Origin of the sequence: Serratia sp. CY83965, assembly GCF_052166375.1 — a bacterium.
GTDB lineage: Bacteria > Pseudomonadota > Gammaproteobacteria > Enterobacterales > Enterobacteriaceae > Serratia > Serratia marcescens.
The window spans coordinates 170,214-218,323 of the sequence record NZ_JBJNOV010000016.1 but is presented as its reverse complement, the minus strand read 5'-3'; the positions used below and the strand labels follow the sequence as shown (position 1 = coordinate 218,323).

50 protein-coding genes (1 of these 50 only partly in view) are annotated in these 48,110 nt (G+C 60.1%); 29 read left to right on the top strand and 21 right to left on the bottom strand.

Annotated features, from left to right (window positions below):
* Positions 1-438 (top strand): transketolase-like TK C-terminal-containing protein (locus ACJ8PL_RS22455; RefSeq protein WP_442531399.1); only part of this gene is annotated, 438 nt, incomplete at its 5' end.
* 50 nt (positions 439-488) lie between these two features.
* Here the strand turns inward: ACJ8PL_RS22455 and nudK are convergent.
* A complete protein-coding gene (gene nudK, locus ACJ8PL_RS22450; RefSeq protein ID WP_016926753.1) occupies positions 489-1,064 on the bottom strand; it encodes a GDP-mannose pyrophosphatase NudK in 576 nt (191 codons plus the stop codon).
* A 358-nt stretch (positions 1,065-1,422) separates the two neighbouring features.
* Between nudK and narQ the strand changes: the two genes are divergently transcribed.
* Both narQ and ACJ8PL_RS22440 read left to right on the top strand, forming a co-directional pair.
* Positions 1,423-3,099: a nitrate/nitrite two-component system sensor histidine kinase NarQ gene (narQ, locus tag ACJ8PL_RS22445; RefSeq protein WP_016926752.1), complete on the top strand. Its 1,677-nt coding sequence runs from the start codon at positions 1,423-1,425 to the stop codon at positions 3,097-3,099.
* A gap of 161 nt (positions 3,100-3,260) precedes the next feature.
* Positions 3,261-3,893, top strand: a complete 633-nt coding sequence (locus ACJ8PL_RS22440) for a response regulator (RefSeq protein WP_004941753.1) — start codon at positions 3,261-3,263, stop codon at positions 3,891-3,893.
* Positions 3,894-3,925: 32 nt separating this feature from the next.
* On the opposite strand, the gene ACJ8PL_RS22435 is transcribed toward ACJ8PL_RS22440, so the two are convergent.
* Entirely contained in the window at positions 3,926-4,204 is a 279-nt protein-coding gene (locus ACJ8PL_RS22435) for a winged helix-turn-helix domain-containing protein (protein ID WP_016926751.1), read from the bottom strand.
* 292 nt (positions 4,205-4,496) lie between these two features.
* On the opposite strand from ACJ8PL_RS22435, the gene acrD reads away from it, so the two are divergent.
* A complete protein-coding gene (gene acrD / locus ACJ8PL_RS22430; RefSeq protein WP_016926750.1) occupies positions 4,497-7,634 on the top strand; it encodes a multidrug efflux RND transporter permease AcrD in 3,138 nt (1,045 codons plus the stop codon).
* A 126-nt stretch (positions 7,635-7,760) separates the two neighbouring features.
* Here acrD and ypfM read toward each other — a convergent pair whose 3' ends face one another.
* Entirely contained in the window at positions 7,761-7,820 is a 60-nt protein-coding gene (gene ypfM, locus ACJ8PL_RS22425) for a protein YpfM (protein ID WP_100396732.1), read from the bottom strand.
* 216 nt (positions 7,821-8,036) lie between these two features.
* On the opposite strand from ypfM, the gene ACJ8PL_RS22420 reads away from it, so the two are divergent.
* Together ACJ8PL_RS22420 and ACJ8PL_RS22415 are read left to right on the top strand one after the other, a co-directional pair.
* Positions 8,037-8,516: a tetratricopeptide repeat protein gene (locus tag ACJ8PL_RS22420; protein ID WP_016926749.1), complete on the top strand. Its 480-nt coding sequence runs from the start codon at positions 8,037-8,039 to the stop codon at positions 8,514-8,516.
* A 9-nt stretch (positions 8,517-8,525) separates the two neighbouring features.
* The gene (locus tag ACJ8PL_RS22415; RefSeq protein WP_004941740.1) at positions 8,526-8,957 is read left to right on the top strand and encodes a GNAT family N-acetyltransferase; all 432 of its coding nucleotides are present in this window, start codon (positions 8,526-8,528) and stop codon (positions 8,955-8,957) included.
* A 7-nt stretch (positions 8,958-8,964) separates the two neighbouring features.
* Here ACJ8PL_RS22415 and ACJ8PL_RS22410 read toward each other — a convergent pair whose 3' ends face one another.
* Positions 8,965-9,390 (bottom strand): GNAT family N-acetyltransferase, encoded by a 426-nt coding sequence (locus tag ACJ8PL_RS22410; protein WP_004941737.1) that lies wholly within the window; start codon positions 9,388-9,390, stop codon positions 8,965-8,967.
* A 531-nt stretch (positions 9,391-9,921) separates the two neighbouring features.
* Between ACJ8PL_RS22410 and ACJ8PL_RS22405 the strand changes: the two genes are divergently transcribed.
* From ACJ8PL_RS22405 to ACJ8PL_RS22385, 5 genes are all read left to right on the top strand, one after another.
* On the top strand, positions 9,922-10,473 hold the full coding sequence (locus ACJ8PL_RS22405; RefSeq protein WP_033639677.1) for a LuxR C-terminal-related transcriptional regulator: 552 nt from the start codon (positions 9,922-9,924) through the stop codon (positions 10,471-10,473).
* Between the two features lie 252 nt (positions 10,474-10,725).
* Positions 10,726-11,112, top strand: a complete 387-nt coding sequence (locus tag ACJ8PL_RS22400; RefSeq protein ID WP_033634178.1) for an ArsC family reductase — start codon at positions 10,726-10,728, stop codon at positions 11,110-11,112.
* On the top strand, positions 11,109-12,236 hold the full coding sequence (gene dapE / locus ACJ8PL_RS22395) for a succinyl-diaminopimelate desuccinylase (RefSeq protein ID WP_016926745.1): 1,128 nt from the start codon (positions 11,109-11,111) through the stop codon (positions 12,234-12,236). The genes ACJ8PL_RS22400 and dapE overlap by 4 nt, the downstream gene beginning before the upstream one ends.
* Positions 12,233-12,907 (top strand): M15 family metallopeptidase, encoded by a 675-nt coding sequence (locus ACJ8PL_RS22390; RefSeq protein WP_016926744.1) that lies wholly within the window; start codon positions 12,233-12,235, stop codon positions 12,905-12,907. Before dapE ends, ACJ8PL_RS22390 begins: the two co-directional genes overlap by 4 nt.
* A 2-nt stretch (positions 12,908-12,909) precedes the next feature.
* Positions 12,910-13,095, top strand: a complete 186-nt coding sequence (locus tag ACJ8PL_RS22385; protein ID WP_004941720.1) for a YpfN family protein — start codon at positions 12,910-12,912, stop codon at positions 13,093-13,095.
* Between the two features lie 30 nt (positions 13,096-13,125).
* Here the strand turns inward: ACJ8PL_RS22385 and ypfH are convergent, their stop codons facing one another.
* The 6 genes from ypfH to dapA all read right to left on the bottom strand — a co-directional run bounded on the left by ypfH (position 13,126) and on the right by dapA (position 19,918).
* Complete coding sequence (gene ypfH, locus ACJ8PL_RS22380; RefSeq protein ID WP_016926743.1) at positions 13,126-13,815, bottom strand: esterase; 690 nt, start codon at positions 13,813-13,815, stop codon at positions 13,126-13,128.
* A gap of 120 nt (positions 13,816-13,935) precedes the next feature.
* Positions 13,936-15,948 (bottom strand): tRNA(Met) cytidine acetyltransferase TmcA, encoded by a 2,013-nt coding sequence (locus ACJ8PL_RS22375; protein ID WP_261465625.1) that lies wholly within the window; start codon positions 15,946-15,948, stop codon positions 13,936-13,938.
* 56 nt (positions 15,949-16,004) lie between these two features.
* Positions 16,005-16,874 (bottom strand): KPN_02809 family neutral zinc metallopeptidase, encoded by an 870-nt coding sequence (ypfJ, locus tag ACJ8PL_RS22370; RefSeq protein WP_048325299.1) that lies wholly within the window; start codon positions 16,872-16,874, stop codon positions 16,005-16,007.
* 209 nt (positions 16,875-17,083) lie between these two features.
* A complete protein-coding gene (gene purC / locus ACJ8PL_RS22365) occupies positions 17,084-17,797 on the bottom strand; it encodes a phosphoribosylaminoimidazolesuccinocarboxamide synthase (protein ID WP_004941708.1) in 714 nt (237 codons plus the stop codon).
* A gap of 170 nt (positions 17,798-17,967) precedes the next feature.
* On the bottom strand, positions 17,968-19,020 hold the full coding sequence (gene bamC, locus ACJ8PL_RS22360; RefSeq protein ID WP_015378707.1) for an outer membrane protein assembly factor BamC: 1,053 nt from the start codon (positions 19,018-19,020) through the stop codon (positions 17,968-17,970).
* A gap of 16 nt (positions 19,021-19,036) precedes the next feature.
* Complete coding sequence (gene dapA, locus ACJ8PL_RS22355) at positions 19,037-19,918, bottom strand: 4-hydroxy-tetrahydrodipicolinate synthase (protein ID WP_004941701.1); 882 nt, start codon at positions 19,916-19,918, stop codon at positions 19,037-19,039.
* A 110-nt stretch (positions 19,919-20,028) separates the two neighbouring features.
* Here dapA and ACJ8PL_RS22350 point away from each other — a divergent pair, with 110 nt between their 5' ends.
* Together ACJ8PL_RS22350 and bcp are read left to right on the top strand one after the other, a co-directional pair.
* Positions 20,029-20,634: a glycine cleavage system transcriptional repressor gene (locus tag ACJ8PL_RS22350; protein WP_369783268.1), complete on the top strand. Its 606-nt coding sequence runs from the start codon at positions 20,029-20,031 to the stop codon at positions 20,632-20,634.
* Positions 20,635-20,636: 2 nt separating this feature from the next.
* Positions 20,637-21,101, top strand: coding sequence for a thioredoxin-dependent thiol peroxidase (gene bcp, locus ACJ8PL_RS22345; protein WP_015378709.1), 465 nt, complete (start codon positions 20,637-20,639; stop codon positions 21,099-21,101).
* Between the two features lie 44 nt (positions 21,102-21,145).
* Here bcp and ACJ8PL_RS22340 read toward each other — a convergent pair whose 3' ends face one another.
* The gene (locus ACJ8PL_RS22340; RefSeq protein ID WP_016926738.1) at positions 21,146-22,222 is read right to left on the bottom strand and encodes an AI-2E family transporter; all 1,077 of its coding nucleotides are present in this window, start codon (positions 22,220-22,222) and stop codon (positions 21,146-21,148) included.
* Between the two features lie 852 nt (positions 22,223-23,074).
* On the opposite strand from ACJ8PL_RS22340, the gene ACJ8PL_RS22335 reads away from it, so the two are divergent.
* Complete coding sequence (locus tag ACJ8PL_RS22335; protein WP_049299947.1) at positions 23,075-23,290, top strand: hypothetical protein; 216 nt, start codon at positions 23,075-23,077, stop codon at positions 23,288-23,290.
* Between the two features lie 6 nt (positions 23,291-23,296).
* On the opposite strand, the gene ACJ8PL_RS22330 is transcribed toward ACJ8PL_RS22335, so the two are convergent.
* Complete coding sequence (locus ACJ8PL_RS22330; protein ID WP_197755490.1) at positions 23,297-23,989, bottom strand: B3/B4 domain-containing protein; 693 nt, start codon at positions 23,987-23,989, stop codon at positions 23,297-23,299.
* Between the two features lie 43 nt (positions 23,990-24,032).
* On the opposite strand from ACJ8PL_RS22330, the gene ACJ8PL_RS22325 reads away from it, so the two are divergent.
* Positions 24,033-24,635: an XRE family transcriptional regulator gene (locus ACJ8PL_RS22325; protein ID WP_097101561.1), complete on the top strand. Its 603-nt coding sequence runs from the start codon at positions 24,033-24,035 to the stop codon at positions 24,633-24,635.
* Between the two features lie 43 nt (positions 24,636-24,678).
* Positions 24,679-25,131 carry a GNAT family N-acetyltransferase gene (locus tag ACJ8PL_RS22320; protein ID WP_016926733.1) on the top strand — a complete coding sequence of 151 codons (453 nt, stop codon included), beginning with the start codon at positions 24,679-24,681 and terminating at the stop codon, positions 25,129-25,131.
* Positions 25,132-25,133: 2 nt separating this feature from the next.
* On the opposite strand, the gene ACJ8PL_RS22315 is transcribed toward ACJ8PL_RS22320, so the two are convergent.
* Complete coding sequence (locus tag ACJ8PL_RS22315; protein ID WP_004941674.1) at positions 25,134-25,751, bottom strand: LysE family translocator; 618 nt, start codon at positions 25,749-25,751, stop codon at positions 25,134-25,136.
* A gap of 193 nt (positions 25,752-25,944) precedes the next feature.
* Between ACJ8PL_RS22315 and ACJ8PL_RS22310 the strand changes: the two genes are divergently transcribed.
* Positions 25,945-26,406 (top strand): Lrp/AsnC family transcriptional regulator, encoded by a 462-nt coding sequence (locus ACJ8PL_RS22310; protein ID WP_004941672.1) that lies wholly within the window; start codon positions 25,945-25,947, stop codon positions 26,404-26,406.
* A 34-nt stretch (positions 26,407-26,440) separates the two neighbouring features.
* Here ACJ8PL_RS22310 and ACJ8PL_RS22305 read toward each other — a convergent pair whose 3' ends face one another.
* Together ACJ8PL_RS22305 and ACJ8PL_RS22300 are read right to left on the bottom strand one after the other, a co-directional pair.
* Positions 26,441-27,649, bottom strand: a complete 1,209-nt coding sequence (locus ACJ8PL_RS22305) for an NAD(P)/FAD-dependent oxidoreductase (protein ID WP_079450417.1) — start codon at positions 27,647-27,649, stop codon at positions 26,441-26,443.
* A 160-nt stretch (positions 27,650-27,809) separates the two neighbouring features.
* Positions 27,810-28,349 carry an RrF2 family transcriptional regulator gene (locus ACJ8PL_RS22300; protein ID WP_004941666.1) on the bottom strand — a complete coding sequence of 180 codons (540 nt, stop codon included), beginning with the start codon at positions 28,347-28,349 and terminating at the stop codon, positions 27,810-27,812.
* A gap of 339 nt (positions 28,350-28,688) precedes the next feature.
* On the opposite strand from ACJ8PL_RS22300, the gene ACJ8PL_RS22295 reads away from it, so the two are divergent.
* Positions 28,689-30,158 (top strand): beta-barrel assembly-enhancing protease, encoded by a 1,470-nt coding sequence (locus ACJ8PL_RS22295; RefSeq protein ID WP_004941664.1) that lies wholly within the window; start codon positions 28,689-28,691, stop codon positions 30,156-30,158.
* A 20-nt stretch (positions 30,159-30,178) separates the two neighbouring features.
* A complete protein-coding gene (gene arsC, locus ACJ8PL_RS22290; RefSeq protein ID WP_284065670.1) occupies positions 30,179-30,532 on the top strand; it encodes an arsenate reductase (glutaredoxin) in 354 nt (117 codons plus the stop codon).
* Between the two features lie 48 nt (positions 30,533-30,580).
* Here arsC and hda read toward each other — a convergent pair whose 3' ends face one another.
* Positions 30,581-31,282: a DnaA inactivator Hda gene (hda, locus tag ACJ8PL_RS22285; RefSeq protein ID WP_025159568.1), complete on the bottom strand. Its 702-nt coding sequence runs from the start codon at positions 31,280-31,282 to the stop codon at positions 30,581-30,583.
* Between the two features lie 272 nt (positions 31,283-31,554).
* On the opposite strand from hda, the gene ACJ8PL_RS22280 reads away from it, so the two are divergent.
* A complete protein-coding gene (locus tag ACJ8PL_RS22280) occupies positions 31,555-32,070 on the top strand; it encodes a hypothetical protein (protein ID WP_016926729.1) in 516 nt (171 codons plus the stop codon).
* Positions 32,071-32,103: 33 nt separating this feature from the next.
* Positions 32,104-32,352: a GlsB/YeaQ/YmgE family stress response membrane protein gene (locus ACJ8PL_RS22275; RefSeq protein ID WP_016926728.1), complete on the top strand. Its 249-nt coding sequence runs from the start codon at positions 32,104-32,106 to the stop codon at positions 32,350-32,352.
* A 47-nt stretch (positions 32,353-32,399) separates the two neighbouring features.
* On the opposite strand, the gene uraA is transcribed toward ACJ8PL_RS22275, so the two are convergent.
* Both uraA and upp read right to left on the bottom strand, forming a co-directional pair.
* Complete coding sequence (uraA, locus tag ACJ8PL_RS22270) at positions 32,400-33,689, bottom strand: uracil permease (protein WP_004941645.1); 1,290 nt, start codon at positions 33,687-33,689, stop codon at positions 32,400-32,402.
* A 207-nt stretch (positions 33,690-33,896) separates the two neighbouring features.
* Positions 33,897-34,523: a uracil phosphoribosyltransferase gene (gene upp / locus ACJ8PL_RS22265; RefSeq protein WP_004941642.1), complete on the bottom strand. Its 627-nt coding sequence runs from the start codon at positions 34,521-34,523 to the stop codon at positions 33,897-33,899.
* Positions 34,524-34,778: 255 nt separating this feature from the next.
* On the opposite strand from upp, the gene purM reads away from it, so the two are divergent.
* From purM to ACJ8PL_RS22245, 4 genes are all read left to right on the top strand, one after another.
* Complete coding sequence (purM, locus tag ACJ8PL_RS22260) at positions 34,779-35,816, top strand: phosphoribosylformylglycinamidine cyclo-ligase (RefSeq protein WP_016926726.1); 1,038 nt, start codon at positions 34,779-34,781, stop codon at positions 35,814-35,816.
* A complete protein-coding gene (gene purN / locus ACJ8PL_RS22255) occupies positions 35,816-36,454 on the top strand; it encodes a phosphoribosylglycinamide formyltransferase (RefSeq protein WP_004941635.1) in 639 nt (212 codons plus the stop codon). Before purM ends, purN begins: the two co-directional genes overlap by 1 nt.
* 113 nt (positions 36,455-36,567) lie before the next feature.
* On the top strand, positions 36,568-37,119 hold the full coding sequence (gene speG, locus ACJ8PL_RS22250; protein WP_028127778.1) for a spermidine N1-acetyltransferase: 552 nt from the start codon (positions 36,568-36,570) through the stop codon (positions 37,117-37,119).
* Between the two features lie 197 nt (positions 37,120-37,316).
* Positions 37,317-37,538 (top strand): hypothetical protein, encoded by a 222-nt coding sequence (locus tag ACJ8PL_RS22245; protein ID WP_016926724.1) that lies wholly within the window; start codon positions 37,317-37,319, stop codon positions 37,536-37,538.
* A 280-nt stretch (positions 37,539-37,818) separates the two neighbouring features.
* On the opposite strand, the gene pstB is transcribed toward ACJ8PL_RS22245, so the two are convergent.
* Genes pstB through ACJ8PL_RS22230 form a run of 3 tightly spaced genes read right to left on the bottom strand, consistent with a single transcriptional unit; the run spans position 37,819 to position 42,477 of the window.
* Positions 37,819-38,631 carry a phosphate ABC transporter ATP-binding protein PstB gene (gene pstB, locus ACJ8PL_RS22240; RefSeq protein ID WP_019452422.1) on the bottom strand — a complete coding sequence of 271 codons (813 nt, stop codon included), beginning with the start codon at positions 38,629-38,631 and terminating at the stop codon, positions 37,819-37,821.
* A gap of 28 nt (positions 38,632-38,659) precedes the next feature.
* A complete protein-coding gene (gene pstA, locus ACJ8PL_RS22235; protein ID WP_016926722.1) occupies positions 38,660-40,309 on the bottom strand; it encodes a phosphate ABC transporter permease PstA in 1,650 nt (549 codons plus the stop codon).
* On the bottom strand, positions 40,306-42,477 hold the full coding sequence (locus ACJ8PL_RS22230; protein ID WP_079452373.1) for an ABC transporter permease subunit: 2,172 nt from the start codon (positions 42,475-42,477) through the stop codon (positions 40,306-40,308). The genes pstA and ACJ8PL_RS22230 overlap by 4 nt, the downstream gene beginning before the upstream one ends.
* A 396-nt stretch (positions 42,478-42,873) precedes the next feature.
* On the opposite strand from ACJ8PL_RS22230, the gene ppk1 reads away from it, so the two are divergent.
* The 4 genes from ppk1 to mgtE all read left to right on the top strand — a co-directional run.
* Positions 42,874-44,937 carry a polyphosphate kinase 1 gene (ppk1, locus tag ACJ8PL_RS22225; protein ID WP_016926720.1) on the top strand — a complete coding sequence of 688 codons (2,064 nt, stop codon included), beginning with the start codon at positions 42,874-42,876 and terminating at the stop codon, positions 44,935-44,937.
* Between the two features lie 10 nt (positions 44,938-44,947).
* Entirely contained in the window at positions 44,948-46,498 is a 1,551-nt protein-coding gene (gene ppx, locus ACJ8PL_RS22220; protein ID WP_016926719.1) for an exopolyphosphatase, read from the top strand.
* A 181-nt stretch (positions 46,499-46,679) separates the two neighbouring features.
* Positions 46,680-46,862: a YfgG family protein gene (locus tag ACJ8PL_RS22215; protein WP_004941600.1), complete on the top strand. Its 183-nt coding sequence runs from the start codon at positions 46,680-46,682 to the stop codon at positions 46,860-46,862.
* A gap of 103 nt (positions 46,863-46,965) precedes the next feature.
* Positions 46,966-48,110, top strand: the 5' portion of a protein-coding gene (gene mgtE, locus ACJ8PL_RS22210; protein WP_442531398.1) for a magnesium transporter. The gene runs 289 nt beyond the window's last position; the window shows 1,145 of its 1,434 coding nt (coding positions 1-1,145); it begins with the start codon at positions 46,966-46,968; the stop codon falls past the right edge of the window.

The following is a 48,110-nucleotide window of genomic DNA, read 5'->3' as shown; positions in this document are numbered from 1 at the left end:
CGCCAGAACCTGACCCAGCAGCCGCGCACCGCAGAGCAGCTGGCGAACGTGTACCGCGGCGGCTACGTGCTGAAAGACTGCGCGGGCACGCCGGACGTGATCCTGATCGCCACCGGCTCCGAAGTGGGCATCACGGTGGAAGCGGCGGACAAGCTGACCGCGGCGGGCCGCAAGGTGCGGGTGGTGTCGATGCCGTCGACCGACGCGTTCGACAAGCAGGATACGGCGTACCGCGAGTCGGTGCTGCCGGCGGCGGTGACGGCGCGTGTGGCGGTGGAAGCGGGTATCGCGGACTACTGGTACAAGTACGTGGGGCTGAACGGCGCCATCGTGGGCATGACCACCTTCGGTGAGTCGGCGCCGGCGGAGCAGCTGTTCGCCGAGTTCGGCTTCACCGTGGACAACGTGGTGGCGAAGGCGCAGGCGCTGCTGAAGTAAGCGGCCTGGCGCAAGCCGATAAAAAAGCCGGTCATCATGACCGGCTTTTTTTATTCCATCACCCGATGAATCTGCAAATACTGCAGCAGCATGATGGTCTTGCCGTCTTTAATGCGGCCATCGGCAATCATCGCCACCGCGTCGCTGAACGGCAGTTCGATCACTTCGATATCTTCATCTTCAATGCCGCCGCCGGCCGCGCGCCGCTCATCGTCATGGTATTCGGCGATAAAGAAGTGCACGATCTCGGTCACGCCGCCCGGCGACATGTAGGCTTCGAAGATTTTCTTGACCTCGCCCACCTGAAAACCGGTCTCTTCCACCGCTTCGCGACGCGCGCACTGCTCCGGCGAATCGGCGTCCAGCAGGCCGGCGCAGGCCTCAAGCAGCATGCCGCTTTCGTTGCCGTTGACGTAGGTCGGCATGCGGAACTGGTTGGTCAGCACCACCGTGCCCTTGGCGCGGTTGTACAGCAAAATGGTGGCGCCGTTGCCGCGATCGTAAACCTCGCGCATCTGTTGCACCGAACCGCCGTTTTTGCGTTTCAGATCGAACGTGTACTTGTGCAGCACATACCAGTTGTCCGACAACAGCTCTTTCTTCACATTCTCAATTTTCGACGACATGACCCTTTTTCCTTGAGTTGCAACGTGAAAATCATACCGCGATTACGCTGCGCCGCAGCAGACGATTTGCAACAAAAATCACAACGCCTCTCCGGGCAAACCAGGATTAAAAAGACATCGTGGGCAGACGCATAATCTGACAGACGAATCGCATCCGCAAAGACAAATCCTCAGTGGAAACCGGGCGGCGGCTGAACATCGGCGGGCATTTCGCTATTCATTTGATTACACGACGACAATTGTTCCCGTTTTGTTGACAACTTGATACAAATCGCGGTGCAATTTAGTTGCAAAAGTTATAGTTTTGCTTTCGAATGAAACTGGCGCAGCCCTCACCTGAGAGAAAAGGATTCCGTGATTGCTTGTTAAACGTTCCGTGACCGGCAGCCTGGCCAGGGCGCTGTTCGGCATCGTGATACTGTCGGTGCTCGCCACCGGGTTGGCGTTGACGACCGTCGCCGGCAGCCAGAGCGATGCCGAGGCGATCAACATCGCCGGTTCGCTGCGCATGCAAAGCTACCGCCTGGCCTTTGATCTCGATCGACAGAGCCCGGAGCTGGAGCTGCACCTGCAGCAGTATCGGCAATCTTTGCAGGCGCCGGCGCTGCAAAAGCTGGCGCGCTTTTACGTCCCGGCCGAGGTGCGCAACCACTATCTGGCGCTGCAACGAACATGGCAAGCGATGGAGCGGCAGATCCGCGACGGGCAGGCCGCCGCCTACCGGGCGGAGGTCGCCGGCTACGTCAACCGCGTCGATCATTTTGTTTCCGCTCTGCAGCGTTATTCCGAGTTGAAACTCACCCTGGTGGCCGCCGTCAGCGTACTGGGCTACGCCGCCATCATCGGCCTGGTGCTGTTCTGCATCCGCTTTATGCGCCGCCAGGTGGTCACGCCGCTGCAGCACCTGGTCGACGCCAGCCAGCGCGTGCAACAGCGCGACTTTCGCCACCCGCAGCTGGACGTGGCGCTGCCGAACGAGCTCGGCGTGCTGTCGCAAACCTTCAGCGCCATGTCGGACGAGCTGGCCCGGCTCTATCAGTCGCTGGAGCTGAAAGTGCAGGAAAAAACCCAGCGCCTGCAGCAGGCCAACGAAACGCTGGAGGTGCTGTATCGCTGTTCACAGGCGCTGAGCGTGCGCCAGATCGATCAGCAGGCATTCGAGAATGTGCTGCGCATCGTGCGCCAAAGCGAACGACTGCGCTGCATCCGGTTGAACGTGGCGGACGATCATGGCCAGTGGCAACTGAACGAAGGAGAGCCGGCGCCGGCGCAAACCTGGAGCGCGCTGCCGATCACCCAAGGCGATAAACTGTTGGGTGAATTGCGATGGCAGCCCGAAGCGCAGCCGCCGCATCCTCACCTGATGCAGAGCCTGGCCAACATGCTGGGGCGCGGCGTCTACTTCAACCGGGCGCAAAAGCAGCACCAATATCTGCTGTTGATGGAAGAGCGTGGGACCATCGCCCGCGAGCTGCACGATTCGCTGGCGCAGACGCTGTCGTTCCTGCGCATCCAGCTGACGCTGCTCCGGCGCGCCGCCGACGATCCGGCGGCGCAGACGATTATCGACGATTTCGATCGCACGCTGGCCGATGCCTATCGCCAGCTGAGGGAATTGCTGGCCACCTTCCGCCTCAACATTCAGGAGGCGGATCTGAATGCCGCGCTGGAGCAACTGTTGCAGCCATTAAAGGCGCTAACCCCCGCGCGGATTCAGTTACACTGTCGGCTGCCCTCGCAGGCGCTCAACGCCCAGCAGCAGGTGCACGCGCTGCAGATCGTGCGCGAGGCGGTGCTCAATGCCGTCAAGCACGCAGGAGCGAGCGAGATCGCGGTGTGTTGCGAGGTCAACGCCGCAGGCGACAACGTATTCAGCATTACCGACGACGGTTGCGGCATCGCCAGTCTGGAAGAACCGGAAGGGCATTACGGCTTGACCATCATGAGCGAACGCGCGGCGCGACTGGGAGGAACGCTGCGCATCCGGCGCAGAAGCCGCGGCGGCACGGCGGTCTGCCTGACATTCTCGCCCTGACCTTGCGGCTGTTCACTCTGCGTTACGGTTGCCGCCGGGCAGAAGGCCGCCCGGAGAGGTTTGCGGTGCAGAATGCCGCTATTTTTGAAGAGACAGTCCCACTGTGAAGCACGCCTCCGGGCGCGTTTGAGTGGCTTTACTTGCTACAGGGAGCATTTTTCATGGTGATGAAGCAATACCGAGTCATGATCGTTGACGATCATCCGTTGATGCGGCGCGGCATCAAACAACTGCTGGGACTGGATGCGCGATTTGGCGTGGTGGCGGAGGCCGGCAACGGCAGCGAGGCGGTTGCGCTGGCGCTGCAGCACGCGCCGGACGTGATCTTGTTGGATCTGAACATGAAGGGCATGTCCGGGCTGGATACGCTGCGGGCTCTGCGCGACGAAGGCGTAGACGCGCGCATCATCGTGCTGACGGTCTCCGACGCGCGCAGCGATCTGTATGCGCTGATCGACGCCGGCGCCGACGGCTATCTGCTGAAAGACAGTGAACCGGAGCAGCTGCTGGAACACATCAGCGCCGCCGCCGAGGGGCAAAACGTGATCAGCGACGCCATGGCCGACTATTTGCTGGCGCGCAGCGAGCAGCGCGATCCCTTCACCGCCTTGACCGAACGCGAACTGGACGTCTTGCAAGAGGTGGCGCGCGGCCTGTCCAACAAACAGGTGGCGGCGCAGTTGCATATCTCTGAAGAAACCGTGAAGGTGCACATCCGCAACATACTGCGCAAGCTGGACGTGCGTTCTCGCGTGGCGGCGACGGTGATGTACCTGGAGTACAAAAGCCACTGATCGCCCCGCCCCGGCCAATACGCCGGGGCCGCCTACTCGATGGCGCCGAGCAGCGCCTGATGATGCTGATGCACCCAGCTCTTGTTGAACGGCCCCCAGCTTTCCAACTGATAAAAACCGTCGTTGTTGCGCACGCCCTGCTGCACGAACTGCAGCTCGACGCCCATGCCGGGCAGCGCCTTCAGCACATCCTGCAACGTGCGGCGCGGCCAACCGGTCAGCGCCATCAACCGCGGCACATTGGGCCGTTCACTGTGGCTGATCAGCCAGCATAAATAAAGCCGACGGGCAAATACCGGGTTAATTCCCATGCCAAGCTCCTGCTGTAAGGTGAATCCAGTTTTTACTTTCGGTTACCTGCGGCGAAGAGATGCGCAAGGCCTTTGATAGTAATAAAAATGTCTTAATAGCGTCCAATTATCGGCGTCGGTGCATCCGCGCCGTTTTCCGCTACCGTTATTTACACTATCTCCTTTTTTTCTCCACGCTTTCCTCGACTATCCCGAGTAAAGTGCAATAGCGCCGGAATCCTTCCCTGCCGCTGAAATGCATATTTCCGATGCGTTTTAAAGATAGAACAAGTCATAACGAGGTTCGCGCTGCATGGCCAATTTTTTTATTGATCGCCCGATTTTCGCCTGGGTGCTGGCAATTATTCTTTGCCTGACCGGGGCATTGGCGATTTTTTCTTTACCGGTAGAACAATACCCGAATTTGGCGCCGCCGAACGTGCGCATCAGCGCAACTTACCCAGGCGCTTCGGCGCAAACGCTGGAAAACACCGTCACCCAAATCATTGAGCAAAATATGACCGGCCTCGACAACATGATGTATATGTCGTCGCAGAGCACCAATACCGGCCAGGCGACCGTCACGCTGACGTTCGAAGCCGGCACCGATCCCAACGAGGCGATGCAGCAGGTGCAAAACCAGCTGCAGGCGGCGATCAAACGTTTGCCGCAGGCGGTGCAGAATCAGGGGGTCACGGTCTCGAAATCCGGCGACACCACGCTGATGATGGTGGCGTTCGTCTCCACCGACAACAGCATGGACAAGCAGGACATCGCCGATTACATCGTCTCCAACCTGCAGGATCCGCTCAGCCGCATCAACGGCGTCGGCAGCATGGACGTGTATGGCTCGCAATACGCCATGCGCATCTGGCTCGATCCCAACAAGCTCAACAGCTACCAGCTCACGACCCAGGACGTGGTCAAGGCCATTCAATCCCAGAACGCCCAGGTGGCGGTCGGCCAGTTGGGCGGCACGCCATCGGTCGATAAACAGGCGTTGAACGCCACCATCAACGCCCAGTCGCAGCTCCAGACGCCGGAACAGTTCCGCCAGATCACCTTGCGGGTCAATCAGGACGGCTCGCTGGTGACGCTGGGCAACGTCGCCACCGTCGAACTGGGCGGCGAGAACTACAACTACCTCAGCCGCTACAACGGCATGCAGGCCGCGGGCATGAACATCAAGCTGGCCTCCGGCGCCAACGAACTGCAAACCGACCAGTTGGTGAAGGACAAGATCGCCGAGCTGTCGCAATACTTCCCGCACGGGCTGGAGGCCAAAGTGGCCTATGAAACCACCCCGTTCGTCAAAGCCTCGATCAAGGACGTGGTGAAAACGCTGCTGGAAGCCATCCTGCTGGTGTTCCTGGTGATGTATCTGTTCCTGCAGAACTTCCGCGCCACGCTGATCCCCACCATCGCCGTGCCGGTGGTGCTGATGGGCACCTTCGCCATCCTTTCCGCCTGCGGCTTCAGCATCAACACCCTCACCATGTTCGCCATGGTGCTGGCGATCGGCCTGCTGGTGGACGACGCCATCGTGGTGGTGGAGAACGTCGAACGCGTGATGAGCGAGGAAGGCCTGCCGCCGCGTGAAGCCACGCGCAAATCCATGGGGCAGATCCAGAGCGCGCTGGTCGGCATCGCCCTGGTGCTGTCGGCGGTGTTCGTGCCGATGGCGTTCTTCGGCGGCACCACCGGCGCCATCTATCGCCAGTTCTCCATCACCATCGTCTCCGCCATGGTGCTGTCGGTGCTGGTGGCGATGATCCTGACCCCGGCCCTGTGCGCCACGCTGCTCAAACCGATCGCCAAAGGGCACCATCACGGCAAGCGCGGCTTCTTCGGCTGGTTCAACCGCATGTTCAACCGCAACGCCGAACGCTATGAGCGCGGTGTGGGGCGCATTCTGCACGCCAGCGGCCGCTACATGGTGATTTATCTGCTGTTGCTCGGCGGCATGGCGCTGCTGTTCATCAAGCTGCCGACCTCGTTCCTGCCGCAGGAAGACCGCGGCATCTTCACCGTGCAGGTGCAACTGCCGGCGGGCTCGACCCTGCAGCAAACCTCCAAAGTGGTGGAAAAGGTCGAGCGGTACTTCCTCACCGAAGAGAAACAGGACGTATTGTCGGTGTTCGCCATCATCGGCTCCGGGCCCGGCGGCAACGGCCAAAACGTGGCACGCCTGTTCGTGCGGCTGAAAGACTGGGACCTGCGCACCTCGGGCGCCAACAGCTCGTTCGACATCATCGATCGCGCCACGCTGGCATTCAACAAGATTAACGAAGCCCGGGTGATCGCCAGCAGCCCGCCGGCGATCACCGGTCTCGGCAACTCCTCCGGCTTCGACATGGAGTTGGAAGACCACGCCGGGCTCGGCCACGCCAAACTGATGGCGGCGCGCGATCAATTGCTGCAGCTGGCCGGGCAAAATCCGCTGCTGTCGCGCGTGCGCCACAACGGCCTGGACGACAGCCCGCAGCTGCAAATCGATATCGATCAGCGCAAGGCTCAGGCGCTGGGCGTATCGATCGACGACATCAACAATACCCTCTCCACCGCCTGGGGCTCGACCTACGTCAACGACTTCGTCGACCGCGGGCGGGTGAAAAAAGTCTACGTGCAGGCCGCGGCGCCGTTCCGCATGCTGCCGGATGACATCAATAAATGGTATGTGCGCAACAGCGCGGGCGGCATGGTGCCGTTCTCGGCCTTCGCCACCTCGCACTGGGAGTACGGCTCGCCGCGGCTGGAGCGCTATAACGGCAGCTCGGCGCTGGAGATCGTCGGCGAGGCGGCCAACGGCGTCAGCACCGGCACCGCCATGGCAGAAATGGAAAAACTGGTCAGCCAACTGCCGACCGGTTTCGGGCTGGAATGGACGGCGATGTCCTATCAGGAACGGCTGTCCGGCTCGCAGGCGCCGGCGCTGTACGCCATTTCGCTGCTGGTGGTGTTCCTGTGCCTGGCGGCACTGTACGAGAGCTGGTCGATACCGTTCTCGGTGATGCTGGTGGTGCCGCTGGGGGTGATCGGCGCGGTCGCCGCCACCTGGCTGCGCGGTCTGGAGAACGACGTCTATTTCCAGGTTGGCCTGTTGACCATCATTGGGCTGTCGGCGAAAAACGCCATTCTGATCGTCGAGTTCGCCAATGAGCTGAACCATAAAGGCCAAGATCTGATGTCGGCGACGCTCGACGCGTCCCGCATGCGCCTGCGGCCGATCCTGATGACCTCGCTGGCGTTCATCTTCGGCGTGCTGCCGATGGCCACCAGCAGCGGCGCCGGTTCCGGCAGCCAGCATGCGGTCGGCACCGGGGTGATGGGCGGCATGATCTCCGCCACCCTGCTGGCGATTTTCTTCGTGCCGCTGTTCTTCGTGCTGGTACGGCGCCGCTTCCCGGGTAAAGCGCATCCGGCAGGCAATACGCCGGCCAGCGGGGACTGATCCGCGGGATATAAAAAAAGCAGCGTCGGGTTACCGATGCTGCTTTATTTCGAACGAAAATCTCGTTCCCAAGGCGTTTCAGTGACGTTCCAATGACTCAACCTTGCCATCTGCTTCAACGCTGTGTCAGTTGCCCAACATCTCATCAATGAAGTCTTTCCAGTTTCCTAATTCACGATCAACCATAATACTTTACAACCTCAATTATTTGACGAAGCGGATTCTACGCCTGTTTTTTGACCATGTGAAGGGAAACGGGAACGATGCCGGGCCCGGAAACCGGGCTTAGCGCACATTTTCGTATTTATCTGATCAATGTTTAGTGCCGCTATTCCCTTGTGATATCAATTTCTCCGCGGTAGCGTGTAAAAGGTATAAAAATACGCCAATGGAGCGTCGATCATGTCCAGCTCTTTGTCTCTCTCGCAGTTGAAAACGCAGGGCCGCTATCAGGAGGCGACCGCGCTGGCGCTAAGGCAACTGACGGCAGAGCCGGAAGCGGCGATGTTGCACTTTCAGCTGGCCTGCCTGTATGACGTACAGGGCCTGGAGCAACAGGCCATTCCCTGCTACCTCGCGGCGTTGGCTCGCGATTTGCCGCCCGCCCAGCGCCGCGAGGCCTGGCTGGGTCTCGGCAGCACCTACCGCGCCCTGGGAGAATATTCGGCGTCGCTACGGGCTTTCGACGACGGCCTGGCCGAGTTCCCGCAGGCCAACGAGCTGATGCTGTTTCGCGCCATGGCGCTGTACAACCTGGGTGAAAATAAACGGGCCGTGACCGATCTGTTGCTGCTGCTGGCGGACACCTCGTCAGACCCCGACATCCGCGGTTATCAACGCGCCATTCGGCACTATGCCGCCGATCTCAGTCTTATCGGTTAGAGGAAAACGATGGAAATTATCACCGATCCGAGCCGCCGCGCCATCGACTGGCAGCGGCTGTGTGAATTGCTGGAGGCCGCCGGGCTGGGCAAGCGCGATCCGCACACCTTGCGGCGCGTTTACCAACACAGCCAGTTTTGCTATTGGGGTTTTATCGGCGACGAGTTGATCGCCACTGCACATGCCATCAGCGATCTGACATCGGTCGCCTACCTGGCGGACGTGGCGATCGATCCGCGCTTTCAGGGACAAGGGCTGGGGCGCAGGTTGATGGATCGGGTGATGCAAGATCTGGCGCCGCTCGGCAAGATTTTCATCTATTCGGTGCCGGAAAAGCTGGCCTTCTATAAAAAGTACGGCTTTCACGATTTGACCACCGGCATGGTGTATGCGGACGGCGCTGCGCTGCAGCGCCTGCAACAAGGAGGCTACGTGCGTTAAACGCGCATCACAAGGTTTTGCTCATAAAGATACGGCGAGTTCCCGGCGGCAAGCAAGGCACTTCACCCATACGCTGCCAGCCATGCCGTTGATAAAAATCCGGCGCCTGAAAGCTTATGGTGTACAACACGGCAGAAAGGCAACCGCGCCGGCGGCCTTCCTGCTCGAAACGGCGCAACAGTTCGCTGCCCAACCCCGCGCCGCGCAGCGCTTCCGGCAGATAAAAGAGCTCGAGAAACAGCAGCCCTAACGATGAGCGTCCGGTAATCCCCCCCAGAACTTCCCCACTGTCGGGATCTCTTACCACCACCGCCAGCGGCAGACGATCGCCGTAGCCGATATGTTGATCATTAAAACGATCCAATCCCTCCGCGATACAGGACGTTATTTCCTGCGTTACCCGCTCGGAAATTTCGATATGACATTTTTTCACGTCGGCTCTCCGTATCAATCATCCACGTTCACACTCTGATTACAGCTTAAAACATCGCAGTTTCTTTGTTTAGAATTATCTTTCTCTCAATTTCAACGTTAATATTTTCATGACTTCAGCGCCGACTTTAGTGACGTTCAAAATAAGTCCATTCATCGTGACAAAACCAAGAAAAATCTTAATTATTAATCCATTAAGCTAAAACAGCCACCGCTATATGATCGTCAAAACCGATTGTTTATCCTATTTTGATAGCCTTAATCTATGTTAATTCCTTTTAATTACCGCGGTATTAATAGAAGATGTCTATTCTATTAGCCTTACCTTGCTTAAAAATTCGGTTGAAAAAAAGATTTACTCTTTATAAATCATGCTAGTATATAACCTTCCCTTCAAAGCTGGCGCCCAGATAACGCTCATTCATTTGCGACGCAAGAAAAGTTCAACATGAAATTATTTAGATTATTTCTTTTTTTATGTTTTAAGATAGCCATCCTCACCGGGAAATAAAAAGTAAAGGATTATAATAAAATGGAAATTGATATTTTTAGCGAGTGCGCCTATACCACCGTCGGCATCCGACAACTCATTAACCAAACCTGGGCGGAAAAACGCGCACCGGCCGGCTTTAGCCGCAAAAGGGTCTGCTTTATCGATGTCACTATCGCCAACTTTGAAGCGCGTTACCGCGATGAATATGCCAACCCCAATACCTACAAAATAATCATTATCACCGACTGCCTGCATGAGATGGTGATTGTCGACAATAAGACCATTATATTATCAAACCTTATATCATTGAGCCGCTTCAGCCACCTGATCGGCGACTTATATAAGCGTTACAGTCACTATACCGAGCCGCCGCAACTCTCTCAGCGCGAATCGCATTTTCTCTCGGAGTGGTCGACGGGAAAATCGCTGGCCGACATCAGCAATGCCATGAATATCAGAAATAAAACCGCCAATCATTACAAATCACGAATCATGAAAAAACTCGGCGCCAGCAGGATAAAACCGCTGTTGCATATTACCCGCGTGCGTTGCTTGACCGAGCGTTTAAACATAAGAATCAATAAAGAGTAGTTCTCCCTCCCCGCTCCGCATTGGCGGCAGAACGCGTTCGCCGGCGTCTTTTAAGCACATCGCCGGCGAAGGTCGCCGTTTCATCAGTTTGCCAACCTCTCACCCTGGCGCCCAATCGTGTCTCGCGCGCATCGTTGTCTGGATCTCGCCGCCGCTTTACTGGCATTATCTCTGCTATCGCCGGGCGGCGAGAAGGCCTAAGACCGCGCCCGCCGCTCAGTATCGACTCGACGAAACAGGTAGCTTTACGCCATGGCAAACAAACCGCAACAAACAACGCTGACGATGTACGGCATCAAAAACTGCGACACCATCAAAAAAGCCCGCCGCTGGCTGGAAGATCGGGGCGTGGCCTATCATTTTCACGACTACCGCGCCGACGGCCTGACCGAACAGCAACTGCGCGGTTTCGTCGCGCAACTGGGTTGGGAGCCGCTGCTCAATACCCGCGGCACCACCTGGCGCAAGCTGGATGAAGCGCAGCGCAACGCCTGTGATAATGCCGACGCCGCCATCGCGCTGATGCTGGCGCAGCCGGCGATCATTAAACGTCCGCTGCTGGACGACGGCAACGGCCACGCCCTGCTCGGTTTTAACGCCGACGCATACCAACAATTTATCGCCGAGGTTGCCGTATGACTTGCCCGGTTATCGAACTGGCCCAGCAGTTGATCAAGCGCCCTTCCCTCAGCCCGAATGACGAAGGCTGCCAGCAGCTGATGATCGACCGTCTGCAGGCGATCGGCTTCACCGTCGAAGCAATGGACTTCGAAGACACCCAAAACTTCTGGGCCTGGCGCGGCGAAGGGCAAACCCTGGCGTTTGCCGGGCACACCGACGTGGTGCCGACCGGCGATGAAACACGCTGGGAAAACCCGCCGTTTGAACCGGCGATCCGCGACGGCATGCTGTATGGCCGTGGCGCGGCGGACATGAAAGGCTCATTGGCCGCAATGGTGGTGGCCGCGGAACGCTTTGTCGCCGCCAACCCGAATCACCGGGGCCGCCTGGCATTTCTGATCACTTCAGATGAAGAAGCCAGCGCCACTCACGGCACGGTTAAAGTGGTCGAAGCGCTGATGGCGCGCAACGAGCGGCTGGATTACTGCCTAGTCGGCGAGCCGTCCAGCACCGAACGCGTCGGCGACGTGGTGAAAAACGGCCGTCGCGGCTCCATCACCGCCAACCTGCATATCCACGGCGTACAGGGGCACGTCGCCTATCCGCATTTGGCGGACAACCCAGTGCACCGCGCCATGCCGGCGCTGAATGAACTGGTAGCGATCGAATGGGATCGCGGCAACGAGTTCTTCCCGCCGACCAGCATGCAGATCGCCAACGTGCAGGCCGGCACCGGCAGCAACAACGTGATCCCGGGCGATCTCTACGTGCAGTTCAACTTCCGGTTCAGCACCGAACTGACTGACGCGATGATCAAGCAGCGCGTGGAAGAGCTGCTGGAACGCCATCAGTTGAATTACAGCATCGAATGGCGGCTGTCCGGTCAACCGTTCCTCACCTCGCGCGGCGCGCTGGTGGATGCGGTGGTCAACGCCGTCGAGCACTATTCTGAATTGACGCCGCAGCTGCTGACCACCGGCGGCACCTCCGACGGCCGCTTCATCGCGCAGATGGGCGCGCAGGTGGTGGAACTGGGGCCGGTCAACGCCACCATCCACAAGGTCAACGAATGTGTCAACGCCGCGGATCTGCAGCTGCTGAGCCGCATGTATCAACGCATCATGGAGCAATTGGTCGCATGATCAACGCAGAGATGCTCACCGGCCGCTCAACCGAACACCTGGCGCCGCTGAGCGGCAACCACCGCCTGCAGCCGCAGGCGGTCAACGCCTTCCTGGCGATGCAGCAGGCGGCGCGTGAGGCGGGATTCGATCTCCAGCCCGCCAGTACCTTCCGCGATTTCGACCGTCAGTTGGCGATTTGGAATGGCAAATTCTGCGGCCAGCGGCCAGTATTAGATAAGGACAGCCAACCGATCGACGTCGCGCCGCTGTCCGCCGCCGAGCGCTGTGAGGCGATCCTGCGCTGGTCAGCCTTGCCTGGCGCCAGCCGCCATCACTGGGGCAGCGATTTGGACGTGTACGATCCGTCGCTGTTGCCGGAAGGGCAAAAGCTGCAGCTGGAGCCGTGGGAATATGAAGAAGGCGGGTACTTTGCGCCACTCAACCAGTGGCTGACGGCGCATATGGCCGAGTTCGGTTTCTATCGCCCCTTTACCGAAGACAGCGGCGGCGTGGCGGTGGAGCCGTGGCATCTGAGCTACCGGCCGCTGGCGCAAGAGGCCGAACATTTGCTGACCCCGGCGCTGTTGCTGGCGGCCTGGCATGATAAGGAGGTCGCCGGTGCCGAATGGCTCGAACGCCATCTGCCCTCGATTTTTTCGCGTTTTATACGCAGTGAAGGAAAGGAGTAGCTATGCAATGGTTAGCTGATTACTGGTGGATTATCCTGCTGGTTCTGGTGGGGATGGTCGTCAGCGGCATCAAGGAACTGCGCCGCGTCGACGTGAAAAGCTATCTGGCCAACAAGCCGGAGATACCGCCGCACCGCGACAACAACGCCCAGTGGGATGACGAAGACGACTGGCCGAAAAAGAAATGACATCAGGGCGCTCATCGGCGCCCTGAGTTTTCAGCGAAAGGCGATCAGCTCGCCGCGCTTGCCGGACAATGCCTCGTCCCAGTAGCGCTGCGGCACGTAATAATGCAGCCTTTCCAGCGCGGCGTTCATCATGCCTTGGTTGATTGCGTGCCCGACGTTTTCCTCCACGTCCAGCGTGAAATCGGCGCCGCCGGCCCGTAACGCTTCCGCCGCCGCGTGAGCGTGCTGCACCGCGATCACCGCGTCCTCTTCACCGTGGATCAAATGCACCACGCTGTCGCCGAAAGCCTGCTCAGGCAACTGGGCGAAACGCCCGCTGAACGCGACCACGCGCCCGGCCAGTCGGGTTTCCGCTTTTAACGCTTCCAGCGCCATGATCGCCCCCTGCGAGAACCCCACCAGCGCCGTGCCGGCATAGCCTACGCCGCTCAACTGCTGCCAATGGCGCACCACCGCCACAAACTGCGGCATCACGGCTGCGATGCGGGCCGCGCGGTTCTCTTCGGTCACGTCCTGCACCGAAAACCACTGGCGCCCGGCGCCGTTGCCAAACGCTTCGGGGCCACCGATGCTCACCACCTGGGCCTGAGGAAACTCTTTGGCGAAGTAACTGCCGATCTCCCCCATCGCCACCGGGTTGTCGCCGACACCGTGAAACAGCAAGATCAGCTGCGCCGCCGGGGTCGCCGGGCTTTGGACAACGAAATGCTCATGTTTCATCGATGACTCCTTAGTTGTAACCAGACCTGGTGCGGCGACAGTCGCCGCCGCACCGCTGACAGTGACTATACGCCGTTGAGAAATCGGGAAAATCGGGTTTTATTGAGCGAGTTATTCAATTTATTGCAACGACTGCGCCCAGTCGCGCCAGTAGCGGCAGTGCTGCGCATTCAGCTGTTCCAGCGCCTGCGCCGTTTCGTGCCGCCAGTAGCGCAGCAAGGCTTTCTGGCCGCTTACGCCCGTCTGCTCCACGCAGGCCGCCGGGGATTGCCGCCGCTGCAGATGGCCGCGCAGCGCGGACAGCGGCAGACTGCTGGCCAACAGCAAACGCTGCAATGCCCCCAGGCTGGCCTCCAGCGGCCGATGGGCGAAAGCGAACCCGGCCAGCTCGCGCCAGTCCTCTTCGCCGAGCGACGTATCGCCGTCGTCGCCCGGGATCGCCAGCGTCAGCTCGATACGCTGCCGCAGCCAGGGCCAGTCACGCGCCAGGTGCTTGTGCGCCGCATGCCGCAGCGCCTCCCCTTGCTCGCTCAGGGGCAAGATAGCCATCGCGGTATAGCAGCCGCTGCTGGCCTCCGGCTTGCTGCCGATGCGCACCAGCTCGAAACCGCAGGATTGCCAAAAGCGCCACAGCGGCTCGGTATAGCCGAAGCTGACCGACAGGAAGTCCAGACCCTGCGCCTGGCAGCGTTGCCGCTCGACCAGCTGACGCGCGATACCCTGCCGCCGCAGCGCCGGCAGCGTCGCGATGCGGGTAATGCGCCGTGACCGCAGCGTCGGCGCCCACCACTGGCCGCCATGCGCCGCCAGCGACTGCGCCACCAGGTTGCCGCGCGGCCGGCGGCGGCCGGCCCACACGTCGTGCGCCAACTCGGCGCTCAAGCCGCCTTCTTCCGCCAGCCACACGGCGCCGACCACTTCCTGTCCGGCCTGCGCCAGCCCGAAATGCATGCCTGGCGCATCCATCAGCCGGCGTAAGTCCAGCGGCGAGGTGCGGTAATGCGCGCTGCTCAGCAGAGCATAGAAACGCGCCAGCCGCTGCGGATCGGCGCACAGTTCACGCTGCTCCGCCTGGCTGTAATCGATCGCCTGGCCGTCCGCCGGCCAGGCGGGCAGCTCGTTGAACAACAGCGCATTGTCCGTTATCCGTTCCAGCGCATCCCCCTGCGCCCAGCGCATCGGCTGTTGCAGGCTCAACGCCTGATAGGACGGCAGCCCGGCGCAAAACTTCAGCAGAAAACCGCGGCCGGTGCCTTCATAGCCCTGCACCGTGGTGGTCAACAGCACGCGAGGAAAATAACCGATCAACTGCTGCAACAGAGGCGCGGGGATCGCCGCCGCCTCATCCACCAGCAGCCAGCCCACCTCACTGACGTCGCCTTCCCGGCACTGCGCCAGCAAGGCATCGGGCGCCCAAAACTGCGCGCGCCCCTGCGCCCATTCCCCGGCCACCTCAGTGGCGGCGCGGCTCGGCCCGGTGATCCAGCAGGTCAGCGGCGACTGCGCCACCAGCATGCCGGCCAGCGTCGATTTGCCGCGGCCACGGGCGGCGGTCAGCACCCACACGCCGGACTCGGCCTGCAGCAGCGCCGTCAAGATCGCCTGTTGTTCCTCGGTCGGGCGGCCATCCGGCGGCTGCCACCCCTCACGCGCCGGCAGCGCGGCCAGCGTCAGGGGCTCATCCTGCCGCCAGATCGTCACTTCGCTGTCATCGGCCAGATGCTGCTGCAGATGATGAATGAAATGCGGCGTGGTGATCGGCTGCGGACAATCGCTCCAGCGCAGACTGTCGCCGTCCGGCAACTGAGGCCATTGCCGCCAGGGCGGCGTCAACAGCAGCAGCCAACTGCCGGCGCGCAATGCGCCGCACAGCGCCGCCAACGCCTCCACGTCCAGCGACTGACCGGCGTCGAACACTGCGTGCAGCCGCTCCTGCCCCAGCAATTGGCGCACCGCGCGGCTCGGCAAAGCCGTCAGGCCGGGCGGCGGGTTTTCCCCCACCCACGGCCAGTCGCCCGGCAGCGTCGCCGCCAGCCGCTGCGCCTGTTCGCGGCACCAGTCAGGTTCACCGCTGAGCACCAGCAGGCGCCGGATGCCCTGCCGCCGCATGAGTTGTTGCGCTGCCTGTAACATAAGGCTGTATCTCAATCCGAAAAAAATGCCGGAGTCAGGCTCCGGCACTTGAGGCGTTAACGGGATGCAAAGGTGTTGCAGGTATTGGGATCGCCGCTGTCGAAGCCTTGTTTAAACCAGGTGTAGCGCTGCTGCGAGGTGCCGTGAGTGAAGCTGTCCGGCACAACGCGGCCCTGGCTCTGCTGCTGCAACCGATCGTCGCCAATCGCCTGCGCGGCGTTCAGCGCCGCCTGCAGGTCGCCCTCTTCCAGCATCTGCTGCTTCTCGGCGTATTTACCCCACACGCCGGCGAAGCAGTCCGCCTGCAGCTCCATTTTCACCGACAGGCGGTTCACTTCCGCCTGGCTGGCGCCCTGCTGCATCTGGCGCACCTTCGGCTCGATGCCCAACAGGTTCTGCACGTGGTGGCCGACTTCGTGCGCCACCACATAGGCCTGAGCGAAATCACCGCCGGCGCCCAGCTTGGTCTTCATGTCCTGATAGAAAGACAGATCGATATACACCGTTCTGTCGCCCGGGCAGTAGAACGGCCCCATCGCCGACTGACCGGTGCCGCAGCTGGTGCGCGTCACGCCGCGATACATCACCAGCTTCGGCGGTTGATAGGTTTTGCCCATGCGCTGGAAAATCTCTTTCCAGTTGTCCTCGGTCGAAGCCAGCACCACCGAGGTGAATTTGGCCAGCTCATCGTCTTTCGGACTGATGCTGGCGCTCTGTTGTTGACCCTGCGGCGCGACGTTACCGCCGTTCAACAGCGGCGACAGATCGATGCCGTAATAACCGGCCACCAGCACCACCACCAGAATGACGATGCCGCCCTTGCCGCCCACCGGCACGCGGAAACCGCCGCCACCGCCGCCCAAACCTGAAGACTGCCCGCGACGATCCTCAACATTGTCACTTTCCCGACGCCCTTGCCAACGCATAAATACACTCCAGATATTTCCCCTGCTCGTTGAAGTTGCGCCGCGATCGTAAGCGCAAAGGCAGCTTCAAGCCTGAGTGGGATAGGTTTTAGTCATCTCGCATCCATCATTATAAATGGTCTGCCGCGGAGGAAATGTAGAAATTTTCTGGAAAAACGCAGAATAGCGGGACGATCCGGCCGGATCGCCCCGAATGGCGGTGCCGACGCTTAGTCGAGTTTCACGCCGATGCGGCGCGCCACTTCTTCGTAGGCTTCGATCAGGCCGCCCAGGCTTTGACGGAAACGGTCTTTGTCCATCTTGTCCAGGGTGTTTTTGTCCCACAGGCGGCTGCCGTCCGGCGAGAACTCATCGCCCAGCACCACTTCACCGTTGAACAGACCGAACTCCAGTTTGAAGTCGACCAGGATCAGGCCGGCGTCGTCGAACAGCTGGGTCAACACGTCGTTGGCGCGGTAGCTCAGCTCGCGCATGCGTGCCAGATGCTCTTTGCTCACCCAGCCAAAGGTTTCGCAGTAGGATTCGTTCACCATCGGATCGTGCATGGCGTCGTTTTTCAGGAACAGATCGAACAGCGGCGGGTTCAGCACCAGGCCTTCTTCGATGCCCAGACGCTTCACCAGCGAACCGGCGGCGCGGTTGCGGATCACGCACTCCACCGGCACCATGTCCAGCTTCTTCACCAGCACTTCGTTGTCGGACAGCAGACGCTCCATCTGGGTCGGGATGCCGGCTTCTTCCAGTTTGCTCATGATGAAATGGTTAAACTTGTTGTTCACCATGCCTTTGCGATCGAACTGCTCAATGCGCTGACCATCCAGTGCTGACGTATCGTTGCGGAACTCCAACACCAACAGATCGGGATTCTCGGTGGTGTAAACGGTTTTTGCCTTTCCGCGATACAGCTCAGCTAGCTTTTGCATCTTACTTACTCCAGTGATGTATCCCCGTTGTCTCCCGAGCGCGGCCCGAAATTAGGGGGTATAGAATTGACCTAATGAATTCTTTGGCGTGCCGGACACTATTGTGCCAAACCTGCGACGCAAACGATACCGTATAGACAAAACAAAAAGGGGCCGAAGCCCCTTTTTGATTAGTTAACGCTGGTTTTGCTGAAGGCTGACTGGAATGCCGCCACCAGTGCGTCGTTTTTCGACTGGGTGAGCGGTTTGCCTTTCGGATCGATGAATTGCAGGCTGGTGCGGTTGTTGAGATCGCCGACCTGCAGTTTGTAATCGCCTTCCGTCAGTTCAGGATCCTTGACGCCCAACGCATCCCAATCGCTGCTGCTCAGGGACTTGTAGGTCACGGCGACGGTGCCCTGCGGACGGCTGCGGTCACCCACTTTCATCCCCAGTTTTTCGAGCGCCGGCGGCAGGCGATCCCACACTACGGTGTACGGGCCGCGCACCACCAGCATCGGCAGGCCGGTGTCATCGGCGCCGCTCTGCACGTCCAGCGCGCCGAAGCGGCTGGCCGTCTGGCTGCTCGCCAGGTTATCCTGCTTGTCCAGGCCTTCGATCAGGGTGTTGATCATCATGCCGTTGTAGCGCTGGATCTCAGACTGATCGGTCACCTGCTCGGTCTTGCCCTGCTGCTGCAGGCCAACGCTTTTCACCACCAGCGCCTGCTGGTAGCCCTGCTGCTGCACGCTGATCTGATAACGGCCTTCGTACTGGTTGTCTTCGTCCAGACGGTTCCACTTCACCCAGTCGGTGGTCAGGGTCTGACCGGCGTCCTGGCGGGAAGCGATCGCGATGTTCTTCGCCTGCAGCAGGCTGACCACGCGCGACCACAGGTTCTGGTTCTGCGGGCTGTTTTCCAGCAGCAGCGTGCCGCTGTCGCCGGCGTATTGCGCGCGCGAACCGCTCAGCAGCGCCAACGGCTGCACCGGCGGACGAATGTCCAGCTGCTTGCCGACGTTGCCTTGCACCGTTGTGGCCGGCACGTCATAGTTGCCGCTCTGCACCGGCAGGATCATGCCGGACGGCGCGTTCAACGCCTTGAGCGGAGCCGCGTCGAGGTAGGCCTCGTCGCCGCTGACCTGGCGCTTGTAGCGCTGATCGCTGCTGCAGGCTGCCAGCATCATCACCAATGAGATGCCCACTACTTTTGCTACCGTCGACTTTTGCAATGAATAAGCCATCAAATTTCCCTTAGAGTTACAGCAAACCGACGCTTTTCAGCGCGCGCTCCACCACCGGGCGGGCGGCCTCGCTCAACGGCGTCATCGGCAGACGCAGCGTATCGGTTGCCATCAATCCCAACGCCTTACAGGCCCACTTCACCGGAATTGGGTTTGCTTCTACAAATAGATCCTGATGCAACGGCATCAAGCGCTGATTTAAGCGGCGCGCTTCGGCAAATTTGCCCTGCGCCGCCAGCGCGCAAAGTTCCGCCATCTCGCGCGCGGCCACGTTGGCCGTCACGGAAATCACCCCTTTGCCGCCCAGTTGCATGAAGTCCAGCCCGCTGGCGTCGTCGCCGCTCAGCAAAATGAAATCTTCATCGTCAACCAGCACTTGGATCTGACTAACGCGACTTAAGTTCCCCGTCGCTTCTTTTACAGCAACAATATTCTTGATTTTCGCCAGCCGAGCGATGGTCGGCGGCAGCATGTCGCAGCCGGTGCGCGAAGGCACGTTATACAGGATCTGCGGCAGTTCGGTGCTCTCGGCGATCGCCTTGAAGTGCTGATACAGCCCTTCCTGCGTCGGCTTATTGTAGTACGGCGTCACCGTCAGGCAGCCCACCACGCCGGTGTTGGCGAAGCGGGTGGTGAGCGCGATGGCTTCGGCGGTGGCGTTGGCGCCGGTGCCGGCGATCACCGGAATGCGGCCGTCGGCCAACTCCAGCGTCTGCAGCACCACGTCAACGTGCTCGTCATGGGCAAGCGTTGCGGACTCGCCGGTGGTCCCTACGGAAACGATCGCCGCGGTGCCACTGGCTACATGATAATCGATCAATTTTTTCAGGCTCGCGCGATCGACAGCACCTTTGTCGTCCATCGGCGTAACCAGTGCAACAATACTTCCCGTAAACATTGGCCGTCCCCTCCACAAACAAGTCACTCATGGTACTTTTGCTGCCTATCCAAAAGCAAGCGCACAACCGCGTTGTAAGCGCTTGGCAGGCGGTTTTTTTTATGTTTACCATGGTAACCCCATTGAGCACGACAGGAAGCGCTATTTTGCCTCAGTCAGACGAACACTATCTCGTGATTACCGCGCTCGGCGCCGACCGCCCCGGAATCGTCAATACCATCACCCGCCACGTCAGCAGTTGCGGATGCAATATCGAAGATAGCCGTCTGGCCATGCTGGGAGAGGAGTTCACGTTCATCATGCTGCTGTCCGGCAGCTGGAACGCCATCACCCTGATCGAATCCACCCTGCCGCAAAAAGGCGCGGAGCTGGATCTGCTGATCGTGATGAAGCGCACAAACTCGCACGAAAGGCCGCCGATGCCGGCCACGGTGTGGGTGCAGGTGGAAGTGAAGGACTCGCCGCACATCATCGAACGCTTTACCGATTTGTTCGACTCCAGCCAGATGAATATCGCCGAACTGGTCTCGCGCACGCAGCCGGCGGACGGCGACCTGCCGCCGCAGCTGTATATCCAAATCACCGCCCACAGCTCCGGCGATCGGGACGCCTCAAATATTGAGCAAGCCTTCCATCGCCTATGTACAGAATTGAACGCGCAAGGCAGTATTAGCGTGGTGAACTATCCACAGCATGACGAGAAAGATGGAGAGTAGTGATGAGCCCATTGAAAGCCGGTGACACAGCGCCGAAATTTAGTTTGCCTGACCAGGACGGTGAGGAAATTAATTTGGCCGACTTCCAGGGACAGCGAGTATTGGTCTATTTTTATCCGAAGGCGATGACGCCGGGCTGCACCGTGCAAGCCTGCGGCCTGCGGGACAACATGGACGAATTGAAAAAGGTCGGCGTCGAAGTGCTGGGCATCAGCACCGACAAACCGGAAAAACTGTCGCGCTTCGCCGAAAAGGAGCTGCTCAACTTCACGCTGTTGTCTGATGAAGATCATCAGGTGTCACAACAGTTTGGCGTGTGGGGCGAGAAAACCTTCATGGGCAAGACCTACGACGGCATTCACCGCATCAGTTTCCTGATCGATGCCAATGGCAAGATTGAAAAAGTGTTTGATGATTTCAAAACCACCAATCACCACGACATCGTTCTGAACTACCTGCAGCAGTAATTCTCACGAAGCGCAGTGGCCTGCTGCGCTTCGTTTCTTCCCAGTCAGTCGGCCTTGTCTTCCACCTCGACCCGCAGTTCATCCGGCCAGGCATGGATCACCGCCTTCACCAGCGTCGCCAGCGGTATGGCGAAAAACACGCCCCAAAAGCCCCACATCCCGCCGAACACGATCACCGACAGGATAATCACCAGCGGATGCAGGTTGACCGCTTCGGAGAACAAAATGGGCACCAACAGGTTGCCGTCCAGCCCCTGCACCACCAGATAGGCGACGATCAGCGTCCAGAAATCGGCGCCGACGCCCCACTGGAACAGCGCCACCACCACTACCGGTATGGTGACCAGCACCGCGCCGATGTAGGGGATCAACACCGAGAAACCCACCAGCACCGCCAGCAGCAGCGAGTAGCGCATGTCCAGCACGGCGAACACCAGGTAGGTCGCCACGCCGACAATCACCATCTCCAGCACTTTGCCGCGAATGTAGTTGGTGATCTGCTGATTCATCTCGTTCCAGACCTGCCCCGCCAGGCCGCGATTGCGCGGCAGCACGCGGCGCACCGCGTTCAGCAGCTGCTCTTTGTCCTTCAGCAGGAAGAACATCATCATCGGCACCAGGATCAGATAGATAGCCAACGTCAGCAGGCCGACCAGCGACGCCAGCGAGAATTTCACCACCGATTCGCCCATGCCGGACAACCGGCTGCGCAGGTTTTCCGCCATCATGTCGATGATGCCGGCATCCACCAGCGCCGGATAACGCTTCGGCAGCGTCGCGGCGAAGTTATAGAACTGGTTGAGCATGCCCGGCAGATCGCTCATCAGATTGATGCCCTGCTGCCAGGCGGTCGGCGCGACGACAAACACCAGCAGCATGGCGACGCCCGCGAACACCAGCAGCATGACGCTCGCCGCCCAGGTGCGCGAACAGCCGATGCGCTGCAGGCGCGCGGTCGGCCACTCCAGCAGATACGCCAGCACGATGGCGACCAGCAACGGGGTCAGAATGCCATGCAAAAAATAGAGAATAAGGAACCCGGCAACCAGGATCACCAGCAGCGCGATGGCCTGAGGATCGGTGAAGCGGCGGCGGTACCACTGTAATAACATCTCCAGCATCAGAGCGGGCTCCTTGAGATTTGGCGGGCGGGCATGGCGATTCCTGTGATAGGCCTGATTAAAGCATAGATAGAATGGGCGCACGCGGGATGTGCAAAGCACTCAGAGTACTCAAAGTTCGCCATACATCAACAGCGATCTGGCTGATTTTATCGCGCGGGCAGGCGATCGACGCAAAAATCCGCAGACGCGGCGACTGGCGCGATGAGCGGCCCCGAACGGGGCCGCGGAAGATTACAGCGAAGTAACGATAGAAAGGGGCGAACCGACCGCCAATGCGAACAACAACACACAGCCAATCGCGATCGCCGCCGCCAGATCATTTTTCATTGTCCCGTCCCCTGATGCTTAAACTGGTTATCGTCACGAACTCTGTCGGTTCTACGTTCACGGCCTTTTCTGATGCACGTCATTAAAAACCCCCGCCGCGGCGGGGGAGAAAACGTTCTGGTGCATCAAGTGTTACAAGGAGGTCATGAGGGATTGCTAACCCTAAATGACTATTTCAAGCTAGGATTATTCTCAGAGCATGGCAAGCGATCGCGTCGAGGTTATCCGCACTTTGAGATAAACCTCATAAAAAAATCCCGCACGGCAGCGGGATGAAGGGATGATAACGTCATGAATTTTTTATGCGGACAATGAGGCGGTATTGTCGTCATTTGGCGACAATACCGCGCCGGCACGGTGGTCACAAGGGAAATTTGGCCACGGTGAGGAAATCAGAATTTCGCCAATGCCCGCGCTCGTGCGCCCGTCAGCATCAACGAAAAAATGGGATTTTCGTCAGACAGCCACCGGGCAAAAACCGGTAGCATGGCCGATATAATCCCAAATGCCGTAGGGGGAAAAATGAACAGCAAACCGTGTGAATTTGATGAAGCCATCTGTCTGGCGATCGGGCGTGGCGTTTGCGAAGTCGTAAAGATAGGAGATGAAATCAGCGTCTTCTCCCTGTTGGAAGCCATCGAGAGCTTCATCGAACGGCAGGCGCTCAGCGAAAGCGAAATCGCGGCGGCGGACGACGCGCTGGATTTGATCAGCGGTTTGGTCCGCCGCCAGTGCTGACGCCTGTTACGAGGCGCAGCCGATGAGCCGTTGCTCTACCGTGACGCCGGGCATCATTTGCCGTAAACCGGCAATCAATTCGTCGCCCGCCTCGTGCAGCGCCGTCAACGGCATCGCCGGCAGGCTCTCCAGGATGAACCACATCCGCTCGGCCTCGGCGCTCAACCGGGTTCTGACCCCCTGGCGCCAATTCCAGCGGCGGCAGGTCACGCCGCGATCGTCGCGCCAAACCACCTCCCCCGCCTCCGGCGATTCATGGATCAGCGCCCCCTCTTTGACGGTATCAAACAGTTCGCTGCCATCCGCGACGATCAGCCGCGGCTCGCCGACATAGGCCGCGATATTCTCGCCCCCCACCGGCACTGCATAACGAATGCTGACGGCGTTATAGAGATCGACGACCGGATCGATGCTGGGCATCGTGCCGTCGCGCAGCGCGCGCTTGCGCAGGGCGTCGGCGGAACAGGGCGTACGCTTGGGTTTGGCGCCAAACTGCATGAACACCTCGCGCCAGGCCGTGAGATGCGCCTCTGCCCAGGGTGCGTCTTCCTCGCCGAGGGCGCGACAGGCTTGCGCCAACGCCAATGCCCCCACGTCCGGATGGGTTATGGGAGCCGCAACCGCGGTAATGCTTAACGCCCGGAAACCGGGTGCCAGCGCAGCGACGGCCGGATCGATTGACGGATCGACTAAAATCATTGAATAATCCTATATTGACCATTTTATTTCATAATATTGACCGATGAACGCCAAAGTCAACAGACCGACCGAGTTCGGCGCCGACGTGCAAACCGTCAGCGAAGCGGTGTCGCACCGCATCAAGCAACAAAGAAAAAGCCAAAAGCTATCGCTGGATGAGCTGTCGCGCCGGGCGGGCGTCAGCAAAGGCATGCTGGTGGAGATCGAGAAAGGCGCCGCCAATCCCAGCATCGCCATCCTGTGCAAGCTCGCGGCGGCGCTGGGTCTGTCGGTGGCGGACATCGTCAACGTCACCCGCGCGCCCGCCGCCTACCTGATTGAAAACCAAGATATTCCCACGCTGTGGCATGGCGATCGCGGCGGCTCGGCCCGTTTGCTCGCGGGCACCCAAGGCCCGAACATGATAGAACTGTGGCGGTGGGAAATGGCGCCGGGGGAAGCCTATGCATCGGGCGGCCACCCGACGGGCACCTTCGAGCTGCTGCACGTTGAGCAAGGCGTCTTGAGCCTGGCCGTCGAACAAACCGAGCTCATGATTGCGCCGGGCTGTTCGGCGGTCGCCAAAACGGACGGCCCGCACCGGTACGCCAACGAAGGCGAAGACACGCTGATTTTCACCATGACGGTCGCCGAATTGCACGCCTGAACGGCGGCCCTGACCTGAACGCTTGCACAGGAGAAGAACCATCATGACAACCCCTGCCCCACGGGAGTGGCGGCGTGCGGACTATCTCGTCAGCACCGATCCCGTTCTGCTGGATCTCGATGCCATCCACGCTTTTCTGACCCGTTCGTCATGGGCGGAGGGAATCGATAAAGAGACCGTCCGCCAGTCGCTCGCCCACAGCCTGTGCTTCGGTTTGTATCACGAGGCCAGGCAGATCGGTTTCGCCCGGCTGGTCACCGATTACGCCACTTTCGGCTATCTGTGCGACGTGTACGTGCTGGAAACGTACCAAAAGAGCGGGCTGGGCCTATGGCTGGCAGAATGCTGCCAGGCCCATCCGCTGATGGCGACGCTGCGGCGAGTCATGCTGGTCACGAGCACCGCCCCCTGGCTCTACGAAAAAGTGGGCTATAGCGCCATCAACCGCCCCGACTTTGTCTGGCAGATCGCCCGGCCGGACATTTACCGACGGTAGCGCTATTTCAGCGCCTGCTCGGCCAGCAGCCCGAGGGCGATGACGATCATCGCCGCGCCGGAAATGCGCCCCACTACCTTCGCGGCCTGCGGGCGCGTGCGTAGCACCGACTGCGAACCAAACCCCACCAGCAGATACACCAGGCCGCAGCTGATCAAATGCACGACGCCCAACGCCAGCATCTGCATCGGCACCGACCATTCGGCTCGGGCGTCGGTAAACTGCGGCAGCAGCGCCAGAAATAGCAGAAACACCTTGGGGTTCAAGCCGCTGACGCACACGCCCTTGCCGGCCCAGCGCAGCCAGGAATCGGAACGCTGATCTTCACCGGCGCCGGGCACTGGCGGGTGCAGCAGCATGTTGAAACCGATCCACAACAGATAAGCCGCCCCCAGCAAGGTGAGCGCCGTCAGCGCCAGCGGGTTGCCGACCAGCAGCGCGCCGACGCCCGCCACCACGATCGCAATCATCAGCAGGTGGCCAAACAGCAAGCCGGCGACGGCGGGCACCACCACCCGGCCGCGAATGCCCGCCGAGATCACATAGGCCCAATCCATACCTGGCGTGATCACCAACAAAATCGACACCGCCCAAAACGCGGCGAAAAGAGCGAGCGTCATGCCAGCGCCCTCTCAAACGCGCCGCGCCACATCGAACAGAGAACCATTGCGCTTTCCTCGTGGAAGAAGAACGGCCTCCGCCTGCCGCGGCGGCCGTAAAACCGTTCAACAGATGGCAAGAATATCCTCATGACGTTAAAATGTGCTTTCAATTACTTGCCTGAAATCGGCATAAACGGGGAAATTTTTCCAAATGGATAAGATTGATCGCAAGATTCTTGCTGAACTGCAGGCCGACGGCCGTTTGTCGGTGACCGAGCTGGCCGAGCGGATCGGTTTGAGCGTGTCCCCCTGCCACCGCCGGGTGCGGGCATTAGAGGAGTCCGGGGTGATCAGGGGTTACCGCGCCCAGCTCGATCCCGGCAGCCTGGGCTATAACTTTTCCGCCCTGGTGTTCGTCACCATGCGCGAAGGCGATCGCCGCGCCGTTGAAACCTTCGAAAACGCCATGGTGGACATTCCGCAGGTGGTGCAGGCACAGCGGCTGTTTGGCGACCCCGACTATCTGTTGCACGTGATCGCTCGCGATCTGCCCGCCTTTCAGCAGCTTTATGACGAGAAACTCTCCGCCCTGCCGGGCGTGCAACGCCTGAGCTCCACGCTGGTGATGAAAACCGTGGTGCCGGAGCGTTCATTCCTGCCGTTGGGAAAATGACGACGGGAACGTTGCCGCTCCCGTTTTGACGACCTTAAGGCACAATCACGAAATCCGGATTGGCGATGGCGAACAGCGCCTCGCGATCCGCCGCCGGTGGATAAATCCACTGCGTGTTGATCTCCTGCTTAATCTTTTTGCCTGCCTGACGGGTAAAGCGCACCTGGCGCTCCCAGCCTTCGGTATACAGCGCCCCCCAGGGGCCCAGATCCAGACAGGTCACATACTTCGGCTGGCTGTACGGGTGCGTCGGCAACCCCGCCAGCTCCGCCGCCGCATTGTGGCCGGCCACGCGGCCAAGGCTCAGCGCATGCTGGCAGGTCATCAGGTTGTGGTTACCGAGATCGTCGGTCGCCGCCTTCACCGTATCGCCGGTCACGAAAATGCCCGCCGCCGCCGGCGCGCGCAGGAAGGCGTCGCCGATCACCCGGCCGCTGCCGTCGCGCTCGCCGGGGATTTGCTCGGTCAGCGGGTGTGCACGCACGCCCGCCGCCAGGATCACCGTGTTGGCGGCGATGCGCTCACCGTTCGACAGCATCACTCCCTCAGCGTCGATGGCCGAGACGCGCAGGCCGGCCCGCGCTTCCACACCGCACTCCGCCAGCGCCTGGCGAATCACCGCCCCCGGCTCCGCGCCCATTCCGGCGCCCACTTCCGGCGCGCTATCGACGATCACCACGCGCACGTTCTCGTCTTTGCCCAGCGCATCACGCAGCCGTTGCGGCATCTCTGCTGCACTCTCCAGGCCGGTCAGCCCCGCCCCCACCACCACGGCGGTGTTGCGCGCCGGCGTCGACGGTTTGGCCGCCAGCGCTTTAATATGGGCATCCAAACGCTGCGCGCTTTCCAGCGTATCGACGTTGAAGCCGTATTCGGCAAAGCCCGGCACCGCAGGCACGGACAGCCGACTGCCGGTGGCCCACACCAAACGATCGTAGGCCAACTCCAGGGGTTCCCCCGCCGCCGGCGCCACCGTGAGCGTTTTAGCAGCGGCATCGATACGCTCTACCGTCCCGGCCAGGTGGCGCACACCGACTACGGCAAGCTGCGCGGAAATGTCCGGGTTCATGTTTTCCAACACGGCTTCATACAGGCGCGGCCGGATGGTAACGGTTGGCGTCGGTGAAACCATGAGCACCTCGATATCGTCATGCTTACCGGCAAGGGTAATGGCGCGCATGGCGGACACGGCGGCCCAAAAACCGGCAAAACCGGAACCGGCAATCACTATTTTCTGCGTCATGGGATGACTCCTTCATACAGGGTTAACCGGGCGACAAGGCTGCCCGCAGTTTTTTCGGATGAACGATGCCGTTCCGCTCCCGTAACAGGGTGCAGAAGACCCGCCCGCCCCTTCCGAAGAGGCGGGAAAAAGTGTGTTTCGCTTTAAGGAAAGGCGGCGATTAGGTCTTGGCGCGCGCCGTTTTGCCGCTGCGCGCGGTGCGTTCCGTCATGCGCTCGTCGAGCCAGAGGTTGACCTCGCCGAAAAAGCCCTGCGGCGCTTTGCGGCCAAAACGGGCGGCGACGGCGCCGAGGGTCTGCGCCGCCAGCGCATCGCGCATCGCCTTCTCCGCCTGCAGCATCACCGCATGGATAGCGCATTTGCCGGAGACCGCCCAATCCGGCGGGGAATCATCGAACACCGCACAGCGCCCGCGCACCTCTTGGCAATCGAACAGCGGCTTGTGCCCCTCGATGGCGTCGATAATTTCCAGAAAACTGATCTCATCCGCCGGACGGGCCAGCCGGTAACCGCCGCGCACCCCTTCGCTGGCGGCGACGATCCCCGCCTTTTCCAGCTTGGGAAAAATCTTGGCGAGAAAGCTGGGGGAGATGCCTTGCAGCTCGGCGAGTTCGCGGCTGCTGAGCGCGCGCTGGTTATCGCCGACCAGCCACAGCAGGCAGTGAATGCCATATTCAACGCTGGTTGTGATGTACGCCATATGTCCGTTTTCGACCGTCAGTGAATCTTCAATAACGCAGACTATATGAGTCTGCGTTTATCTTGTCAATAAAACACAGACTAAGCTTGTCTGTGTTTTATTAAAAATGCATGTCGCCAGCGACAAAAAAGCGCCCTTCAAAATGAAAAATAAAACTTTTTTGCTCGATTCGCGCTTGGCTAACGTTTCCTTGTCGCCTGCGGCTGACTATGATGTGATGGGTGCCGCCGCCGCGGTTTGTGAGCCGCCGCACTTTCGCGCGGATTGCGCCGCGGGAATAAAGAACTCTTGTCTGCTGCTGACGTCTTAGAAATGATTATTTAAGGGAAACGCCTGACTATGACCAACCGGTTGACCAAAACCGCGTTAGCGGTGCTGCTGCTCAGCACGCTGAACGCCACCGCCCTGGCGCCAGCACAGGCGGAAAGCCAGGACCAGTTGCCGGATATGGGCACCTCCGCCGGCGGCACCCTGAGCATCGGACAAGAACTGGCGATGGGCGATTTCTATGTGCGCCAACTGCGCGCCAGCGCCCCGCTGATCAACGATCCGCTGCTGAGCCAATACATCAATCAGCTGGGCAACCGGCTGGTGGCCAGCGCCTATTCGGTGCGCACGCCGTTCCATTTCTATCTGGTGCGCAACGACGAGATCAACGCCTTCGCCTTCTTCGGCGGCAACGTGGTGCTGCACTCCGCGCTGTTCCGCGTCAGCGACAACGAAAGCCAGCTGGCTTCGGTGCTGGCGCACGAAATCTCGCACGTCACCCAGCGCCACCTGGCGCGCGCAATGGAAGATCAACAGCGCAACGCCCCGCTGACCTGGGTGGGCGCGCTCGGTTCCATTCTGCTGGCGATGGCCAACCCGACCATGGGCATGGCGGCGCTGAGCGGCACCATGGCCGGCACCCAGCAGGGCATGATCAGCTTTACCCAATCGAATGAACAGGAAGCCGACCGCATCGGCATTCAGGTGCTGCAACGCGCCGGTTTCGATCCGGAAGCCATGCCCGACTTCCTGCAGAAACTCTCGGATCAGTCGCGCTACGCCTCCAAGCCGCCGGAAATGCTGCTGACGCACCCGTTGCCGGACAGCCGCCTCTCAGACGCGCGCAACCGCGCCAACCAGATGCCGAAACACATCGTGCAGTCTTCGCAGGATTACCTGATGGCCAAGGTGCGCGCACTGGGCATGTACAGTTCGGAAGGCTATGGCCTGAACGAAGAGCTGCTCGGCTCGCTCAGCAAGGGCAACGTGCGCGAACAGGCGGCCGCCAAATACGGCCGCGCCATTCTGTTCTATGAAGCGAAAAAATACGACGACGCGCGCAACATCATTCAGCCGATGCTGGCGCAGGATGCGAAAAACGTCTGGCTGATCGACCTGATGACCGACATCGATCTCGGCCAGAAACGCGCGCCGCAGGCGATCGCACGCCTGCAGGCGGCCAATGCCGCCCAGAACAACAACCCGGTGCTGCAGCTCAACCTGGCCAACGCCTATGTCGAAGGCAACCAACCGGCGCAGGCGTCGAAGATCCTGAACCGCTACACCTTTGCCCATCCGGACGATCCGAACGGCTGGGATCTGCTGGCGCAAGCCAGCGCCGCTCAGGGGCTGCGCGATGAAGAGCTGTCGGCCCGCGCCGAAAGCCTGGCGCTGACCGGCCGGCTCGATCAGGCCATCGGCCTGCTCAGCAATGCCAGCTCGCTGCAAAAACTCGGCAGCCTGAAACAGGCGCGTTACGATGCGCGCATCGACCAGCTGCGCCAACTGCAACAGCGCTTCCGCCAATACCAGCGCAGCTGATTCAACAAGGAATGAACGCCATGAAAAACGTCACAATTTACCACAACCCACGCTGCTCCAAGAGCCGTGAAACCCTGGCGCTGCTGGAACAGCACGGCGTCGATCCGAAGGTGGTGCTGTACCTCGATATGCCCCCTACGGTCGATGAGCTGAAAAAGCTGTTGAAGGAACTGGGCTTCACATCGGCGCGCGATCTGATGCGCAAAAAAGAAGATCTGTATAAGGAATTGAAGCTGGCGGATGACAGCCTGAGCGAAGAGCAACTGTTGGCGGCGATGACGGCGAACCCGAAACTGATCGAACGCCCCATCGTGGTGAAAGGCAGCAAGGCGCGCATCGGCCGGCCGCCGGAGCAGGTGCTGGAGATTTTGTAAATTCGAATTCGGGCGCGGACTATTGCGCCCTTTCTTTTACGGTAGCGGCTACAGCCCCAGAATTTCTTTAACGAACGGAATGGTGAGCTTGCGTTGGGCAGTGATCGAGGCGCGATCGAGCTGATCGAGAGTCATAAACAGCGTGCGCATCTCGCGATCCAGCCGTTTCAGCAGGAAGCGGCCCACGTCTTCCGGCAGCTCGAAGCCGCGCAGTTTGCCGCGCAGCTGCAGCGCCAGCAGCTTCTCTTCGTCCGACAGCGGCTGCAGCTTGTAGATCTGCCCCCAGTCCAGACGCGAAGCCAGATCCGGCAAACGCAGGTTCAGCTGACGCGGCGGGCGATCCCCGGTGATGAACAAACGGGTGCGGCCGGTTTCCAGGATGCGGTTGTAAAGGTTGAAGATCGCCATCTCCCACTCTTCGTCGCCGGCGATGCATTCGATATTGTCGATGCAGACCAGCGCCAGCTGTTCCATGCCGTCCAACACTTCAGGCACGAAGTAAGCGCGCTTGTCGAGCGGCACATAGCCCACCGCTTCCCCCTTCTGCGAAAGCTCGGCGCAGGCCGCATGCAGCAAATGGCTGCGCCCGCCGCCTTCACGCGACCAAAAATAGATATAGCTGCCATGTTCCTGACGGACGGCGGATTGGATCGCGGCTAATAGGGATGGGTTCTCGCCCGGATAAAAACTGGCGAAAGTTTCATCATCGGGAAGATAAAGTGGCAGTGAAAGCTGTGCCGGCGTATTCAGAGAAGCACCTCAACCAAAACTGGCAGAAAAACGTGGGCAGTTTAACACAGAAAACGGGCGCTGTTGAACCGGCTGGATCTTATGCCGCAATAGTGAACAATGCCTAAGCGCCGCTTGATTGGCTGCGGCCCCCGCCAAGGCAAGAATTATCCGAGTTAATTCCCTAACCCCATGCCTGCGCAGGTTAAATTTGTCATTTAAGCCAAATCTGGCCTAGTATAGGTAGGCTAAACGCAATCACCATCAACAAGGTTTCTGCAAGGATATAGACGATGAAAGTATGGAATAAAGTGCTGTTGGCCTCCTTTATCGGGTTGTTGGTTGCCGGCTGTGATGACTCGTCCAAGGTTGACGCCAACCTGGATAAAGCCAAAGACAGCGCCGAGCAGATGAAAGACGCCGCCCAGAAAAAAGCGGACGATCTGACAGACAAGGCGAAAGCGACGGCGGATGAAATCAAAAAAGAGGCCGCCACTCAGGCGGATCAGCTGAAAGACAAAGCTTCGGCGATTAAAGAAGACGCCGCCAAGCAGGCGGACGCCATCACCAACGACGCCAAGGCCAAAGCCGCCGCGATCAAAGACGACGCAGGCAAACAGAGCCAGCAGTTGGTGGATCAGGCCAAGGCCATCAAAAACGACGCCATCAACGGCGCCAACGATTTGACCGAGCAGGCCAAGGCGAAGACCGAAGCCATCAAGAACAGCGCCGAAAACAAAGCGCAAGAGTTGAAACAAGAAACCGATGCGGCGGTGAACGGCAATACTCAGCCGGCCACCCAGCAGTAAGCTATTCTCAGCCACAAAAGAAAGGAGCAGTAAATGGGGATTATTTCCTGGATTATCTTCGGCCTGATCGCCGGTATTTTGGCTAAGTGGATCATGCCCGGCAAAGACGGCGGCGGCTTTATTCTGACCGTCGTGCTGGGGATCATCGGCGCCGTGGTCGGCGGCTATATCAGCACCTTCTTCGGCTACGGCAAGGTTGACGGCTTCAACTTCGGCAGCTTCGTGGTGGCGGTTATCGGCGCCATCGTGGTGCTGTTCGTGTACCGCAAAATTCGCAGCTAAGGCGAATGCCATAAGTCAAAAGGGCAGCCCTTGGGCTGCCCTTTTCGTTACTTCTGCTCCGCCGGTTCGTCCGGCGCGTCGAGCACCTCTTCTTCCTTGCGGAACAGGCTGATGACCTTGAACAGCAGGCTCAAGCCAATGCCGACGATGGTCGCCAGCGCCATGCCTTTCAGCTCCGCCGCGCCGATATGCACCTTGGCGCCGCTCACGCCGATAATCAGGATCACCGAGGTTAAAATCAGGTTTTGCGCTTTGTTGTAATCCACTTTGGATTCGATCAGCACGCGAATGCCCGAGGCGCCGATCACGCCGTACAGCAGCAGGGAAACGCCGCCCATCACCGGCACCGGCACCGCCTGGATCGCCGCCGCCAGCTTGCCGATGCAGGACAGCAGGATCGCCAGCACCGCCGCGCCGCCGATCACCCAGGTGCTGTAGACCTTGGTGATGGCCATCACGCCGATGTTCTCGCCGTAGGTAGTGTTCGGCGTGGAGCCGAAGAAGCCCGAGAATACCGTCGAGATGCCGTTGGCGAACATCGAGCGGTGCAGGCCCGGATCGCGGATCAGGTCTTTCTTCACGATGTTGGCGGTCACCACCAGGTGGCCGACGTGCTCGGCGATCACCACCAGCGCCGCCGGCAGAATGGTGAAGATGGCGAACCACTCAAAGCGCGGGGTGTAAAAGGTCGGCAGCGCGAACCAGTGCGCCTCGCGGATCGGAGTCAAATCCACCACGCCCATGAAGAACGACAGCGCATAGCCCACCAGCACGCCGATCAGGATCGGGATAATCGCCAGGAAGCCGCGGAACAGCACCGAGCCGAGCACCGTGACCGCCAGCGTCACCAGCGAAATGGTGATGGTGGTCGAGTCGGCGCTGGCGCCTTCCGCCGGCAGCAGGCCCGCCATGTTGGCCGCCACGCCCGCCAGCTCCAGGCCGATGACGGCGACGATCGCCCCCATCGCCGCCGGCGGGAACATCACGTCCAGCCAACCGGTGCCGGCCTTTTTCACGATCAGCGCCACCAGGCAGAACAGCACGCCGCACATGATGAAACCGCCCAACGCCACTTCGTAACCGAGCGGCAACAGCAGCAACACCGGCGAGATAAACGCGAAACTGGAACCGAGGTAGGCCGGGATCTTGCCTTTACAGATGAACAGATACAGCAGCGTGCCGATGCCGTTGAACAACAGCACGGTCGCCGGGTTGATCTTGAACAGGATAGGCACCAGCACGGTGGCGCCGAACATGGCGAACAGGTGCTGGAAGCTGAGCGGAATGGTCTGGAGCAGCGGCGGGCGCTCGCTGACGCCGATGGCGCGACGGGTCATGGGTGCTTTTCCTCTGAGTCATTAATCGTTATGCAAGCTGAATTGTCTATGCTCAATGGATTTCAAGTTACAGCCAGGCGGCCAGGGCAATAATCCCCAGAAGCTTATATCAAATAAGTGACTGGGGTTATTGCCTGCAGCCAACAACGCTGTAGCTTGAAAGACGAAGAGCATAAAAAAGCCGACTCGTTAAGTCGGCTCAAATGTTTACTTGGTACCAAATATCTTGTCGCCCGCATCGCCCAGGCCCGGCACGATGTAGCCCTTGTCGTTCAGACACTGATCGATGGAGGCAGTGTACAGCTCAACGTCCGGATGCGCTTTCTCCAGCGCGGCGATGCCTTCCGGCGCCGCGACCAGGACCAGCACCTTGATGCTGTGGCAGCCGGCTTTCTTCAGCAGATCGATAGTGGCGATCATCGAACCGCCGGTGGCCAGCATCGGGTCGACGACCAGCGCCATGCGCTCTTCGATGTTGGAAACCAGTTTCTGGAAGTACGGCACCGGCTCCAGGGTTTCTTCGTCGCGGTATACGCCCACCACGCTGATGCGCGCGCTCGGCACGTGCTCCAGCACCCCTTCCATCATGCCCAGACCTGCGCGCAGGATTGGCACTACGGTAATCTTTTTCCCTTTGATCTGATCCACTTCAACTGGCCCGCACCAGCCTTCGATGGTGACTTTTTCCGTCTCCAGATCGGCGGTCGCTTCATAGGTCAGTAAACTACCCACTTCTGAGGCCAGCTCACGGAAGCGTTTGGTGCTGATGTCATTTTCGCGCATCAGGCCAAGCTTGTGTTTTACCAGCGGGTGTTTCACCTCAACGATCTTCATCATTTTTCTCCTATTAAGGTGGTTGCGGCCAAAAAAATCGCGGGATTATACCTCCTTTTTTTCGCCGCGCCACCCACAATAGCCCGATCGGGATCAACAAAAGTTTGAATATCAGTATAGATGACGAAAAAGCGGAGCCGGTTCACAAGCCGCTCGCAAACGTTTGCCTGCGCTGTTAGAATTGCCGCGCCTTATTCCGGAATCAACATCGGAAGCACAGTTTTCAAACCGCAAACCGTCGTGGGGAATCGCGCAGTGACCGACAAAACCTCTCTCAGCTATAAAGACGCAGGTGTCGATATCGATGCAGGCAACGCATTGGTAGATCGCATCAAAGGTGTAGTTAAACAGACCCGTCGCCCGGAAGTGATGGGCGGTCTGGGCGGGTTTGGCGCCCTGTGTGCGTTGCCGCAGAAATACCGCGAGCCGGTGCTGGTTTCCGGTACCGACGGCGTGGGCACCAAGCTGCGTCTGGCGATGGATTTGAAACGCCACGACACCATCGGCATCGATCTGGTGGCGATGTGCGTCAACGATCTGGTGGTTCAGGGCGCCGAGCCGCTGTTCTTCCTCGACTACTACGCCACCGGCAAGCTGGATGTGGACACCGCGGCCAGCGTGATCACCGGCATCGCCGAAGGCTGCAAGCAGTCCGGCTGTGCGCTGGTCGGCGGCGAAACCGCTGAAATGCCGGGCATGTACCACGGCGAAGACTACGACGTGGCCGGTTTCTGCGTCGGCGTGGTCGAAAAATCCGAGATCATCGACGGCAGCAAAGTGCAGTCCGGCGATGCGCTGATCGCCCTGGGCGCTTCCGGCCCGCACTCCAACGGCTACTCGCTGGTGCGCAAGATCCTGGAAGTGAGCAACACCGATCCGACCGCCACTCAGCTGGAAGGCAAGCCGCTGGCCGACCACCTGCTGGCGCCGACCAAAATTTACGTGAAGTCCGTGCTGGAGCTGATCGAGAAGGTTGACGTACACGCCATCGCTCACCTCACCGGCGGTGGCTTCTGGGAAAACATTCCGCGCGTGCTGCCGGAAGGCATGCAGGCGGTGATCGACGAAGCCAGCTGGCAGTGGCCGGCGGTGTTCACCTGGCTGCAGCAGGCCGGCAACGTCAGCCGTCATGAAATGTACCGCACCTTCAACTGCGGCGTAGGCATGGTCATCGCCCTGCCGGAAGCCGAAGTGGAGGCGGCCATCGCGCTGCTGACCGCGGCAGGTGAAAAAGCGTGGAAAATCGGTAAACTGACCGCCTCTTCCGACGAACAACAAGTGGTCATCAACTGATGAAAAAGATCGTGGTGTTGGTCTCCGGCCAGGGGAGCAATCTCCAGGCGCTGATTGACGCCTGCCAGCAGGGCCGCATCGCCGCCGAAATCGTGGCGGTGTTCAGCAACAAGGCGCAGGCTTATGGCCTGCAACGCGCCGAAGCGGCGGGCATCGCCGCCCAAGCGCTGGATGCCAAGGCCTACGCCGATCGCACGGCGTTCGACGCCGCGTTGGCGGACGCCATCGACCAGTACCAGCCCGATCTGGTGGTGCTGGCCGGCTACATGCGCATCCTCAGCCCGCAGTTCGTGCAGCGCTATGCCGGCCGCATGCTGAACATCCACCCTTCCCTGCTGCCGAAATACCCGGGGCTGCATACCCACCGTCAGGCCATTGACAACGGCGACAGCGAACACGGCACCTCGGTGCACTTCGTGACCGAACAGCTCGACGGCGGCCCGGTGATCTTGCAGGCCAAGGTGCCGATTTTCGCTGACGACGAAGAGGATGACGTGGTTGAACGGGTACAAACCCAGGAACACACGATCTATCCGCTGGTGGTGAGCTGGTTCGTCGACGGCCGCCTGGCGATGCGCGACGGCGCCGCCTGGCTGGACGGCGAACGCCTGCCTGAGCAGGGTCACGCCGCCGACTGATGCGCGCAGCCTGAACCTTGCCTAAACGGCGCCCACGCGGCGCCGTTTTTTTTCGCCTTCATCCATTCTGTGAAGTTATACTTTGCACAATTTCACGGCACAGAGGAGCCCACATGTCCAGCACTGCCAGCGTCAGGTTACGCCCATTGGAACGGGACGATCTGTCGTTCGTCCACCAGATGGACAACAACGCCAGCGTCATGCGCTATTGGTTTGAAGAACCCTACGAAGCCTTTGTCGAGCTTTCCGATCTCTACGACAAACACATCCATGATCAGAGCGAGCGCCGTTTTATCATCGAGCACGAAGGCGCCAAGGTCGGCCTGGTAGAGCTGGTGGAGATCGATCACATCCACCGCCGCGCTGAGTTCCAGATCATCATCGATCCCGCCCACCAGGGCAAAGGCTATGCCAGCACCGCCGCCCGCCTGGCGATGGACTACGGTTTCTCGGTGCTGAACCTGTACAAGCTGTACCTGATCGTCGATAAGGAGAACCCGAAGGCGATCCACATCTACAGCAAGCTGGGCTTCAACGTGGAAGGCGAGCTGATCGACGAGTTCTTCGTCAACGGCGAATACCGCACCGTGCTGCGCATGTGCATCTTCCAGCCGCAATATCTGGCGAAGTTCAAAACGCCAAGCGATAAGCCGCTGGTGAAGTGACAATTCGCGAGAAAAAAGAGAAAACCCGCCCAGGCGGGTTTTTTATTGGAAAATAAGCGACTAGTATTAATAGATGCTATTTTATCGTCAGGAAATAACCTGATGAATGCGGAAATAAATAATATTTAACCGAAATAATTAATCGAAAAATAATTAATAGTAAGAATTACCCTCTGCCTCTACAAAGGAAAAATGCCATGACGACCGTCTCAAACCTGCTGCTTTTTATCGGCCTGGCGATGCTCGCCATCGCCGCCGGCCTGAATACCTATAGCGGCTACGCGCCTGCAGATCCCAATAGCACCCCGCTGTTTTCCCCGCTCTGGTGGACGCGCTGGTTCCCACTCTATGCCTCGGGCGCTGCGTTGCTGCTGGTGGGGTTGGTGCTGCGGGTTTCGGCTAAAGGCCGCGCGCATTAAGGATTACCATTTCAGCACCGCCGAGCCCGCCACAGCCATTATCGACATGAACAATTATATTGATCATCACCGACAACATAATTGTGGTTGATAATAAATTGCAGAGAATGGATTGAATTCCACATGATGAAAAATGAATAAAACAAGCTCGCCGGCAATCAGACTTATGCCATGCCTTAATTCATGCCGGCTTAATGCGCGGGTAAAATAAAACAGCAGACGCAGGCCGACTGCAACGGCCATTGCCGGCGACGGAGCGAAAACCTCCGTCGCTCATCCCTCACCCATATCGCCCGGTAATATAATCCTCGGTGCGGCGCTGGCGCGGCGAGGTGAAAATGGCGTCGGTGTCGTTGTACTCCACCAGCCGGCCCTGATGAATAAAGGCGGTGTAGTCGGAGACGCGCGCCGCCTGCTGCATGTTGTGCGTCACCAGCACCACGCTATAGCGCTGCTTGAGTGCGGAAATCAGCTCTTCGATGGTCAGCGTGGAGATCGGATCGAGCGCCGAGGTCGGCTCGTCGAGCAGCAATACTTCCGGCTCGATGGCGATGGCGCGCGCGATCACCAGGCGCTGCTGCTGGCCGCTGGACAAGCGGAACGCATTTTCGCGCAGCCGGTCCTTCACCTCATGCCACAGCGCGGCGGCGCGCAGCGAACGCTCCACCGCTTCATCCAGCAAGCGCCGGTCGCGCACGCCCTGCAGCCGCAGGCCGTACACCACGTTTTCATAGATCGATTTCGGGAACGGGTTCGGCCGCTGGAACACCATGCCCACCCGCCGCCGCAGCGCCGCCACGTCGATCTGCGCGCCGGAGATCGCCGCGCCGTTCAGCTGCAGATCGCCCTCGATGCGGCAGTTGTCCACCAGATCGTTCATGCGGTTGAAACAGCGCAGCAGCGTCGATTTGCCGCAGCCCGAGGGACCAATCAAAGCCGTCACCCGGTGCTTCGGGATACGTAACGAGATATCGTGCAACACCTGCTTGTCACCATAAAACAGGTTCAGGCCGTTGACCGCCAGTGCGGTCTGTTCATCGTCGAGATGCTGGACATCCAGCCGGGGCAAACTGCCTGGCGTCATCAAACCCATTACGCACTCCCCAAAAATAGCGTCATTGTTACTGCGACCATGCTCGGTACCGCTCCCTCAACGAATGGCGGATACCCATCGCCGCCAGATTCAAACTCACCACGATCGTCACCAGCAGGAAGGCGGTGGCGAACACCAGCGGCCGCGCCGCCTCTACGCTCGGGCTCTGGAATGCCATATCGTAGATCTGGAAGCTCAAATGCATGAACTTCCGCTCCAGGTGCAGATACGGGAAAATCTCGTCCACCGGCAGCACCGGCACCGATTTCACGACCCCCACCAACATCAGCGGCGCGGTCTCCCCGGCGGCGCGCGCCACCGCCAGGATCAGGCCGGTCATCATCGCCGGCGCCGCCATCGGCAGCACGATGCGCCACAGCGTCTCGGCCCGGCTGGCGCCCAACGCCATCGAGCCCTGCCGCAGCGAGGTGGGAATGCGCGACAGCCCTTCCTCGGTGGCGACGATCACCACCGGCAGCGTCAGCAGCGCCAGCGTCAGCGCCGCCCACAGCACGCCGGGCGTGCCGAAAGTCGGGTTGGGCAAGGATTCAGGATAGAACAGCTGATCGAGCGTGCCGCCGATCATATAAACGAAGAAGCCGAGGCCGAAGACGCCGTAGACGATCGAGGGCACGCCGGCCAGGTTGACCACCGCGATGCGGATCACCCGCGTCAGCAGATTGTTGCCGGCATACTCGTGCAGATATACCGCCGCGATCACGCCAAACGGCATCACCACGATCGACATCAGGATCACCATCAACACCGTGCCGAAAATGGCCGGGAACACCCCGCCTTCTGTATTCGCTTCGCGCGGGCTGTCGGTGAGGAACTTCTTCACCTGCTCGCCCCAGTGCGCCAGCTTCTCGGCGGTGTTCATGGCGTTCGGGTACCAGGCATCGCGCACCTGACTGAGCGGAATGGTCAACGTCTGCCCGTGCATGTCGCGCAGCAGCAGCGCGTCGCGCTGGCGATCGCGGTTCAGCCCCGCCAGACGTTCGGACAGCAGCTGATACTGCCGCTGCAGCTCCAGCCGTTCGGCCTTGATGGCGTCCTGCGCGCGGGCGTCCAGCTTATCGTCGCGCTGCAGGCGCTTTTCCCGCAGCCGCAGCGCGTCAAACTGCTGATTGATGCGCGCCATGTCGCGGAATTGAATGTCGTGCGCCTGGCGCGAGAGCGCGGCGATTTGCGGCAGCCGCTGCTGCAGCGCCTGCCCCAGATTGCGGCCGGTCAGCGGTTGCCCATCCTCCAGCAGCCCTGCCAGATAGCCGTAGGCGGTGCCGTGGCTATCACGCTCCAGCACCAGCAGGCTGCGCGGCGTGCTTTGGCTGCGGATGTCTCTGGCCAGCAGCGTGCGGAAATCCTGCCCCTCGCGCTCGCGGTTGCCGACCTTAATCAGATAGCGTTCGACGCTCTGCGCCTCGCCCGGCGGCGTGACGCCCGCCTCGGCCAGCTGGCGCCGGGAAATACTTTGTTGCTGGTACAACTCACCGATCACCGTCACCGGCCCGGCGCCGTTCTGATTCAGTTCGAACTGATAAACCGGGCTCGGCCAGAAATAGCGCATCCCCTGCCCGGCCAGCAGCAACAGAATGCCGATCAGCGCCAGCAGGCTGACGGCCACCGAACCGGCGGTCAGCCATATCCACGGCGACCCGCTCTTCACCCAGCTCTTCATGGCGCCTCCTGATTCGGCGTGTAACGCTTGCGCAACCGCAGGCGCACCGCCTCCGCCAGCGTGTTGAACACGAAGGTGAAGACAAACAGCACCAGCGCGGTCAGGAACAGCACGCGGTAATGGCTGCTGCCGGAGACCGCCTCCGGCATTTCAATGGCGATGTTGGCCGCCAGCGCGCGCAGCCCCTGGAACAGGCTGCCGTCGATAATCGGCGTGTTGCCGGTGGCCATCAGCACGATCATGGTTTCCCCCACCGCGCGGCCAAAGCCGATCATCAGCGCGGAGAAAATGCCGGCGCTGGCGGATGGCAGCACCACCTTGATCACCGTCTGCCACTGGGTGGCGCCCAGCGCCAAAGAGCCCTGGCTCAGGGTCGCCGGCACGCTGAACAGCGCGTCCTCCGCCAGCGAGAAGATGATCGGCACCAGCGCGAAGCCCATCGCCACGCCCACCACCAGCGCATTGCGCTGATCATAATTATCCCCCAGCCAGAAATGCAGCGGCTCACCGAACAACGCCACCTCCAGCCGCGGCCCCAGGCTGAGCGCCAGCCACACCGTCAACACCAGCAGCGGTAATAGCAACAGCAGATCGACGCCCGGCCGGCAGCGCGGCATAAAGCGATGGGTCAACGCGCCGCACAGCAACACCGCCGCCGCCAACAGCAGCGGCAACGCCAGCACCGCCAACAGATACTGCTCGATGATCGGCGCCAGCCAAATGCCGGCCACCAGCCCGATCACCACCGTCGGCAGCGCGCCCATCACTTCGATAGCCGGTTTGATCACCCGCCGCAGCCCCGGCGTCATAAAGTAAGCGGTATAGATGGCGCCGGCCAAGGCCAGCGGGATGGCGAACAGCATCGCGTAAGCCGCCGCCTTAAAGGTGCCGAAGATCACCGGCATCAGGCTGAATTTAGGTTGGTAACTGTCTTCGCCGGAGGTGGACTGCCAGACATAGGCCGGCTGCGGGTAGTTCTCATACCACACCTTGCCCCACAACGAACGCCAGGTGACGTCCGGATACGGGTTGTCGAGCGCATAGCGCTGCCAGCCCTGCGCGCTCTCCAACAGCAGGCCATCGCCGCGCGGCGCGAACGCCATCTGCCGCACCTCGGCGCCCAAACGGGTATTCAGCAGCGGCTGCGGTTGAATGGCGGAGAACAGCGAGAAGCCGCCATCGGGCCGCAGGGTGGCGAACACCCGGCGATAAGGTTCAGCCACCGTCAGCTCCTGCCCGTCGGCGCCGTGGTCGAAATGCTGCACCGGCGTCAGGCGCCAGCGCCGATCTTTTTCCACCTCGAACCACTCGCGCAGGTTGCCGTCGGCGCCCTTGATCAGCAGCGCGCTGCCGCCGGGCAGCGCCGTCATCTGATACGGTGCATGTTCGCCAAGGGTACGCGTTTCACGCAGCTGCACCTGTGCGCCGTCGATCTGATAACGCGCCAGCCGGTTGCCGGTCAGCAGATAAAGCTGGCGGCCATCCGGCGTCAGCACCAGCTGCTCCCCGTCGTGCTCCAGCGGCCGCTCACTAAACTGTGGCGGCCGGTCGGGGCTGAAGCGGCCGAACACCAGCCGCCGATCGTCGGTCACTCCGGCCAGCAGATACTGCCCGCGATGCGCATCCGCCAGCGACAGCAGTTTCAGCGGCTTGCGCTGTGGATCCAGCGCCAATGGCTGCTGCCCGAGCGGGAACTGCCACTGCGGCCGGCCGTTTTCCGCCGTGGCGAAATCCGCGCGCGCCACCACCAACCGGCCGTCAGCCTGCGCCAACGCAAACAGATCGCGCTCGCCGGCGGCCTGCGCGAGCAGCGTCGGTTTGGCCAACAGCGTCTGCTGCGCCAGCGGCGTCTGGGCCTGGCCGCTCGGCGCCGGCGTCAGGCGATAAAATTGCCCCGAGCCCTGCGCGTCGATGCGATAACCGACGCGCTGCTGCACGTCCATGCCCAGCGCCAGCGCCGGGGCCGATACCGTGAGCGGCAGCGGCTGCGCCTGGCCGAGCGAGGCCGGTTTGAACAACGGCAGCACCGCAAACAGCAGATAAACGAAGATCAGCATCAACGTCATCAGCACCATCAGCCCGCTGGCGGTCACTGCCGCCTGCACGCCGCGGTCGATGCGCCCGCGCATGCGATCTCGGGGATGTTGATTGGCCGTCGTCTGTATCATGTGTCTCGCTGTCGCTGATGTAATCGGGCTTGCGCCGTAAGATAACCGGGCATCTTATGTCAGTTTTATGACGTTTGCATGACAAAGTTACCCACCATAACCCAGGTTTTTTACACTGCAAAAAGACAATATGGCTTTGATATATTGCTGAAAAATGAACGTAAACACGCTTAATATCACCAAGAATAAGTCTGCTAATCGTCATTTCCTGCTGTTCATTTCGCCACCTGGCGCCCCACCTCTGAGAAAATTTATTGCCGCCGAAAAACGCCGCGCGCCAACGCAATGGATATGTTGGACTTTCCTGTCAATCTCTCGCAATAATGATGAAGGACACTAGAGCGGCATCCGGGCGCTGCGTCCCGGATCCTATTCTAAATTTGAACTGGAGTGGCAATGGGTCAGGAAAAGCTCTACATCGAAAAAGAACTAAGCTGGTTATCCTTTAATGAGCGCGTGTTGCAGGAAGCCGCAGATAAGAGCAATCCCCTGATTGAACGTATGCGTTTTCTGGGCATTTACTCCAACAACCTCGACGAGTTCTATAAAGTCCGCTTCGCCGATCTCAAACGGCGCATCCTGATCAGCGAAGAGCAAGGCTCCGCCGGTTCCTCACGCCATCTGCTGAAAAAGATCCAGGCCAAGGTGCTGAAAACCGATCAGGAGTTCGACGGTCTGTACAACGATCTGCTGCTGGAAATGGCGCGCAACCAGATCTTCCTGATCAACGAACGCCAGGTGTCCGAGAACCAGCAAATCTGGCTGCGGCAATATTTCAAACAGCACCTGCGCCAGCACATCACGCCGATCCTGATCAACCACGACACCAACCTGGTGCAGTTCCTGAAAGACGATTACACCTATCTGGCGGTGGAGATTATCCGCGGCGCGCGCACCGACTATGCGCTGCTGGAGATCCCGTCGGACAAGGTGCCGCGCTTCGTCAATCTGCCGCCGGAAGCGCCGCGCCGCCGCAAGCCGATGATCCTGCTCGACAACATCCTGCGCTACTGCCTGGACGATATCTTCAAGGGCTTCTTCGACTACGACGCGCTCAACGCCTATTCGATGAAGATGACCCGTGACGCCGAGTACGATCTGGTGACCGAAATGGAATCCAGCCTGCTGGAACTGATGTCCTCCAGCCTGAAACAGCGCCTCACCGCCGAGCCGGTGCGCTTCGTTTATCAGCGCGACATGCCGAACGAAATGGTGGAGCTGCTGCGCGGCAAGCTGGGCATCTCCAACTACGATTCGGTGATCGCCGGCGGCCGCTACCACAACTTTAAAGATTTCATCAGCTTCCCGAACGTCGGCAAAGCCAACCTGGTCAACAAGCCGCTGCCGCGCCTGCGCCACATCTGGTTCGACGGTTTCCGCAACGGCTTCGACGCCATTCGCGAAAAGGACGTGCTGCTCTACTACCCGTACCACACCTTTGAGCACGTGCTGGAGCTGCTGCGCCAGGCGTCGTTCGATCCGAGCGTGCTGGCGATCAAAATCAACATCTACCGGGTGGCGAAAGATTCGCGCATCATCGAATCGATGATCCACGCCGCGCACAACGGCAAGAAAGTCACGGTGGTGGTCGAACTGCAGGCGCGCTTCGACGAAGAGGCCAACATTCACTGGGCGAAGCGCCTGACCGAGGCCGGCGTACACGTGATCTTCTCCGCGCCGGGGCTGAAAATCCACGCCAAACTGTTCCTGATTTCGCGCCGTGAAGGCGATGAAATTGTGCGCTATGCTCATATCGGCACCGGCAACTTTAACGAGAAAACCGCGCGCATCTACACCGACTATTCGCTGTTGACCGCCGACTCGCGCATCACCAACGAGGTGCGCCGGGTGTTCAACTTTATCGAGAACCCCTACCGGCCGGTCACCTTCGACAACCTGATGGTGTCGCCGCAGAACTCGCGCCTGAAGTTGTATGAGCTGATTGACAACGAAATCGCCAACGCCCAGGCCGGGGAACAGGCCGGCATTATGTTGAAAATAAATAATCTGGTGGATAAAGGGCTGGTAGATCGGTTATATACCGCGTCCGGCGCCGGCGTGAAGATCCGTCTGCTGGTGCGGGGCATGTGTTCCCTGATTCCCAACCTGCCGGGGATCAGCGACAATATTCAGGTGATCAGCATCGTCGATCGCTTTTTGGAACACGATCGGGTTTACGTTTTCGACAACAAAGGTGACAAACGGGTGTATCTGTCCTCCGCCGACTGGATGACCCGCAACATAGATTACCGTATCGAAGTGGCGGTATCGCTGCTGGATCCGGCGCTGAAACAGCGCGTTCTGGACATTCTGGAGATCCTGTTCAGCGATACGGTCAAGGCCCGTTATGTGGATAAAGAACTGAGCAACCAGTACGTGCCGCGCGGCAACCGCCGCAAAGTGCGCGCCCAGGTGGCTATTTACGAGTATTTAAAAGCTCTGGAACAACCAGGACAGTAGGCCAGCAACTATGCCGCTAAAAAACACTGCAACGAACAAACCGCAGGAAATCGCCGCCATCGACCTTGGGTCGAACAGTTTCCACATGGTGATCGCCCGCGTCGTCAACGGCGCCTTACAGGTATTGGGCCGTTTAAAACAGCGGGTGCATCTCGCCGACGGATTGGACAGCAACAACGTACTCAGTGAAGAGGCGATAGAACGCGGCCTGGCCTGCCTGGCGCTGTTTGCCGAACGGCTGCAGGGCTTCCCGGCGGATAACGTCACCATCGTCGGGACCCACACCCTGCGTCAGGCGGTGAACGCTGAAGTGTTCCTCAAGCGCGCCGCCAAAGTGATCCCCTACCCGATCGAAATCATCGCCGGCCAGGAAGAGGCGCGTCTGATCTTCATGGGCGTGGAACACACCCAACCGGAGAAGGGCCGCAAGCTGGTGATCGACATCGGCGGCGGCTCGACCGAGCTGGTGATCGGCGAAGACTTCGAGCCGCTGCTGGCGGAAAGCCGCCGCATGGGCTGCGTCAGCTTCGCCCAGCTGTTCTTCCCGGGCGGCGAGATCAGCAAAAACAACTTCCGCCGCGCGCGGCTGGCGGCGGCGCAGAAGCTGGAAACGCTGGCCTGGCAGTACCGCATTCAGGGCTGGCAGTACGCGCTGGGCGCCTCGGGCACCATCAAGGCCGCCCACGAAGTGCTGGTGGCGATGGGCGAAAAAGACGGTCTCATCACCCTGGATCGTCTGGAAATGCTCGCCGAACAGGTGCTGCAGTTCAAAAGCTTCGGCTCGTTGAGCCTGCCGGGGCTGTCGGAGGATCGCCAATCGGTGTTCGTGCCGGGGCTGGCTATCCTGTGCGGCGTGTTCGACGCGCTGGCGATCCGCGATCTGCGCCTGTCCGACGGCGCGCTGCGCGAAGGCGTGCTGTATGAAATGGAAGGCCGCTTCCGCCACCAGGACATCCGCAGCCGCACCGCCAAAAGTCTGGCCGATCACTACAACATCGACCGCGAACAGGCCAAGCGGGTGCTGGAAACCACCGAGCTGCTCTACTCGCAGTGGATGGCGCAAAACACCAAGCTGGTGCATCCGCAGCTGGAGGCCCTGCTGAAATGGGCCGCCATGCTGCACGAGGTGGGGCTGAGCATCAACCACAGCGGCATGCACCGCCATTCGGCCTACATTCTGCAAAACTCCAACCTGCCCGGCTTCAACCAGGAACAGCAGCTGCTGCTGGCGGCGCTGGTGCGTTTCCACCGCAAAGCGATCAAGCTGGAAGAGCTGCCGCGCCTCAATCTGTTCAAGAAGAAACACTACCTGCCGCTGATCCAGCTGCTGCGTCTGAGCACCCTGCTCAACAACCAGCGGCAGTCGACCACCACGCCGGAAACGCTGCGCCTGACCACCGACGACAACCACTGGACGTTGCGCTTCCCGGCCGGCTACCTGGCGCAGAACAACCTGGTGCAGCTGGACTTCGAGCGCGAGCAGGCCTACTGGAACGACGTCGTCGGCTGGAAGCTGCTGATCGACGAAGAAGGCTCGCAAGACGAACAGCGCTCCGCCTGATCCTCCGCCCCCTGCCAGCCAGGGGGTTTTTCTTTCCGCCCCCGCTCCGCCAACCTAAACGAAACCCTAATACGGCGCGCCGCTCGCCGGAAAAAAATGGACAACTTTTGTCATCAGCGCCTAAAATCCGGTTACAAATTCTCGAGCGAATAACACAGGACACCGGCATACCGGGTGATATATGCGCAAGAAAACCACCGGACAGATGACGAAGATAGTGTTGTTTATCAGCTTTATCATTTTAGTCGGCCGACTGCTGTACGCCGCCGTGGTGGCGGTGCCTCATCATCAGGAAAAAAAGCAGGCCGCTGCGCAAAACGCCGCCGAAGTCAGCGCGCCGCAACAGGACGCCTCCTCTGAATAACCGCCGCGCCCCGTCCGTTTCATAAAAATGACGCCGGCACTCGCTATGCTCTATCTTTTAATGAGCCTGCGTCAGGAACGCCGAGCGCCCGTTAAGGAACACCATGTCAGCCGCAACCCATAACGTCAAAAAAGTCGCTGAACACCGCCAGCGCATTCTCACTCTGCTGTTGAACAATAAGGAATTGGTCGACGGCATTCTCGGCCGGCCAGGGGATGAACACGCCCTCAGCCAAAGCGAACTGCTGAACCAAACGGCGGAAATTACCGGCCTGCTTGACGACATGCACGCCGCCGACCTGGCGGACCTGCTGGAAGCGCTGCCGCAGGACGAACGCATGGCGCTGTGGCGGCTGGTGGGCAACAGCAAGCGCGGCCAGACGCTGGTGGAAGTCGCCGAACCGGTCTGGGACAGCCTGATCGAAGAAATGAGCGATAAAGACCTGCTCAAAGCGATCAAAACGCTGGACGTGGACGAACAGGCCTATCTGGCGCAATACCTGCCGCGTAACCTGATGGGCCGGTTGCTGACCTCGCTGGAGCCGGAACAGCGCGCCCAGGTGCGCGAGATGAGCCAGTACGCCAAAGACAGCGTCGGCTGGATGATGGATTTCGAACTGGTGACGGTGCGGCCGGACGTCACGCTCGGCGCGGTGCACCGCTTTTTGCGCATGCGCAAAACCATTCCCGACGCCACCGATAAACTGTTCGTCACCGACCGCAAAAACACCCTGCTGGGCGAACTGCCGCTGACCGCTGTGCTGCTGAACGCCCCGGAGATCCCGGTGCGCGAGGTGATGGACAGCGATCCCGCCACCTTCCAGCCCGAAGACAAGGCCGATGAAGCGGCCGGCGCGTTCGAACGTTACGACCTGATCAGCGCCCCGGTGGTTGACGCCAAGGGCAAACTGATGGGCCGCCTGACCATCGAAGAGATCGTCGACGCCGTCAACGAAGAGAGCGACACCAACCTGCGCCGCATGGGCGGTTTGAGCCCGGAAGAAGACGTGTTTGCCCCGGTCAGCAAGGCGGTCAAGACCCGCTGGGCCTGGCTGGCGATCAACCTCTGCACCGCGTTCGTCGCCTCGCGCGTGATCGGTCTGTTCGAACACACCATTTCCCAGTTGGTGGCGCTGGCGGCGCTGATGCCGATCGTCGCCGGTATCGGCGGCAACACCGGCAACCAGACCATCACCATGATCGTGCGCGCGCTGGCGCTGCACCAGATCGAAGTCGGCAACATCTCGCG

Coding starts and splice junctions, on each gene's coding strand:
- ACJ8PL_RS22315 (WP_004941674.1), bottom strand. CDS start 25,751: ATGACGCTCGCTCTTTTCGCCGCGTTTTGGGCGGTGTCGATTTTGTTG.
- ACJ8PL_RS22335 (WP_049299947.1), top strand. CDS start 23,075: ATGAACAGCAAACCGTGTGAATTTGATGAAGCCATCTGTCTGGCGATC.
- ACJ8PL_RS22300 (WP_004941666.1), bottom strand. CDS start 28,349: ATGGCGTACATCACAACCAGCGTTGAATATGGCATTCACTGCCTGCTG.
- ypfH (WP_016926743.1), bottom strand. CDS start 13,815: ATGAAACATGAGCATTTCGTTGTCCAAAGCCCGGCGACCCCGGCGGCG.
- ACJ8PL_RS22420 (WP_016926749.1), top strand. CDS start 8,037: ATGTCCAGCTCTTTGTCTCTCTCGCAGTTGAAAACGCAGGGCCGCTAT.
- uraA (WP_004941645.1), bottom strand. CDS start 33,689: ATGACCCGTCGCGCCATCGGCGTCAGCGAGCGCCCGCCGCTGCTCCAG.
- ACJ8PL_RS22435 (WP_016926751.1), bottom strand. CDS start 4,204: ATGGGAATTAACCCGGTATTTGCCCGTCGGCTTTATTTATGCTGGCTG.
- dapA (WP_004941701.1), bottom strand. CDS start 19,918: ATGTTTACGGGAAGTATTGTTGCACTGGTTACGCCGATGGACGACAAA.
- purN (WP_004941635.1), top strand. CDS start 35,816: ATGAAAAAGATCGTGGTGTTGGTCTCCGGCCAGGGGAGCAATCTCCAG.
- purC (WP_004941708.1), bottom strand. CDS start 17,797: ATGCAAAAGCTAGCTGAGCTGTATCGCGGAAAGGCAAAAACCGTTTAC.
- ACJ8PL_RS22310 (WP_004941672.1), top strand. CDS start 25,945: ATGGATAAGATTGATCGCAAGATTCTTGCTGAACTGCAGGCCGACGGC.
- upp (WP_004941642.1), bottom strand. CDS start 34,523: ATGAAGATCGTTGAGGTGAAACACCCGCTGGTAAAACACAAGCTTGGC.
- ACJ8PL_RS22245 (WP_016926724.1), top strand. CDS start 37,317: ATGACGACCGTCTCAAACCTGCTGCTTTTTATCGGCCTGGCGATGCTC.
- ypfJ (WP_048325299.1), bottom strand. CDS start 16,874: ATGCGTTGGCAAGGGCGTCGGGAAAGTGACAATGTTGAGGATCGTCGC.
- nudK (WP_016926753.1), bottom strand. CDS start 1,064: ATGTCGTCGAAAATTGAGAATGTGAAGAAAGAGCTGTTGTCGGACAAC.
- ACJ8PL_RS22400 (WP_033634178.1), top strand. CDS start 10,726: ATGGCAAACAAACCGCAACAAACAACGCTGACGATGTACGGCATCAAA.
- bamC (WP_015378707.1), bottom strand. CDS start 19,020: ATGGCTTATTCATTGCAAAAGTCGACGGTAGCAAAAGTAGTGGGCATC.
- dapE (WP_016926745.1), top strand. CDS start 11,109: ATGACTTGCCCGGTTATCGAACTGGCCCAGCAGTTGATCAAGCGCCCT.
- ACJ8PL_RS22280 (WP_016926729.1), top strand. CDS start 31,555: ATGAAAGTATGGAATAAAGTGCTGTTGGCCTCCTTTATCGGGTTGTTG.
- acrD (WP_016926750.1), top strand. CDS start 4,497: ATGGCCAATTTTTTTATTGATCGCCCGATTTTCGCCTGGGTGCTGGCA.
- ACJ8PL_RS22390 (WP_016926744.1), top strand. CDS start 12,233: ATGATCAACGCAGAGATGCTCACCGGCCGCTCAACCGAACACCTGGCG.
- ppx (WP_016926719.1), top strand. CDS start 44,948: ATGCCGCTAAAAAACACTGCAACGAACAAACCGCAGGAAATCGCCGCC.
- ACJ8PL_RS22330 (WP_197755490.1), bottom strand. CDS start 23,989: ATGATTTTAGTCGATCCGTCAATCGATCCGGCCGTCGCTGCGCTGGCA.
- ACJ8PL_RS22230 (WP_079452373.1), bottom strand. CDS start 42,477: ATGATACAGACGACGGCCAATCAACATCCCCGAGATCGCATGCGCGGG.
- ACJ8PL_RS22350 (WP_369783268.1), top strand. CDS start 20,029: ATGGTAACCCCATTGAGCACGACAGGAAGCGCTATTTTGCCTCAGTCA.
- ACJ8PL_RS22385 (WP_004941720.1), top strand. CDS start 12,910: ATGCAATGGTTAGCTGATTACTGGTGGATTATCCTGCTGGTTCTGGTG.
- ACJ8PL_RS22215 (WP_004941600.1), top strand. CDS start 46,680: ATGCGCAAGAAAACCACCGGACAGATGACGAAGATAGTGTTGTTTATC.
- bcp (WP_015378709.1), top strand. CDS start 20,637: ATGAGCCCATTGAAAGCCGGTGACACAGCGCCGAAATTTAGTTTGCCT.
- ACJ8PL_RS22405 (WP_033639677.1), top strand. CDS start 9,922: ATGGAAATTGATATTTTTAGCGAGTGCGCCTATACCACCGTCGGCATC.
- pstB (WP_019452422.1), bottom strand. CDS start 38,631: ATGGGTTTGATGACGCCAGGCAGTTTGCCCCGGCTGGATGTCCAGCAT.
- ACJ8PL_RS22375 (WP_261465625.1), bottom strand. CDS start 15,948: ATGTTACAGGCAGCGCAACAACTCATGCGGCGGCAGGGCATCCGGCGC.
- ACJ8PL_RS22275 (WP_016926728.1), top strand. CDS start 32,104: ATGGGGATTATTTCCTGGATTATCTTCGGCCTGATCGCCGGTATTTTG.
- arsC (WP_284065670.1), top strand. CDS start 30,179: ATGAAAAACGTCACAATTTACCACAACCCACGCTGCTCCAAGAGCCGT.
- ACJ8PL_RS22440 (WP_004941753.1), top strand. CDS start 3,261: ATGGTGATGAAGCAATACCGAGTCATGATCGTTGACGATCATCCGTTG.
- ACJ8PL_RS22305 (WP_079450417.1), bottom strand. CDS start 27,649: ATGACGCAGAAAATAGTGATTGCCGGTTCCGGTTTTGCCGGTTTTTGG.
- ppk1 (WP_016926720.1), top strand. CDS start 42,874: ATGGGTCAGGAAAAGCTCTACATCGAAAAAGAACTAAGCTGGTTATCC.
- ACJ8PL_RS22320 (WP_016926733.1), top strand. CDS start 24,679: ATGACAACCCCTGCCCCACGGGAGTGGCGGCGTGCGGACTATCTCGTC.
- ACJ8PL_RS22295 (WP_004941664.1), top strand. CDS start 28,689: ATGACCAACCGGTTGACCAAAACCGCGTTAGCGGTGCTGCTGCTCAGC.
- pstA (WP_016926722.1), bottom strand. CDS start 40,309: ATGAAGAGCTGGGTGAAGAGCGGGTCGCCGTGGATATGGCTGACCGCC.
- speG (WP_028127778.1), top strand. CDS start 36,568: ATGTCCAGCACTGCCAGCGTCAGGTTACGCCCATTGGAACGGGACGAT.
- ACJ8PL_RS22325 (WP_097101561.1), top strand. CDS start 24,033: ATGAACGCCAAAGTCAACAGACCGACCGAGTTCGGCGCCGACGTGCAA.
- ACJ8PL_RS22415 (WP_004941740.1), top strand. CDS start 8,526: ATGGAAATTATCACCGATCCGAGCCGCCGCGCCATCGACTGGCAGCGG.
- ACJ8PL_RS22340 (WP_016926738.1), bottom strand. CDS start 22,222: ATGCTGGAGATGTTATTACAGTGGTACCGCCGCCGCTTCACCGATCCT.